Genomic DNA, 54,879 nt, shown 5'->3' with positions numbered 1-54,879 from the left:
TGTAACTGGTCGTGTTGAAGCCGGTATCATCAACGTGAACGACGAAGTTGAAATCGTAGGTATCAAAGAAACTACGAAGACAACTTGTACTGGTGTAGAAATGTTCCGTAAGCTTCTAGACGAAGGTCGTGCTGGTGAGAACATCGGTGCCCTTCTACGTGGTACTAAGCGTGATGAAGTTGAGCGTGGTCAAGTACTAGCTGCTCCTGGTTCAATCAACCCGCACACTAAGTTCGAAGCAGAAGTATACGTACTATCTAAAGACGAAGGTGGCCGTCACACGCCATTCTTCAAAGGCTACCGTCCACAGTTCTACTTCCGTACAACTGACGTAACTGGTGACATCCAACTACCAGACGGCGTAGAAATGGTAATGCCTGGTGACAACATCAAGATGACTGTTGAACTAATCTGCCCAATCGCGATGGACGAAGGTCTACGTTTCGCGATCCGTGAAGGTGGTCGTACAGTAGGTGCTGGTGTTGTAGCAACTATCGTAGAGTAATAGTTACTCTCAAGAAAAAAGGCCGCTTTTAGCGGCCTTTTTTGTGCCTGAAAGTTGAGAAGACCAGCTTCACGGCGTGAGGGGCGAGAGCCGCCCGGAAATAGCGAAAGCGTGGAGCTATTTCAGGCTCGAGCGCGAGGCAACGGATGCCGAGCCGGAATATCGCTTCATGGATGAATTACTTGCACGTCAGGTAATGAAGGCGAACTCGCGCCGCTTGAAGGCGACGAGCTCTGCGAGGAGCGGGAGGGCGTACAGTAGGCAAGGCGCAGCCTTGCTAGTGTTTGTACACTCCGTGCTTACCGTGGATACCAAAAGCCGCTTCAGCGGCCTTTATCACTTCTGTAATACCTTCTACAGCTTTGAAAGCACTTACTCACCTTTTCCGTTAAAACTCCCCACAGCTCTCTGTGGTGCGATCTTGTCGCGTTGGCGACCCAACCAGATCTCCAATCTCAGCCTTTTTGGGTTAGCCATGACGAGCATTACCACATTGATTTTAAAGTGCCTAGTATGTAAATGTCGTCAAAATAGAGCAAATTTGAATGTCTACTTAAAAATGATGCTGTCACCTAAAGTTAATGTTTTCTTTATTTTTACACGACAGCATTTTAATGGAGTGCATCGGCGATGCAGTTTGGAGCAAATTTGAATGTCTAAGTAGAATCGTGTATGTCGCCTAAATTTTAGGAATCTCCAATTTTGGCTGGACATTCAAATTTGCTCATCCGCTCTGTGTTTTTAATTAAGGAGCCGGTAAGAGCTTAATAAAATTGACTAAACAGCCACTTAGCGCCAATCTAACGAGATTGTCCGCGACGTTAAAATGCTTATGCCTGAGCTGAAGATCCCCACGAATATTCCCCGTACCCATAGTCGCTTTGGCCGTTGGCTGGGTACCAAGGTGCTGAACTGGTTTGGTTGGCAGGTGGTGGGGGAGTTTCCCGAGCATGGCAAGTTTGTCGCCGCGGTGGCGCCTCACACCTCAAACTGGGATTTTGTTATCGCCATCGCGGTGAAAATGCACTTGCAGGTGCGGATCCGCTTTTTAGGTAAGCACAGTATTTTTGTCTGGCCCTTGGCGCCCTTATTACGAAAATGGGGTGGTATTCCTGTCGACAGACGCTCTTCCCATGGCGTGGTGGCCCAGGTGAAGACTCTGTTTGATAACAGCGACGCGCTGATCCTCGGCTTGGCGCCTGAGGGCACCCGCAAATATACGCCGCAATGGAAAAGTGGTTTTCTGCATATCGCCAAGGCGGCAAAGGTTCCCGTGGTGCCCATGGCGCTGGATTACAGTAAAAAGCAGTTTGTGATCATGGCACCGTTAGAGGTTGGAGAAGATATAGATACAACCCTGGCTCAGGTAAAGGCCCTGTTTCCCGCCGAGATGGCGAAATATCCCCAGCAGGTATCGGGCATCAAGTAACACTAAAGTCAGTGGTGTTTTTACATACAGCAAGCGCTATGATGATGAGAAAATAATAATAAATTAGCCCGTTATGTTCTCGATTGGTGTGATAAGCCTGATTGCCCTGGCCTACCTTGGGGTCTTGTTCGCCGTGGCCTGGTATGCGGATAAATTCAAGCACCGCGCCAGTGCCTGGGTTTATGGTCTGTCGCTCGGGGTGTATTGTACCTCCTGGGCGTTTTACGGCACCACGGCGCAGGCCGCCAATAACGGTTGGTGGTTGGCTCCCACCTATACCGGCACCATCTTACTCTTTATATTTGGCTGGCAAATCTATACCCGCATCGCCACCATCTGTCGCCAGCAGCAACTGACCTCCATGGCCGACTTTATTGCCACCCGTTATGGTCAGTCATCCAGTTTGTCGGGCCTGGTGTCACTGATTTCGGTGATCGCCATAGTGCCCTATATCGCTCTGCAGCTAAATGCCACCAGTGCCAGTATCACTATGCTCACCGAGGTGGAGCGCGGGCAAAACGACTATTTCTATCAGGACAGTACCTTTTATATCACCCTGACCCTGGCGCTGTTTGCCATTTTATTCGGGGCACGAAGGGTGCGCCCCAGCGAGCACAATCCGGGCTTGATGGCCTCCATCGCCTTTGAGTCCGTGGTCAAGTTGCTGGCCTTCGTCGGTGTGGGTTTATTTATTTGCTTTGGTTTGTTCGACTCGCCTCAGGCCATTTTTGCGGCGGCGCAACAGCAAGAGATAGCGGCGCAGATGCAAACCACCGCCAGTCCGGGTTATGTGTATTGGGTGCATGTGTTGCTCGGCTTATTGGCAACCCTGTGTTTACCACGCCAGTTTCATACCGCTTTTATTGAGCATGATAATGAGCAGCAACTGGCTACCTCGCGCTGGCTGTTCCCCCTTTATCTGTTGCTGATTAACCTCTTTATTTTGCCCATCGCCTATGCGGGCCTGGTGTATTTTCAGGGTCAGGATGTGGGCTACGACACCTTTGTGCTGGCCCTGCCCATTGCCGCCGAGGCACCCTGGGTGTCGCTGTTGGCCTTCTTGGGGGGCTTTTCTGCGGCGACCAGCATGGTGATCGTCTCCACCATAGTCTTGTCTATCATGATCACCAACGACTTTATTAACCAGTTTTTGCTGCGCCGCTCACAGCTGAGTTCGTCCCACCGCGGCCTCTCCAAGTTTAAATTACTACAGGCGCGTCGGGTGGTGATCGTGGTGATCCTGCTACTCAGTTATGCCAGCCACCGGGTACTGGCCGAGGGTAATACCCTGGCCAATATGGGTCTGATGTCTTTTACCCTGGTGGCCCAATTTGCCCCGGCTATGATCATCGGCCTGTGGTGGTCTAAGGCCTCGTGTCGCGGCGCCCAGCTGGGTATTTTAAGCGGCTCGGCAATTTGGTTTTACACCCTGTTGCTACCGAGTGTGTATAGCGCCCTGTATGGCGAGGCCGTCTGGCTGAACGAGGGGCCTTGGCAGATTTCCTGGTTGGCGCCCAACGATCTGTTTTCCTTGGGTCTGGAGCCTTTAACCCAGGCCGTGCTGCTGTCTTTGGGTGTGAACACATTTGTGTATTTGCTGGTGCCCTTTATCAGCGCGGCGCAGCTGGCCGAGCGCCTGCAAAGCAATAAGTTTATTCTGCGTGGCGTTGAAGAGCGTGACGCCAATATCGCCCTTAGCTATCAAGAGCTGGCGCTGCTATTACAACGTTTTAGCGAGCCGGAACGGGCCGCCGAGCTGGTAGAAAAATACTTCCCCGCCGCCCGCAATCTTTGGAAGGAGCAGGCGCCCACCACGGTGGAAGAGCGGGTCGAGCGGGAAATGTCGGCCCTGGTCGGTGGTGCCTCGGCGCGGCTGATCCTCGATGTGGCTAAGGATGAAAAACGCCAGCCCTTTGAGCAGGTGGCGGAGTTTGTCGATGAGGCCTCCCAGGTACTGCGCTTTAACCGGGATCTATTGCAGGCCACCATAGAAAACATAGAGCAGGGCATTAGCGTGGTCGACAGCGACCTCAAACTTGTGGCCTGGAATCAGGGCTATCAGGAGATGTTTGCCTATCCAAAAGACATGCTGGCGGTAGGGCGACCCGTGGCCGAGCTGATCCGCTTTAATGCCGAGCGTGGCCTGTTTGAATGCCAGCAAATCGAGGCGGAGGTAAGCAAACGCATAGCCCACCTGCGCCGTGGCAGTGCCTATAAATATCGCCGTGAGCACAATGATGGCCGGGTCTTCGAGATGCAGGGTAACCCCTTGCCCGGCGGCGGTTTTGTTACTACTTACACAGATATCAGCGACTTTGTGCAACAGCAACGTGAGTTAGAGCTGGCCAACCTGAATCTGGAAGAGAAAATAGCCGCTCGTACCAGTGAGTTGGTGGCCACTAACTATGCCCTGGTAGCGGCCAAGCGTGAGGCGGAATCGGCTACCGAAAGTAAGACCCGATTTTTCGCCGCCGCCAGTCATGATCTGTTACAGCCCTTTAATGCCGCTAGTTTATTTTGCTCGCTGATGAGCGAAAAGGCGCAGGGCTCGGAATTGGCCGAGCTGGCGCAGAATATTCGCAACTCCCTGGCCAGTGCGGAGGACCTGCTGTCGAGCATCTTACAGCTCACCAAGCTGGAGTCCGGCTCCTTTAAAATCAATAACACAGACTTCTCCCTGACCAGCCTGTTACAACCCCTTGCCAATGAATACGGGGCCCTGGCCAAAGACAAGGGCCTGGCATTTCGCCTGCAGGGCGCCGAGGTAATGCTGAAAACGGACAAGGCGCTGCTCAAGCGGGTGTTGAGCAACCTGTTGAGTAACGCCATTCGCTATACCGAGCGGGGCGAAATCCGAGTGCTGTGCGAGTGTCATGGTCAGCAGTTATCCATTATGGTGGAGGACACCGGAGCCGGTATAGCCAAGCAAGATCAGGAACTGATTTTTGAGGAATTTAAACAGTTGCAGGGCAAGGAGCAGGCTCAGGGACTGGGTTTGGGACTGGCCATTAGCAAGCGTATTTGTGCCGCTTTGGATATCAATATGACGCTGGGTTCACAGCTCGGCAAGGGTACTCAGTTTACCCTGAACCTGCCATGCTCTAGCCAGGTGCAAAACATAGCGCCAGAGTTCAATGAGCTCAAAGGGCAGGATAATCAACTGGCGGGTCTGCGCATCTGGCTGCTCGACAATGATGATAACGTGTTACAGGCGTTGTCTCAGGTGCTCCAGAATTGGGGATGCAGCGTGGCGCTGGCCAATGATCAGGCGCAGTTGGCTGAGTTGGTCTATGGCGGTGACGCGGATATTCTGATTGCCGACTACCAGCTCGATGATGGCGTCACCGGCTTGCAGGTGATCCAGGCTTTAGGCTTGGAGGAGATGGCAATCGTGATCAACACCGCCAACCATGACGAGGCCATTCGTGAGCGCGTCAGTGATTGCGGTTATCCCTTGTTGTATAAGCCGCTAAAAACTCCAGCATTAAAGCGTACTTTAAAGCGCTTAAAGGCGAATCAGGAGCGGGTTAAATTGTAGGTCGGTGCTTTGCGCCGACAAAGCGAGATTCGCGCCCATTTGTCGGGCTGCTAGGTAACTGCTCCTGCGTTACCCTAATACCGCCATCTATGGCGGCAGAATCCCGACCTACAATTCAGGCTTCTTCGCTTTCGGCCACTGTGGCCATTTGCTTGAATAAAATGCCCGCCTGGGTGCGGTTGTAGACATTGAGCTTTTTCAAAATGGCCGAGACATGCTGTTTGATAGTGGTTTCCTGAATCGACATGGCATAGGCAATTTGCTTATTGAGCATGCCATCGGCGATCATGCTCAGTACCCGATACTGCTGTGGCGTCAGTTTTTCCAGGTTACGGGCAAACTGGGCCTGCTCACTGTTGTCGTCGGTGCAAATTTCCGTTTGTGGCGGTAACCAGTTTTCCCCTTCGATAACCTGGGCTATGGCTTCACTGATCACATCCAGGGATGAAGACTTGGGAATATAGGCACTGGCACCGAGCGCCATGGCTTGTTCAATTATGCTGGGATGTTCATTGGCGGAGACCATGATCACCAGAATATCCGGGTATTGATTGCGCAGTCGCGCTAAGCCTTCCAGGCCTTGAGCACCGGGAATGGTGAGATCTAAAAACACCAGTTCAATCTCCGGATGGACGACAAGGGCACTAAACAGCTCCGATAGATCGCTGGCTTCTAAAATTGGCTCATCGGCCATGGCCTGAGCGGCGGCTTGTTTGAGGGCGCTGCGAAATAACGGGTGATCATCGGCGATAATGGCTTGCACACTGGGCATCCTAAGTTGACTCCATCTTCCTCGTTATAGGGGATTTTATTAGTCGCGGCAAGGGCCTGCGTTAAGTTGCATATGGAAAGGCGGCCATTTGAAACCGGGGGAGGGCTGGCCGCCTTGATACGCAAGAAAGGTTAGAAGTTATAACCCACGGTGAGCGACACGGTGCGCGGGTCGCCAAAGTAGCCGATCAAGGTGTTATCGCCACCTAGTCCCGGGGTGTACTTGCTGACGTTCGTGGGGTCGGAGGCATCCGGGGTAACGAACTGATAGCCACCGATCATATATTCCTCATCGGTTAAGTTCTTACCGTGCAGGCCAACACGCCAGTGACCGTCGGTGCTGTACCAGTTAACACTGAGGTTGAGCAGACCATAGCTGTCCTGGGTGAGCAGGCTGGCTTCCTCGAATAATACATAGTCGTCACGGTAGTAGTAGTTGGTGTTAAACACCCAGTCGCCGTTGTCCGTATAGAGGCGATAGGTGGCGCCCAGGTTAAAGGTGACATCCGGGGTGTTGGAGATGCTAAAGCGCTCCGATTTATCGAAGGTTTCGCCGCTAACGGGGTCCGTATCCAACACCTCTTCGAAATCCGCGTCGATATAACCCAGTGAGGCATTGAAGGTGAGGGCGTCTGTGGCGACATAGTTGAGTTCCACTTCCACCCCGTCTGCCGAGGATTTACCTATATTGCCCAGGCGCTGATTAAGCACCGCGGAGTTCTCGCCGGGCAGCACCGAGATATACTGGCGGTCTTCATGATCTAAGGTAAACAAGGTGATATTGGCGCGCAGGTTATCGTTCCACTCGCTCTTCATTCCCAGCTCGTAAGAGTCCACTATTTCCGGGTTAGCCGCCGGCTCGGAGGTGCTGGCACGGGGGTTAAAGGTGCCCGATTTAAAGCCCTGAGCGTAGCTGGCGAAGAACATGATGTCGTTATTGTATTGGTACTCAACGCCGACGCGTGGGGTAAAGCGTGACCAGTCTTTTTCATCGTCTAGGACGCGATTTTCTTCAAAGTCCGGGCGTACATAACCGGGTACCCAACCTGACTCAGGGTAGAGGGTGGCGACCAGGGCGGTGTTATTGACGTAGGCCTCTTTTTTATCCTTGGTATAGCGAGCACCCAGGGTTAACGACCACTGGTCGGTTAAATCCACGCTACCCTGAATATAGGCGGCTTTACTGGTGGAGTCGTTACAGCCGCTGATTTCGCGGGTAAAGCTGGGCAGAGGTACACCAACGCCGAGTTTATCGAGCTGGGCACCCACTTCTAAAATGGCATCGAAGACGCCGCAGGATTCACCGTCGTAATAGTACAAGCCGGACACCAGCTTGTAATTGTCACCCTGATGATTCAGTTGCAGCTCGTGGGTGGTTTGCTCGTCGTCGTAGATGGCGGGTACATCGAAAATACGCAGAGCGGTATTATCAAAGTCGATGTTGGTCGGCGAATAACTGTCGCGCTTGGCACCGATATACTTAAGCGAGGTGTCGTCGCTCATATCCCAGCGTGCGGTCAGGCTAAACCCTTCCAGTTCCACCTTGTTCCAGGTGGGCATACTGGTGTAAGAGTCATAGATATCATCCGGTACCGGGGCATCGGTCAGCACGCTGGGTAATAAACGGTAGCCGCCCTTGGAATTTGAGTCATCGTCGGTTTTATCCCAGCCAAGCCGGAAAAACAGATCTTCGGTAGGGCGATATTCCAGGGTCAGGCGCGCCGCGGTAAGATCCTTGTTGTAGTTTTCTCTATCCTGACCATCCAGATCCGAAACCAGGAAGTCACCAAAGCCATCGCGATTTAAGGTGGCGAAGCCATAGCCAAGATAGAGCTGTTCATCGATCAGTGGCAATTGCCCGGTGATCTTCAAATCTCTTTGGTTGTAACTGCCCACCGTACCCTGGATATCAAAGGTCATATCGCCGGTCATTTCCTTGGTGACATATTTTATCGCGCCGCCAATGGTGTTCTTACCGTAAAGTGTCCCCTGCGGGCCACGCAACACTTCGATTTGTTGGACATCCAATAAATCCAGCACCGCCCCCTGAGGGCGGGCCACGTAGACATCATCTATGTAAATACCCACGCCCGGCTCATAACCCCACAGCGGATCCTCCTGACCCACGCCGCGGATAAAGGCGGTGATGGTGGAGTTGGTACCGCGGCTGGCCTGCAAGGTGGTGTTGGGTGAAAACTGCTGTACCTCGGTCATCACCGAAATACCGTTTTCCTGTAGTTGCGCGGCGCCGATTGAGGTCACGGCTACCGGAACCTCTTGCAGGTTCTCTACCGTTTTACGGGCGGTAACCTCGATGCGCTCCAGCTCGGCTTTTTTTACTTCTTCTTCTGCCAAGGCCGTTGGGCTTGCCAGTGCACTTGTGAGTGCCGCCCCAATCGCTAAGGCTAGACTAGAGCGGCGTAGACTGTATGTGTTCATCCTGTATCCCCTGTTATTGTCGTTGTCCGTGCGCCGATATTGTTATGGGTCGTCACGGTATGGGTTTGTTTTAAAAATATTAATTAACTGTGACTTTAGGGGAAAAATGCGACGAGGGGGTTAGTACCTTAGTACTATCGCCGCTACAGCCCTTTATTTACGGGGTGTGGCGCAATTCTATAACCTTAGTACTATGTATTTTAACGGATTGTGGGGCCACACTGATTGCCAGTGTTGTTAACAGAAACAGCTGCTATGCTAGCTCTGATAACTAAAACAATAATAATTCGAGGAGCACTTCTATGCTCAGTATGATTGGCCTTATCGGCGGTCTGGTACTACTTATCATTCTTACCCTGCGCGGCGTAAACCTGTTTATTGCCGCGCCCTTGTGTGCCCTGTTGGTGGCGCTGAGCGGCAATATGGCGCTCTTTCCTGGTGAGAATGTGCCTTTAGACTTTGTCAGCACCTATATGAACGGCTTTGCCGGTTTCCTCAGTGCCTGGTTCTTTATGTTCTTGCTCGGCTCCTTGTTCGGCAAGTTTATGGAAGACAGCGGCGCCGCGGACAGCGTTGCCCGTGCCATAGTCAACAAGCTGGGTATGAAACACGCGGTATTGGCCGTGGTGATCGCCTGTGCGGTGTTGACCTATGGTGGTGTCAGCGTCTTTATCGTGGCCTTTTCCGTGTACCCCATGGCCTTGAGCCTGTTTAAAGACGCCAACCTGCCACGACGCTTTATTCCCGCGACTTTGGCCTTTGGCTCGGTGACCTTTACCATGACCTCGGCGGGCTCGCCGGAGATTCAAAACTGGATCCCCATCAAGTATCTGGGTACTTCGCCCTATGCGGCCTGGGAAGTGAGCCTGGTGGTGGCTGTGTTTATGGCCATTGCCGGTTACTGGTGGCTGAAGAAGATGATCACCAAGGCGGTGGCCAATGGTGAGCGCTTCGAGGCCCGCGACGACGACCCGGAAATTCCCGAACGCGACTATCCCCATCCGATCACCGGGGTGATCCCGCTGCTGGTGGTGTTACTGCTGTCCTTTACCCTGCACGATGTATTGCACCAAAGCGCGCTGATTGTCGCCTTGCTCGGCGGTGTGTTGGCGATTTTGGTGATTAACTTCAAGCATTTCCACAACCTCAGCGGTGCCATTAACCTGGGTACCACGGGGGCGCTGGTGGCCATAGGCAATACCAGTGCGGTTGTCGGTTTTGGCGCGGTGGCTAAAAACACCGAGGCCTTTCAGGTGGCGGTGGAAGTCATGACCAATATGCCCGGCAACGAATTGCTTGGTGCGGCGGTGGCCGTCAGTGTTATTGCCGGTTTGACCGGCTCGGCATCCGGCGGTCAGGCCATAGCCCTGCCGTTAGTAGCGCCTCATTACCTGGATGCCGGCGTTAATCCGGAGCAATTACACCGGGTGGTGGCGATCAGTTCCGGAGCGTTGGATACCTTGCCGCACAACGGTTATGTGGTGACCACTATCCGTGCCATCTGTAAAGAGACGCACCAGCGTGCCTACTGGTCTATGGCCGCATTAACGGCCGTGGTGCCGCTGATTGGCGTTGCCCTTGCATTAGCCCTATTTATCTTATTTTAAGGAATGAACAAGATGTCTATGTTACGAGTTATTGGTGTTGTCTTAATTGTTGTAAGCCAGTGGGCCTGGGCCCAGGGTGAGCCCCTGCTGGTGGAAAAACAGCGTTTCGCCTTTGCAAATTACACCACGGAGTCGGGCGTCACCTTGCCCGAGGTGCAGGTGGGGTGGGAGAGCTACGGCACCCTAAATGAAGCCAAGGACAATGTGATTTTGATCACCCATTTCTTCTCTGGCACCTCCCATGCGGCGGGTAAATACAGCGCGGATGATGCTTTGCCCGGGTATTGGGATGCCATTATTGGTCCGGGTAAGGCCATAGACACCAACAAGTTTTTTGTGATCAGCTCGGACACCCTGGTTAACGCCAACTGGCACGATAAAAACGTGATCACCACGGGCCCGGCCTCCATCAATCCGAAAACCGGTAAGCCCTATGGCCTGGATTTCCCCGTGGTCACCATAGGCGACTTTGTCGAAGTGCAAAAACGTTTGCTCGACAGCCTGGGGATTGAAAAGCTCCACGCCGTTATTGGTGCATCCATGGGCTCTTTCCAGGCGCTGGAGTGGTCGGTGCGTTACCCAGACAAGGTTGAGCGACTGGTTCATGTGATTGGTGCGGCGAAAATGGATGCCTGGACGGTACCTGCGCTGGAGAAGTGGGCCTTGCCTATTCGCCTGGACGCAAACTGGAATAACGGCAATTACTATGAGGGTGAGCGCCCGCTGGCCGGTGTAACCGCCACCATGCTTAACATCACCCAGGACGCCATGCACCCGGAAAGTTATAAGGCCAGCTTCCCAAACTTTAAAGTGCAGGACGAGGGCGCGAAAAAAGACATACGCACCCTGCCAGCCATTAACCAGACCCTGCATGAGCGTGCCCTGGCTCGAGCGCAAACTCAGGATGCCAACCATATTCTCTATTTAGTGCGCGCCTCGCAACTATACAGCGCCGGCATGCAGGAAGACCTAAACGCAGCGGCACAAAAAATTAAGGCCAAGGTGCTGCTTATGCCCGCCAGTAACGACTTGTTGTTACGCCCAGGCCCGGTGCGCGCGTTTGCCAAGCTGCTTAAAGAGCAAGAGAAAGATGTAAAAATCGAGGAAATTGAGGGTATCTGGGGTCATCTTGACGGTATTTTTTCCATTCAAACCAAGGCCCAGGTGATCGCCGAATTCTTAGCGGAGTAATTATGAGCAAACGAATTTTAATTACCGGTGCCGCCAGTGGCATTGGCCGCTATGTGGCGGAACACCTGGGCAAACAAGGCCATGAGATCTTACTGACCGATCTCGATGGTGAGCGCGCCAAGGCCGAGGCCGAACTGCTCCAACAGCAGGGCATTCGTGCCCAGGGCCTGGCGCTGAATGTGGCGGATCTTGCCTCCCTCGGGGACTTTATTGCCAGGCAGCCGACCATAGATGTGCTGATCAATAACGCCGGTGTTCAATACGTTGAGCGTCTAGACGACTACCCCTTGGATAAATGGCAGCTGTTGCAGGATGTGCTGCTCAATGGCCCGGCCATGCTCACCAAGGCTGTGCTTCCAGCGATGCGAGAGCAAAACTTTGGCCGTATTATCAATATCGGCTCTATTCATGCCCAGGTGGCCTCCAAGTATAAGTCGGCCTATGTGTCGGCTAAGCATGGCCTTATTGGTTTGGGCAAGGTGCTGGCGCTGGAGACCGGGGATGTGGATATCACGGTCAATACCATTTGCCCGGCCTATGTAAAAACACCCTTGGTCGAGGCGCAAATAGCCAGCCAGGCCAAACAGCATGGCATCACGAAGCAGGAGGTGATCGACACCATAATGCTGGCCCCCATGCCTAAAAAGGCCTTTATCGGCCTGGATGAAATCGCCCACACCCTTGACTTTTTAATGGCGGATGCGGCGCGCAATATTACTGCCCAAGCCATCGCCCTTGATGGCGGCTGGACGGCGCAATAGGAGAGAAGATGGCAGGTTTTAATAAGGTAGTGAACAGCTACGGTGAAGCTATGGCGGGCCTCGAAGACAATATGACGGTGATCGCCGGCGGTTTTGGCCTTTGCGGTATTCCCGAGGGCTTGATTAAAGAAATCAAAAACAAGGGCACCACCGGTCTGACAGTGGTTTCCAATAACTGCGGCGTCGATGGTTTTGGTTTAGGCATATTGCTTGAAGATAAGCAGATCCACAAAATGGTGGCCTCTTATGTGGGTGAAAACTCCTTGTTCGAGCAGCAATTGCTGAGCGGTGAGCTGGAGGTGGAGTTAACCCCTCAGGGCACCCTGGCGGAGAAAATGCGTGCCGGTGGCGCCGGCATCCCCGCGTTTTACACCGCAACCGGAGTAGGCACAGTGGTGGCCGAAGGCAAGGACATCAAGCAGTTTGCTGGCCGCGACTATGTGCTTGAGCCAAGCATTGTCGGCGACTTTGCCATAGTGAAGGCGTGGAAGGCGGATCGCTACGGCAACTGCATCTATCGTCATACGGCGATGAATTTTAACCCCATGGCCGCCACCGCTGGCAAGATCACCGTGGTTGAGGCGGAAGAAATCGTCGAGCCCGGGGAGCTGGAGCCCAGTCAAATTCACACCCCGGGTATTTATGTACAACGCGTGATTCAAGGTCAGTTTGAAAAACGCATCGAAAAACGTACGGTGCGAGGAGCATAACCATGGCACTGACACGAGAGCAAATGGCGCAGCGCGTCGCCCAGGAATTACGCGACGGTTATTATGTGAACCTCGGCATAGGCATTCCTACCCTGGTTGCCAACTATGTGCCCAAAGGCATAGATGTGATGCTGCAATCGGAAAACGGCTTGCTGGGCATGGGCGAATATCCGCTTGAGGCACAAGTGGATGCGGACATGATCAACGCCGGTAAGGAAACCGTGACCGCCCGCACCGGTGCTGCGATTTTTAACTCAGCCGAAAGCTTTGCCATGATCCGCGGTGGTCATGTGGACTTAACCGTGTTGGGCGCCTTCGAAGTGGACCAAAACGGCAACATCGCCAGTTGGATGATCCCCGGCAAGCTGGTCAAAGGCATGGGCGGGGCCATGGATCTGGTGGCCGGCGCCAAAAATATTATCTGTACCATGACCCACGCGAGCAAGCATGGCGACTCAAAACTGCTGACCCAGTGTTCGCTGCCGCTGACGGGCGTGGCGTGTATCAATAAGGTGATCACCGACCTGGCGCTGCTGGAAATCAAGGACGGCGCCTTTCACCTGCTTGAACGCGCCCCGGGCGTGACTGTGGAAGAAATTAAAGCCAAAACACAGGGCAAGCTCATCTGCCCGGAACAGGTGCCTGAGATGCAGTTTTAGGTTTCTCCCGATTCTAAATTGCACGACCAAACACCCAGCTAGCCTGTTATGCTGGGTGTTTTTTATGAATTCATCACAAACCGATACAAACGCAAGCTGAGGGGTTTCAAGCAGGAGGTGTGCTAAGGTTTAAGGGCTATTAACCAAGATGCGACAGAGATCTAAATGAATAATGTCATTCTCGAGTCTGTTATCACTTGCCCAGCGTGCGGCGCAAAGAAGCAGGAAACCATGCCAACGGATGCGTGCCAGTATTATTATGAGTGTTCATCTTGCCACACCCTGCTAAAGCCTTTACCCGGTGACTGCTGCGTGTATTGCTCATATGGCTCGGTTAAATGCCCACCGATACAAAAAGATGGCAGGTGCTGCGGTTAATAACACTCAAATCAAATCGGGCAGCGATTGCCACGGCTACAGCCTAGATTCCCCCCTTGTAAAAGCTGCTTACATTTTATTCGATGCACTGAATGTGCATTTAGGTCATGCTAGGTCCATCAAGAAAAAGGAGAAAGCACAATGCGATGTCATGAAGTTGATTATGAAATTATCGGCCATTCGATGCAGATGGTGGAAGTGGAACTGGACCCAGGTGAGGCGGTGATCGCCGAAGCAGGGGCGATGAACTACCTTGAAGACGGCATTCAATATGAAGCCAAAATGGGTGATGGCTCACAGGTCAATCAAGGCTTTATGAGCAAGCTGTTTAGTGCCGGTAAGCGCATGATCACAGGTGAATCCCTGTTTATGACCCACTTTACCAATCAGGGCATGGGTAAAAAACGCGTTGCTTTTGCTGCTCCTTTCCCGGGCAGTATTGTGCCCTTAAATATGGCCGAGCTGGGCGAGCAGGTGTTCTTACAAAAAGACTCCTTCTTGTGTGCGGCTCTGGGCACCGAGGTCAACATCGCCTTTCAGCGTAAATTAGGTGCCGGTTTCTTTGGCGGCGAAGGTTTTATTTTGCAGCGCTTAGAAGGCGATGGGATGGCCTTCGCCCACGCCGGCGGCACTGTGGTTGAGAAACAGCTTAACGGTGAAACACTGCGTTTAGACACAGGCTGTGTGGTTGGCTTCACCGGTGGTATCGAATTTGATATCGAGCGGGTGAAGGGGTTACGCTCCATGTTCTTCGGCGGTGAAGGCTTGTTCCTCACCACGCTGCGCGGCCACGGTACGGTGTGGATCCAAAGCTTACCCTTCTCACGCCTGGCGGATCGCGTACTTGAACATGCCCCCCGAGCCGGTGGTGCACGCCAAGGCGAGGGCTCGGTCCTTGGCGGTATCGGCGATATGATAGGCGGCGATTAATTCACGCCGCCTCGTCTTACTTACTGGCAATGCCGCACAGGTATTGCCATTCTTCCTCGGTGACCGGCATCACGGACAAGCGCCCGGATTTTTTCAGCGCCAGCTCTTCGATGGCCGGGTCGGCCTTGATCGCCTGCAGGGTCACCGGCTTGTTAAAGGTTTCCCTGTACTGCACATCGACACTAAACCAGCGCGGTGCGTCGGCCGTGGCTTTAGGGTCATAGTAATCGCCACTGGCATCGAATTGTGATGGATCCGCATAGGGGCCGTTCACTATCTCGGCCACGCCAACTATGGCCGGTACCTTGCAGCTCGAATGATAGATAAACACCTTGTCGCCCACCTTCATGCCATCGCGAATAAAATTACGGGCCTGATAATTACGTACGCCATCCCACACCGTGGTGCCGTTCGGCGCCGCTTTTAAGTCTGCCAATGAAAACGCATCGGGCTCTGTTTTGAGTAGCCAATAAGCCATGTCGGGTCCTGTGCTGAGCTAGGTAATCGGGTTCATTGTATAGTATTATCATTGTATTAGCTGCAATGTGGAAATGAGGACACAATGAGCCAAGCATTAGATAATTTATTGTCGCTGTTAAAACTGGAAGAAATCGAGTTGGGCCTGTATCGCGGTGCCAGCCAGGACCTGGGTTTTAAGGCCGTTTTTGGCGGTCAGGTTATGGGTCAGGCACTCTCGGCGGCGAAGGAAACCCTGCCCGAAGGGCGCGTGGTGCATTCCCTGCATTCCTATTTTTTACGCCCAGGCGATGCCTCGCGCCCTATTGTTTATGACGTGGAAAACATCCGCGACGGTAAGAGCCTGAGCACCCGCCGTGTCAGTGCCATTCAGTACGGCAAGCCGATTTTCTATATGACCGCCTCTTTCTCCGGCGACGCCCAGGGCCTGGAACACCAAAGCACCATGCCGGATGTGCCGGCACCGGAAGGCTTACGTTCGGCACTGGAATTTTACCAAGAGCATGCGCACCAAATTCCCGAGCCTATTCGTAACAAGTTTATCAGCGAAAAGCCCATCGATATGCGCCCGGTGAATTTCCAAAACCCCTTTAAGCCGCAGGTGGCCGAGCCGATTAAGCATATCTGGTTTAAGACCAATGGCGAGATGCCGGACGACCAGCGTATTCACAACTATTTGCTGGCCTATGCGTCGGACTTCGAGTTTTTACCAACAGCACTTCAGCCGCACGGTAAGTCCTTTATGCACCCAAAAATGCAGGTAGCCACTATCGATCACTCCATGTGGTTCCACCGTCCATTCCGCATGGACGAATGGATGCTCTACAGCGTGGACAGCCCCAGCGCCAGCTGTGGCCGCGGCCTGGTACGCGGCCAGTTTTTTGACCGCAAGGGCAACTTGGTTGCTTCCACCATTCAAGAAGGTGTGATGCGCGAAAGGTAATGGCTCTAGTCGAGCCGCCGACTATGGCGGTTTTTGTAAGTCTGGCTTTAGCATGGCAACCCTTCATATTCTGATAAACCTTGTCGCGGTGGCGACGACACCCAAAGGGTGGTTTACGCCAACCACCCCTTGGAACCCCAAGGCGCCCGTGATTCGCCATTGCTTCCGAACTCAGGTTTTTGTTAAACGCTCCGTTTAGCTTTCAACACGGTTTAACTCGTCTTCCTGACTCGATAAACCTAACTCCGCATCCATGCTCCGTTGCTTCAAGCACACTCCACAACAAAAGCCGATTTCTCCAGCGCGAATCAAAACGGGAAGAGCGATACCTGCCAGTTAGGTGTAATTTGTTTTACTCGGTGCAGCTGTAATTGCCTGTAATTAGCTCACCTATTAAGCTATTGACTTTAAACGAGGAAACAAACTAATGATCAATGCAAAATCTGTCGTAGAATTTAGAGAGCAATTGACGGATCTATTCAAAAAAGATCAATTCTCTAAACTCAGTAGCATTGTTTATATCTGGAAGGTAGAACGCGCTATACCAAGACTGATTGGTGAAAGCGTTATTTTATACATTGGCAGGACAAAAAACTCATTTTCTTCTAGATACCGCCAAAAGAAAGCAATAGATATCGAGCTAGCATATTTTGAGTCCGTCTATCGTCATGCCATCTTAAAGTATTGAAAAATTACGATAGAAATTAAGGTGTGTTCAGACACAAAAGAGGAGGAAGCAGCTCAGCTTCATGCTTATTTTAAAAAGCATTCTGAACTTCCACCTATGAATAGGGCTATGCCAAAATTTTGCTTATAAAAAATAACTTTTCGCATAGAAGGAGTCAGGTCTTACTTTTGCTCTTTCTGCAACTCTAAATAATCAGTCGTTCACCACTCTATCAGCATAATCTCCCGTTATGATTCGCGCTGGAGAAATCGGCTTTTGTTGGGAGCGTGGGGTTGATAGCTCGACACGATGTCGAGCTAGATTTATCAGTACAAGGAGGTGCTGTTAAATCGCATCAACACCTAAGCGGAACGTTTTACAAAAACTCGATTTCGGAAGCATTAGCGAATCACGGGCGCCCTAGGAGTTGTCAGAGGAAATGGGCGCGCATTTCCTCTGACTTGAAGTCGCCAATGCGACAAGATCTTAATTTGAAGGCTGTAGTTGGGGGAGTGCTAGCAATTCGTCCATGAAGCTGCATTCCTGTTCGTGACGAAGTTACGGCATCCATGCCTCCACCGTCCGGCCCGCCGCTGGGCTTAAGGCGTTCGCTTACTAAAAAATAGTTCACTGGACTATTTTCCAAACGCGCTCACCCTCGCGCTGCGAAGCGGTGCTTCGGTCGCTCGTCGCCCAACGCGACAAGATCTAACAGAAGCCATTAGGTTGTCAGGCTGCTAGGTAACTGCTCCTGCGTTACCCTAGTACCGCCGTCCTTGGCGGCAAAACCTGACCTACAACAATCGTCACAGCGACAAGATCTATCACACTAACACCGCTGTCGGCGCAGAGCACCGACCTACAAAAACCGCCATAGTCGGCGGCCCGACGACCCAGAAAGGCCTAAGCCTGACCTGCATGCATCGCCGCTATGGCATCACTAATCGACTGCCACAACCTGGCCGGCAGCAACTGCTGCAGATCCTGATAGAGGGCAACCAGCTCGTCGGTATGGGCGAGGGCGTTGTCGCGCTGATGCACCAAGCCCTGCTCTTTGAGGCTGGTAATAAAGCCGGTCAGTACCTTCTTGTCGAAGAATTCCGGGCTCTTAATGCCATGCAAGGTGCCCAGGCGATTGGCGACTACGGCGCCTTCTTTTTCCAGCTCAGATGGGCTCATATCGCCGCTTTGGCTTAATAAGCCTATGACTATGGCGTAGCGCAGCAGGGTGTGGTGTACCACCTTGCCAAGCATTTCCAGGGTAGCTTGGTTGTCACCCGCTTTGATCACTTCTAGCTGCTCGCCATGCTGGCGAATAAGGCCCTGTTCGGCAAAGCTGGCGATAATCTTGTCGATGTAGTCGTCGTTCAGCTCGGGCAGGAACCATTCCTTGGCAAACAAGGGGTAGAGGCGTTGAACCTATGCCTTGCACTCGCTAACAGTAATGCCGTGGTGGTTAAACAGCTGCTGGGCGATAACGCTGGGCACGGCAAACAAATGCAGCACATTGTTGCGATAGTAGTTAAACAGGGTGCGCTCTTTTTCTTTAATGGCGATGATGTCGCCAAATGGGTCATTGACCACGTCAAACTTATTGAGCGTTAGCGCGTGCTCAAGTAGCTCGGCGCTGCTTTGCTCGGGCAGGGTTAGCTTGTCGCTGAGCGGCGCGTCGCGGTGCAGGCGCAGGTAGAAGTCCATCTGCTCCAACAGTTGCGACTTACTGAGCGCAAACTGATCATTGGTCAGCAAGATGGTGGCCAGCAGGTTTACCGAGTTCAATGCGGCGGCGCTGTTGATATTCATCATAATTTCGTCGGCCAGATTGCTGACCTGTTTACCCAGCCAGGCGGGTTTTTGCACATCCGTGGGATGAATCGCCTCGCGCCAGTCAGGCTGCTGTTCATTAAGGAACTGGTTGATATTGATGGGGGCGCCAAAGTTCACATTGCCGCGGCCATAGTTCTTAAGGTTTTTAATGGCCTTAAAAATACCCAGCACCGACTCGTTCTTTTTATTGTCACCGGCCAGTTCTTTTAAGTAGGTGTTGATCTCCATCACATGCTCATAGCCGATATACACGGGCACTATGCTGATGGGGCGGTCAATGCCGCGCAGCATGGCCTGCAGGGTCATGGCCAGCATGCCTGTTTTTGGTGGTAACAGGCGACCGGTGCGGCTACGCCCACCTTCGGTGTAGAACTTCACCGAGTAACCCTTAATAAAGAGCTGGCTCAGGTATTCCTTAAACACTGCCGAGTACAGCTTATTACCGCTGAAGGAGCGGCGAATAAAGAAGGCGCCGCTGCGGCGGAATATGGGCCCGGCGGGGAAGAAATTCAGGTTAATACCGGCGGCGATATGCGGCGGCACCAGGCCCTGGTGATAAATTACATAGGTCAGCAGCAGGTAATCCATATGGCTGCGGTGGCAGGGCACATAGATGATCTCATGACCCTTGTCGGTCAGCTCGCGCACTTGCTCGGCATAGTTCACATCGATGCCGTTATAAAGCTTGTTCCACAGCCAGGTAAGAATGCGGTCGCCAACACGCACCATGGCATCCGAGTAGTGGGCGGCGATCTCATCGAGCAGACGCAGGGCGTTTTGACGCGCTTCTTCATGGCTTAAGCCCTTCGCCTTGGCTTCATCGGCAATGGCTTTTTTAATGGCGGGTGAGGCCAGCAGAGAGTTAAACAGGGCTTCGCGCGACGGCAGTTTGGGGCCGGTGGCGGCGAGCTTTTGGCGACGGAAATGCACCCGGGCCACGCGCAGCAGTTTTTGCGGCAGCTCGTCCTTATCGCCCTTATCGTGCACCAACTGGGTTAAATCCAGGGGCTGACTAAAACGAATAAGGTTATCGCGACCGGAAAACAAGACCACAAAAAACTTGCGGAATCGGCTTGGCGTCAGGGAATGAGAGATCAGCGTGCCTAAGCCCGGCTTTTCTTTACCCGGGTTGCGGCCCCAAAGAATGGTGACCGGAATAATCTGGATTTTTTGCTCTGGCTGTTTGGCCAGGGCATCGAAAATCGCCTTGCCCTGCTGCAGGGCGCAACTGGGACGGCTTTTATTACCAAATAAAGGTGGCGGATTCTGAATACCGATAAAGCGCGGCAACTCGGTGTCGGCCAGATTCTGCTCCTGAGTTGGGTCGGGTAAACCCAGTTTGCGGCATACCTTAGCCAGGGCGGCGATATCAAGGCGCGAGTTTAAGCGGCCAATGTAGAAGGTCGGTACCGAGGTATCGAGCTCAAAGTCGGCGATCGGCTGCTGCGGCAGCACCTTGGATCGGACACAAATGGCATTTAAGCAGCGGGCCAGAAAGTCGACGCTGCGGTTTAAAATCTTCATTTATACTCACTCGCTTAACCACATTACCAGGGGCAATAACAGATCAGGTAATGTCGAATACCAATTAATTAATACCTTGCACCATCCAGCGCGTTAAACGACGTCTTGGCTTGGTTAAAAATTATTTATACAGAACAACTATATACCATAATTTTAGCCTTGCTATCCTGCGTCTCTATCCGACGCTATGGCCGCTTACTTTATTAATGCAATTGGTATCAGAAAACACAAAAAAGGGCGTAAATGATACCAAGTTATAACTGGACTGACCATTTCTGTAAGCCGACTTTGCGCCTGACCTGAGCTTGCGCCCTAAAGGTGTCGCCTAGCTTTATCGCTATGAGATATTGCGCGGTATACAAAATGTTCAGGCCTTAAGCTTGCTGTCAGTTAAAAATCTAGATAATTACGACTAATGGTTGCGATAAACGCACCAGGCTCGGTATTTAGTCGTATCCCTGAGGCTGAATTCTGTGTTACGGCAGGCAAGAAGGATGGATACGCGGCGCTTGTCGAGCATTTCGTCCTTCTTGTCCACTGTACCCATCCCCCGCTGAAAAAACTGTTGCATTTATCACCAATCTCTCTATAATACGCAGACTTTCTTTGCCTTAGGTGTCTCACCAAGGACTTGGAAAGCTAGATATAGCTTGGATTTCAAGCATAAACAGGAGCTCCGATTTGGAGCTCAATGGTAGAAAATAAAAGGACAACCGACTTCTTAGTAGTAAGTAAGTTTCGGGTGTTTTTTTATGCTCTTTTTAAATGCTCTTTTTATTGAGGTTTTAGAATGTCAAATCAACGCATTCGCATTCGCCTAAAAGCTTTTGACCACCGTTTGATTGACCAATCAACGGCGGAAATTGTGGAAACTGCGAAACGCACAGGTGCTCAGGTACGTGGTCCAATCCCACTTCCTACACGCAAAGAACGTTTCACTGTATTGATTTCTCCGCACGTTAACAAAGACGCGCGTGATCAGTACGAGATCCGCACCCACAAACGTCTGATCGACATCGTAGAACCAACAGACAAGACTGTAGACGCTCTAATGCGCCTAGACCTTGCTGCTGGTGTTGATGTTCAAATCAGCCTGGGTTAATCGGAAGATTAGAGAGGTTTTAGGAAAATGGCATTAGGTCTAGTCGGTCGTAAAGTGGGCATGACTCGTATCTTCACTGAAGATGGCGTATCTATCCCAGTAACCGTAATCGAAGCGACTCCTAACCGTGTTACGCAGATCAAATCTGACGCAACAGACGGTTATAACGCGCTTCAAGTAACCGCAGGCGAGAAAAAAGCTAGCCGTGTAAACAAACCAGCAGCGGGTCACTTCGCTAAAGCTGGCGTTGAAGCGGGTCGTGGTCTGTGGGAATTCCGTCTTAATGGCGGTGAAGGCGACTTCGAAGTTGGTAACGAAATCACTGTTGAAGTATTCAACGAAGTGACCAAAGTTGACGTTACCGGTACTTCTAAAGGTAAAGGTTTCCAAGGTGGTGTTAAGCGCTGGAACTTCAGCATGCAAGACGCTACACACGGTAACTCTTTGTCTCACCGTGCTCCTGGTTCAATCGGTCAAAACCAATCACCTGGTAAGGTGTTTAAAGGTAAGAAAATGGCCGGTCACATGGGTGCTGAGCGTGTAACTACTCAGAACCTTGAACTAGTACGTGTTGACGCTGAGCGTAATCTGCTTCTAGTTAAAGGTGCAGTACCTGGCGCTATCGGCGGTGACGTTATCGTTAAACCAGCTGTTAAAGCATCAGTCCTGGAGATTTAGTGATGGAATTAGCAATTAAAGACGCGTCAGGCGCTCTTGAAGTTTCCGAAGCTACTTTTGGACGTGAGTTTAACGAAGCATTAGTACACCAAGTAGTTGTTGCTTACGCAGCAGGTGCTCGTCAAGGTACTAAAGCTCAGAAGACACGTTCTGAAGTAAGCGGTGGCGGTAAGAAGCCATGGCGTCAAAAAGGTACTGGCCGTGCACGTGCTGGTACAATCCGTAGCCCAATCTGGCGCAGCGGTGGTGTGACTTTTGCAGCTAAGCCGCAAGATCACAGCCAAAAAGTAAACCGTAAGATGTATCGCGGTGCGATCAAGAGCATCTTATCTGAGCTTGTTCGTCAAGAGCGTTTAGTTGTAGTTGAGAACTTCGGTATCGAAGCTCCTAAGACTAAAGCCCTTGTAGCTAAGCTTAAAGAGCTTGAGCTTAAAGACGTACTAATCGTGACTGAAGAAGTAGAAGAGAATCTATTCCTTGCAGCACGTAACCTATACAAGGTTGACGTACGTGACGTAGCTGGCATCGACCCAGTAAGCCTAATCGCTTTCGATAAGGTTGTTATGACTAAGGGTGCTGTAAAGCAACTTGAGGAGGCGCTAGCATGATCCGTGAAGAACGTCTTTTAAAAGTAATCCTTGCTCCACATATCTCTGAGAAGAGCACTGTATCTGCTGAAGATAACAACACGATTGTTTTCAAAGTACTAAAAGATGCAACTAAAGCTGACGTTAAAGCAGCTGTAGAAAAGCTTTTCGAAGTAGAAGTAACTGGTGTTCGCACACTTAATGTTAAGGGTAAAACAAAGCGTACTGGTATGCGTTTCGGTCGTCGTAGCGACTGGAAGAAAGCCTACGTTACTCTTAAAGAAGGTAGCGAGCTAGACTTTGTCGGCGGCGCCGAGTAATAAGGGGAGTTAGAATTATGGCACTTCAAAAGTGTAAACCAACTTCTGCGGGTCGTCGTCACGTCGTTAAAGTGGTTAACCCTGATCTACACAAGGGTAAGCCATACGCTCCGCTTCTAGAGAAGAACTCTAAGACCGGTGGTCGTAACAACAAAGGTCGTATCACGGTTCGTCATATCGGTGGTGGTCACAAGCATCATTACCGTGTAATTGACTTTAAACGCACTAAAGATGGCATTCCAGCTAAAGTAGAGCGTCTAGAGTATGATCCAAACCGTAGCGCGAACATCGCCTTGGTTTGTTATGCCGACGGTGAGCGTCGTTACATCATCGCTCCTAAGGGTCTTAAAGCAGGTGATCAAATCCAGTCTGGTGTTGATGCACCAATCAAAGCTGGTAACACCTTACCTATGCGCAACATGCCTGTAGGTTCGACTGTACACAACGTAGAGCTTAAGCCTGGCAAAGGTGCACAGATTGCACGTTCTGCAGGCGCTTACGTACAAATCCTAGCACGTGAAGGTCAATACGTGACTCTACGTCTTCGTTCAGGCGAAGTTCGTAAAGTACTAGCTGACTGTCGCGCAACGCTAGGTGAAGTAGGTAATGCTGAGCACATGCTACGTTCACTTGGTAAAGCCGGTGCAAACCGCTGGCGTGGTATCCGTCCGACCGTTCGTGGTGTTGCCATGAACCCGGTAGATCACCCGCACGGTGGTGGTGAAGGTCGTACTTCTGGTGGTCGTCACCCTGTATCTCCATGGGGCGTACCTACCAAAGGTTACAAGACTCGTAAGAACAAGCGTACTGATAAGTTTATCGTACGTCGTCGTACTAAATAATAGTTGAGGAATAGCCATGCCACGTTCTCTCAAGAAAGGTCCATTTATTGACCTGCACTTGCTGAAGAAGGTAGAGAAAGCGTTGGAAAGCGGTGACAAGAAGCCAATTAAAACTTGGAGCCGTCGTTCAATGATCATACCTAACATGATCGGATTGACCATCGCTGTCCATAATGGTCGTCAGCACGTTCCTGTGTTTGTCACAGACGAAATGATCGGTCACAAACTGGGTGAATTCGCACCTACACGTACTTATCGCGGCCACGCTGCTGATAAGAAAGCTAAGAAACGTTAATCGGAGGTTATGATGGAAGCATTAGCTAAACACAAATTCGCCTCTGGTTCGGCGCAAAAAGCACGTCTAGTTGCAGACCAAATCCGTGGACTACCGGTAGATCGCGCCCTAGAAATCCTGGCGTACAGCCCTAAGAAAGCGGCTGCATTAGTTAAGAAAGTACTTGAGTCTGCTATCGCGAACGCGGAGCACAACGAAGGTGCTGACATTGATGAGCTTGTAGTAGCGAAAGTATTTGTAGACGAAGGTCCTACAATGAAACGCATCATGCCTCGTGCTAAAGGACGCGCTGACCGCATCCTTAAGCGTACAAGCCACATCACTGTTGTGGTTTCGGATAACTAGGAGATATAAGTAATGGGACAAAAAGTTCATCCTACTGGTATTCGCCTAGGTATCTCTAAACCATGGGTTTCTACCTGGTACGCGAATACAAAAGATTACTCTGAGCAGCTTTTTGGCGATCACAAAGTACGTTCTTACCTTACTAAGGAACTTAAGAACGCTTCTGTGGCTAAAATCGTTATCGAGCGCCCAGCTAAATCTATCCGTGTAACAATTCACACAGCTCGTCCTGGTGTTGTTATCGGTAAGAAAGGCGAAGACGTTGAAAAGCTACGTCAAGCTGTAACTAAAATCGCTGGTGTACCGGCTCAGATCAATATTTCTGAAGTTCGTAAGCCAGAGCTTGATGCACAACTAGTAGCTGACGGTATTGCGTCACAGCTAGAGCGTCGTGTTATGTTCCGTCGCGCTATGAAGCGTTCGGTACAAAACGCAATGCGCTTAGGTGCAAAGGGTATCAAAGTTGAAGTAAGCGGTCGTCTAGGCGGCGCAGAAATCGCACGTTCTGAGTGGTACCGTGAAGGTCGTGTACCTCTACACACTCTTCGTGCTGATATCGATTACGCAACTTCTGAAGCTGCAACCACTTACGGCATTATCGGTGTTAAAGTATGGATCTTCAAAGGCGAAGTTATTGGTGGTCTTCCACTAGTACAAGAGCAAGAGAAGCCTGCTAAACGTGGCCCGAAGAAAGCCAAGAAAAGTGCTAAGTAGGAGTAGCGAATAATGTTACAGCCAAAACGTACAAAATTCCGTAAGATGCACAAAGGCCGCAACCGTGGTCTTGCGCAAAACGGTAACAAAGTAAGCTTCGGTACTTTCGGTCTTAAGGCTACTGGTCGTGGCCGTATGACTGCTCGTCAAATCGAAGCAGCTCGTCGTGCTATGACACGTCACATCAAGCGTCAAGGTAAAATCTGGATCCGTGTATTCCCAGACAAGCCAATCACAAACAAACCGCTTGAAGTTCGTATGGGTAAAGGTAAAGGTTCTGTTGAATACTGGGTTGCTGAAATTCAGCCTGGTAAAGTACTTTACGAAATGGAAGGTGTTTCAGAAGAGCTTGCTCGTGAAGCATTCAACCTAGCGTCTCGTAAATTACCATTCAAAACCACTTTTGTAACTCGGACGGTGATGTAATGAAAGCTAGCGAACTTAAAGACAAAAGCGTAGAAGAGCTTAACGCTGAACTTATTGAACTTCTTCGTGAGCAGTTTAACCTGCGCATGCAAGCAAGCACTGGTCAGCTAGCTCAATCTCATTTGCTACGTAAAGTACGTCGCGATATCGCGCGTGTTAAAACGGTTATTAACCAGAAGGCAGGTGCATAATGAGCGATAAGATCCGTACTCTACAAGGCCGTGTAATCAGCGACAAGATGGACAAGTCTTTCACTGTTGCTGTAGCCCGTTACGTGAAGCACCCTATCTATGGGAAATTCATCAAACGTACTACTAAGTTGCACGTACATGATGAGAACAACACTGCCATGACTGGCGACACAGTTACTATCCGTGAGTGTGCGCCTATCTCTAAGACTAAGTCTTGGACTTTGGTAGATGTTATCGAGCGTCCGAAGAAAGCTTAATTTTTAATTAAGTTTATTTGGACCAAAAAAGCCCTGGCATCTGCCGGGGCTTTTTGTCATCTGCACTTCATAAACTTGCTCTAGGATGCGCCCTCTATGGATGCAATGCGAGTAAGTCATGCCTGAGAACAAAGAGCCGATTTTGATCATTGGCAATGCGCCTATCACCGCAGACATCCGTGCCGAGGTGGACTCTTATACCCGGGTAGTGCGTTTTAACTTTTGTGCCGGCATGCCTCAGCATCTTGGCCGCAAATGCACCGATCTCTGGCTCAGTGGCCGTGGTCGCCAAGCCCATAAACTAGCGCATTCACACTTGGATATAGATCCTCAGCAACTGCTTAGCCTAGTGATCACAGACCCACCCCCTAACCCAGTTACACAGACGTGCTTCCGTCTCCTTGGTCGCCAAGGCAGCTTGGATCATGGTGAAGCGCTGATGGCTAAGTTTGCCCCTGCGCACTCAAAAAAAAGAATAACGGCGGCGGTAAGGCAGCAGTTATTAGCCGAGTTGTTGCGTTTAGGGCAGCCCGAGTGCAAACCCAAATGGCCCAGCTCAGGCACTCAGGCCATAGCGCATTTTGTCGCAGCTGGAACGCCGGTGCATATTATCGGTTTTGGTTTCCAAGGCTGGAAACGCCACCCCTGGCGATTGGAACGGCGTTATGTGGCCAAGCTACAAGAGCAGGGTAAGCTGAGCTATTTGTGTTAATGGAATAAAAAAGCCGTGCTAGGCACGGCTTAATCTGACTTAGGAGCGCAGCATTTGCCTCAGCACATACTGCAAAATGCCGCCGTGCTTGTAATACTCCCATTCTTTCGGGGTATCGATACGCACATCGACCCTAAACTTGGTTTGCTGTCCGTCCTCGTTGGTAGCGACAATTTCCAGCTCCTTGGCTTTATCGCACAGGCCATTAATATCAAAGGTTTCCTTGCCGGTTAACCCGAGCTCTTCATGGCCTTCACCCGCTTTAAACTGCAGGGGCAGTACCCCCATGCCAATAAGGTTTGAGCGGTGGATACGCTCATAGCTTTTGGCGATCACCGCTTTGATACCAAGCAATAGCGAGCCCTTGGCCGCCCAGTCCCGCGAAGAGCCAGTGCCATATTCGGCCCCGGCCAACACCACCAAAGGCGTGTCCGTTTGCTGGTACTGCATGGCCGCATCATAAATGCTGGCAAGCTTATCTTCTGGCTGGGTTCTGGTTATGCCTCCTTCGGTGCCCGGTGCGAGTTGGTTACGCAGGCGCACATTGGCGAAGGTGCCGCGCATCATCACCTCATGGTTACCTCGGCGTGAGCCATAGGAGTTAAAGTCTCCTTGTGATACACCATGTTCAAGCAGATACTCTCCCGCAGGAGCATCGGCCTTAATCGCCCCGGCCGGGGAGATATGATCTGTGGTGACAGAGTCGCCCAGTTTCGCCAAACAACGGGCCCCGACTATGCTGGGTAGACCCGGTGGCTCCTTGCTCATGCCATCAAAGAAGGGCGCCTTGCGAATATAGGTGGATGCCTCATCCCATTGATAGCGCTTAGCCTCGGGCACAGCGATAGTGCGCCAGCGCTCATCGCCCTTGTAAACGTCGGCATAGCTTTTCGCAAACATCTCCTTGGTGACCGTGGACTTCACCAGCTCCGCCACCTCGCTCACCGAGGGCCAGAGATCTTTAAGGTAAACATCGCGGCCTTGCTCGTCTTGCGTCAGTGGCTCGTTATACACATCGATATCGGTGCGCCCGGCAATGGCATAGGCGACCACCAGAGGCGGCGAGGCGAGGAAGTTCATCTTCACATCCTGATGAATGCGCCCCTCAAAGTTGCGGTTGCCGGAGAGAATCGAGCTGACGATCAATTTATGATCAATGATGGCCTGGTGAATTTCATCGGCGAGTGGCCCGGAATTACCAATACAGGTGGTGCAGCCATAGCCGACCAGGTTAAAGCCCAATGCTTCTAAGTCATCCATAAGCCCGGCTTTTTTTAAGTAGTCGGTGACCACTTGTGAGCCCGGCGCCAGGGAGGTTTTTACCCAGGGCTTCACATTCAGTCCCAGCTCCTTGGCTTTTTTAGCAACCAGTCCAGCGGCGAGGATCACACTGGGGTTCGAGGTATTGGTGCAACTGGTGATGGCGGCGATGACACAGGCGCCGTCGCTAAGCTCAAACTCCTCACCGTTAAACTTAACCTTGGCAATGCCGCAGGTATTTGCTGCGGTTTTGGATTGTCTTGGCTGCCCACCCTCGGAAACAATGCGGGCTTCATCTTCCATTCCCAGGACATTTCTCTCGGCTCGCTCATCTTCAAAGTGACGTAAATGTGCGCTAATGATCTTGCCGGCTTCATCAAGCGGGATACGATCCTGCGGTCGTTTTGGTCCCGCCAGGCTCGGTACTACTGTACCTAAATCCAGTTCTACGGTGTCGCTGTAAAGGAATTCGTCGCCGGCCTCACGCCACATTCCCTGATGCTTGGCATATGCCTCAATTAGGGCTATTTGCTCGTCACTGCGATTGGTGAGTTTAAGATACTCAATAGTTTCCTGGTCGATGGGGAAGATGCCGCAGGTGGCACCGTATTCCGGGGCCATATTGGCTATGGTGGCTCTGTCAGCCAACGGCAAGTCGGCCAGGCCATCGCCATAGAATTCCACAAACTTGCCGACCACGCCTTTTTCGCGCAGCATTTGTGTCACGGTTAATACCAGATCCGTGGCCGTGGTGCCCTCTGGCAGTGCGCCCTTGAGTTTAAAGCCGACTACCTGGGGGATCAGTAAGCTGATGGGTTGGCCGAGCATGGCGGCCTCGGCCTCAATGCCGCCCACACCCCAGCCAAGAATGCCCAGGCCATTGATCATTGTGGTGTGCGAGTCGGTACCGACCAGGCTGTCCGGGTAGGCGAAGGTGTGTCCCTGCTCCTCATTTTCAAACACTACCCGGGCCAGGTACTCCAGGTTTACCTGATGCACTATGCCAGTGGCCGGAGGCACTACGGTGAGGTTATCAAAGGCCGTTTGCCCCCAGCGTAAAAATTCGTAGCGTTCCTTATTGCGCTGGTATTCCAGTTTGGCATTGATATCGAAGGCGCCGTTGTTGCCATAGCTGTCGACCTGCACCGAGTGATCGATCACCAGCTCCGCCGGTGACAGGGGATTGATCTTGCTGGGGTCGCCACCGAGTTGCTCCATGGCATCACGCATCGCGGCTAAATCTACAATAGCGGGCACCCCGGTGAAGTCCTGCATCACCACCCGTGCCGGCGTAAAGGCCACCTCTTTACTCGGCTCGGCTTGTGGTTGCCAATCAAGTAAGGCCTGAATATCGTCTTTGTGGATGTTCTCGCCATCTTCGTGGCGCAGCAGGTTTTCCAGTAAAATCTTTAACGAGAATGGCAGGCGCTTGGCTTTATCGCCTAAGCTTGCTAACGAGTGAATATGATATTGCTTGGCGTTGACGGTAAGCTGTGCAAGCGTGTTAAAGCTGTTCTTCATTCAATACCCCTTTTGCTCTTGGCGCATGACACAATCGCACAGTGCGATTATTTGATGCGTAAAGTTCCTTGCGGCTGAATTTTAGCCACATTTAAGAGCTTGGGGATATTTGCGTGTTTTTCAACCTGTCAGGGCAGGAAACTTTGTAACTCGCCCTGCGAACTTACCCGAATGAAATGGGCTTACGGCCGGTGTTTTCGTCGCGGTTAGAGGTTTTCTTCTTGGCTTTTTTGGCTGCAGCGGGTTTCGCTGCTTGCTTCGCAGCTGCCGCTTGCTTTGCCTTGGGAGCTTTTGGCGCAGGGGCTTTGTGTTGCTCGCGCTGCACCATATTTTCCGCAGCGCTCATTAAAAAGGTGTCGCCGTCGAAGTGCACCGTATCACCGGCATAGATTTTTTTTCGCTTTTGCGTGCAAAACTCGCCGTTAACGCCCACATAACCGTCGGCGATCAATAACTTGGCATGGCCACCGCCCTCTGCGAGGTCGAGCACCTTAAGTAGCTTACAAAGCTCTATGGGTTCTTCTTCAAGTTCAACTTCAATAATATCGTCGTGCATGCTGTTCGGGCGCTTGTTGCCTAGTTGGTGGCCATTATACCCCAAGCCTGGCGGCAAGCATCGCAAAAAGACAAAACTTTTGTCGCCGCCTGTAGTCCAATTCATAAATTTGTCATACAAAAGCCTACAATAGGGGCCTGGTCGTGATGAGCGGCCAGCCAAGATCTATAGGAGAATAAGATGGGTGCAAGACAAGCGGTTTTTGAGGAATTTTTAGGCCATAAATATGCACATCATTGCAGTGCCGAGCAGGTGCGTACGGCCATTACCGACGCTATTAAGCTCTCAGGTGCGCATGGCGAGCAATACTTTGCACTGCTATCGCGCTTTAACGATAACCATAACCGTATTCTCTATCAGGGTCGCAGCGCCGAGCCCTTCTTGGAGTTTTGCCAGCATAAGCTGTTTAAAGAAATCACCTATGACAAGACCAGCGTCCGAGCCTGGGCCCAAGGTCGTGGCCTTGAACTGAGCCTGTGAAGGTTATTCTGAAAAAAAAAGCAGCCTAGGCTGCTTTTTTTAACTTTCAATTCGACGTAGCGGGCTGCTTAGGATTGCAGGGCACTGACAATAAAGAAAGGATTGAGATAGCTTTCTTTTTGATTGTATTTAAGAGGCGCTCCGTCAACCGTAGTCACAGTGGCACCGGCGATGACGGCCACCGCATGTCCGGCACCTGTATCCCACTCTGACGTCGGTCCTAAACGCGGGTAAATATCGGCGGCGCCTTCGGCTACCAAGCACAGCTTCAGCGAGCTGCCTTTGGGTACCATATCCACTTCGTCAAACTGCTTTAGGAAGTTGGCCAGTTGCTCGGACGGGTGTGAGCGACTGCCGACCACGCGGATCACGCCCTTATTTTCCTTCTTAGTCACCTTCAGCTCGATGCGCGCTTCGCCAACCTGCTTAAAGGCACCTATATCCTGGGTGGCCAGATAGGTGACTCCGAGCGCCGGGGCATCGACCACGCCCAGTACTGGCTCGCCGTTTTCAATCAGGGCGATATTAATGGTGAATTCACCGTTTTTCTTAATAAATTCCTTGGTGCCGTCAATGGGGTCGACCAGCCAGTAACGTTGCCATTGCTGTCGCTCCTGCCAGCTAATGGCGGCGCTCTCTTCACTCAGCACTGGCAGCTTAGGCGTGATTTTCTCCAGCCCAGCAAGGATCACCTTGTGAGCGGCCAAGTCGGCATCGGTGACCGGGCTTTTATCGTCTTTATACTCGACGTTAAAGTCCTTGTTATAGATGCGCATGGCCGCTTGTCCGGCGTCTTGCGCCAGTTGCACAACTTGTTCTAGCAGTTCTGGAGAAGTCATTGGCTATCCTATTATGTTTTTGCCGCGCAAATAGGCGATAAGTTGCGCCACGCAGCCGTCTATATCCTGTGTTGAAGTATCCAGGGTGAGCTCTGGGTTACGCGGCACCTCATAGTCAGAGTCAATGCCGGTAAAATGAGCGATTTCACCTGCCCGCGCTTTCTTATACAAGCCCTTCGGGTCGCGCTGTTCGCAGGTGGCCAAAGGTGTATCTAAATACACTTCGATAAACTCGGCTTCACCCACCAGATTACGTACCATATCTCTTTCTTCCTGAAATGGGGAAATAAACGCGGTGAGTACAATTAATCCGGCATCGACCATAAGCTTAGCGGTTTCACCGACGCGGCGAATATTTTCTTTACGATCGGCGTCGCTAAAGCCGAGATCGCCACAGAGGCCGTGGCGGACATTATCGCCATCAAGCAAATAGGTGTGCTGGCCCAACTCATGCAGCTTGGCTTCCAGGGCGCCGGCTATGGTGCTTTTGCCCGAGCCGGAAAAGCCGGTAAACCACAGAATGCAGCTTTTATGGCCATTTTGTTCTTGTCTTTTTTGCTTATCGACACCGTGTTGGTGCCACACTATGTTTTCATCCATTCTCAGGTCTCGATCTTAAAACTCAAATACATAACCAATCAGTGACAGTACCACGGCGGCATAGGCCAAAGACATTATCACACCTAGGCGGGCAAAGTCGGCAAAGCGATACTGGCCGGCGTTCATCACTATCATATTGGTTTGGTAGCTATATGGGCTGATAAAGGCGGCGCTGGCGCCATAGGCCACCGTCATGGCGAAAGGCATCAGGCTTACCTCTAAGGAGCTGGCCAGGCCATAGGCGAGCGGGAACATCAGCGCGGCGGCGGCATTATTGGTGATCAACTCGGTCAGTAGCACGGTCAGCACATACACCAGTACCAGGGCCATAAAGGGGGTGAGCCCCTGATGCTCTCCCAGCCAGTGTTGCAAAGCCAGTTCGGCGCCGGAGCCGCTAAAGGCATTGGCCAGGCCCAGGGCCGAGGCGATAATGATCACCAGCTCAAAGGGAAAACGACGTTTTAATTCCTGGCCGTCGAGCACCTTGGTGGCCAACAGCAGGGCGACAAACACCAATAAGCCCTGTACCAGGGGCACTAAGGCGGTGGCGGCCAGGGCAATGACAGCGGCAAAGCCACCGAGCAGGGCGAATTCGCTAACGCGATTATAGGCCTTGGCGACACTGTGCTCGCTGACAAAGTAAAAGTTCTTATCCAGGTTGTTGCGGTTTTGAAAGTCGCGGCCCACCGCCAGCATCAGCCGGTCGCCGGGACGTATGGCAACCTCGCCCAGCTTGCCAGAGAGGCGTCCACGGTTGCGGTGGATCGCTACCACGGCGGCATCGAATTTGGCGCGAAAACCCACGTCCTTTAAGGTCTGGCCCACCAGGGTCGAGGTATGGGTGACTATGACTTCTTGCAGGTTTGAGCTCAGTAAACCATTGCTGTCGGCGAACAGGGTGATCCCGGGAATGCGCTGCAGGGCGGTCACGCTCTGCACATTGCCGGTAAAAATCAGTTTGTCGCCGGCGCGTACCTTGTTTTGTGGGCGAACCGGGCTGATCAAACGCTTTTCTCGGACTATTTCCACTAAGAAGAGGTCGTCCAAATCGCGCAGACCATTTTTTTCTATGCTTTTGCCAATCAGGGGGGAGTCCGTATTGACCTTGGCTTCAAGCAGGTACTCCTTGTGTTCGCCTTCAACCCTGGGGTAGTCGGGCAGCAGCTTATGGCAAAAGATCAGCAAGAGGACGCCCACCAGAGTGACGGCCAGGCCTATGGGCAAAAAGCTAAACATGGCCAGGCTCAGGTCATCGTATTGCTGGGTAAAGCTGTTAACTATCAGGTTAGTCGAGGTACCGACCAAGGTGGTGGTGCCCCCTAAAATGGCCGCATACGACAGTGGGATCAACAACTTAGAAGGTGCATGATGCTTATTGCGGGTCAGTGGCCCAACTAAAGAGGCGACCACGGCGGTATTATTTAAAAACGCCGATGCCGCTGCCGTCAGCGTACTTACCTTGATAATGCTTAATTTCAAGGAAGGGTCGACGATGCGCTTGGCCAAAATCTGCAACAAGGAGGTACGCTCCAGGGCGATGGAGACCAGCATCAACAACACCAGGCTCACCAGCCCGGTGTTGGTAAAGTTGCCCAGCAGGGTTGGGGTATCCACATACCCTAGGGTATAGCAGCCGAGTAATGCGCTGAAAAACAGGGTCGCCGGGCGCACATGGGTCAAAACCAAGGCGGCAAATAAGGCGGCTATTATCAGCACATAAAAAACGGCATCCATGGCTTAACGCAACTTACTGATGTCTAGTGCTTGCCAATGCGGGAAGTGCTTACGCACCAGGGCATTTAGCTCAACTTCAAAGTCGCTGAACTGACTTGCTTGTTGCTCCTGCGTAGCTGCTAATACCTGCTCAACCATACCCGCACCCACGGTCAGGTTAGACAGGCGGTCGATCAGGATAAAGGCACCTGTTTCGCGGTTATTGCGATACACATCCGCTAGCAAGGGTTCGGTCAAATCCACAGTCACTATGGCAATCTCGTTAAGCTGCAGCTTGTCCGCCTCGCCATGGGCCAAGGTATTTACGTCTATGGTGTGATCTATGCGTGAGATCACCGCCGCCGTTTTCTTGGCACCTAGCTTAAGGTTATAGGTTTTGCCGACAACCAAAGGCTCTTCGTGCATCCATACCAGTTTGGCTTGCAACTGGTTGGTCGCCACCGAAGTGGAAGCGCTCGGTACGATCACATCGCCGCGACTGATATCTATCTCGTCGTTCAAGGTCATGGTGATGGCCTGACCGGCTTCGGCGGTATCTAGATTACCATCGAAGGTGACCAGCTCTTTGATGCTTGAGGTTTTACCCGAAGGCAATACCTTGACCGCATCGCCCACCTTAAATTCGCCCGAGGTAATGGTGCCCTGGAAACCACGGAAATCTAAGTTAGGACGCACCACATACTGCACCGGCAGGCGGGCTTCAAAGCCATTGTTGGTGGCCGCCGCCGGAGAATCTTCCAGCAGCTCGAGTAAGGGTTTGTCGGTGTAGTAGGGGGTATGCTCTGAGCGAGTCACCACGTTGTCGCCTTTAAGCGCCGACATGGGCACAAACTTGATGTCGCTGACATTCAGCTGCTCGGCAAACTTAAGGTAATCGGCCTTGATCTTCTCATACACAGTTTCATCAAAACCGACGATATCCATCTTGTTGATGGCCACCACAAACTGCTCGATACCGAGTGAGTCACAGATAAAGCTGTGGCGCTTGGTTTGCTCCTGAACTCCGTAGCGGGCATCCACCAGGATAATCGCTAAGTCACTGGTCGACGCACCGGTCACCATGTTGCGGGTGTACTGCTCGTGTCCCGGGGTGTCGGCAATAATGAACTTACGCTTGGCGGTGGAGAAATAGCGATAGGCCACGTCTATGGTGATGCCTTGCTCGCGCTCCGCCTGCAGGCCATCGACCAGCAGGGCTAAATCCAGCTCTTCGCCGGCGTTACCGACCTTTTCATTGTCTTTATGCAGTGCCGCCAGTTGATCTTCATAGATCTGGTGGCTATCGTGCAACAAACGGCCGATCAGCGTCGATTTACCGTCGTCAACGCTGCCACAGGTCAACAGGCGCAACAGGCTTTTGTCTTGTTGGCGCGTTAAATAGGCCTCTATGCCTAATTCTTTTACTTCATTGGCAGTTGCTGACATTAGAAATAGCCCTCACGTTTTTTCTTCTCCATGGAACCGGCGGAATCGTGATCGATTACGCGGCCCTCACGCTCCGATGATGTCGACAGCAGCATCTCTTCGATAATGCCGGTCAGGGTATTGGCTTCGGATTCCACCGCGCCGGTAAGCGGGTAGCAACCCAGGGTGCGAAAACGTACCGACTTCAGCTGCGGCTGCTCGCCTTCGTTCAGTGGCATACGCTCATCGTCGACCATGATCAGGGTGCCGTTACGCTCAACCACAGGGCGTGGCTGAGCCAGGTAAAGTGGCACGATTTCGATATTTTCCTGGTAGATGTACTGCCAGATATCCAGCTCGGTCCAGTTCGACAACGGGAACACACGGATGCTTTCGCCCTGGTTCACTTCGCCGTTATAGGTATTCCACAGCTCCGGACGCTGGTTTTTCGGATCCCATCTATGGTGCTTATCGCGGAACGAATAGACGCGCTCCTTGGCGCGGGATTTCTCCTCGTCACGGCGCGCGCCACCGAAGGCTGCATCAAAACCATACTGATTAAGCGCCTGCTTCAGACCCTGGGTCTTCATGATGTCGGTGTGCTTGCTGGAGCCGTGTACGAAGGGGCTGATATTGATTGCCAAACCTTCGGGGTTTTTATGTACCAGCAGGTCAAAGCCGTATTCTTTGGCCATGCGATCACGAAACTCAATCATCTCGCGAAATTTCCAGTCGGTATCTACATGCAACAAGGGGAAGGGGATCTTCGCCGGAAAGAAAGCCTTACGGGCCAAGTGTAATAGCACCGAGGAGTCTTTACCTATGGAGTAAAGCATTACCGGGTTTTCAAATTCAGCCGCGACTTCGCGGATAATTTTGATGCTTTCAGCTTCAAGCTGCTGAAGATGTGTTAAAGCCATAGCTTTGTTCCTGCCTAAACTCTTAATAAATTTGCCATAGGGTGTTATGCCACATCGGTCAGGGGCTGCGCCAGGCTGCTGGTTTGCGCGGTATTGCCAAACCAGGCCAACTGCCGATGTAATGAGGCTACTTCACCTACTATGAGTAAGGCCGGTGACTGAATATTATGTTGAGTCACCAACTCGTCTAACTGTGCCAGGGTGCCCGTAACCACGCGCTGTTCTTTGCGCGTGCCGTTTTCTACTATGGCCACCGGTGTTGCCGGGCTGCGGCCATGGTCAATAAGTTGTGCCTTGATATCCGGAGATTTCATCACCCCCATGTAAATCGCCAGGGTTTGATTAGGCTTAGCAAGGGACTGCCAATCCAGCTCCTGACCCTCTTTTTTACAGTGGCCGGTTACAAACTGAATGCTCTGCGCGTGATCCCTGTGGGTCAGCGGAATACCGGCGTAAGCGCTACAGCCCGCTGCGGCGGTAATGCCTGGGACGATTTGATAGCTGACGCCATGCTCGGCCAGTACCTGCACTTCTTCGCCACCGCGACCATAAATAAAGGGGTCGCCACCCTTAATACGGCAGACTTTTTTGCCTTGCTGCGCCAGCTCTACCAGGATTTCATTGGTGCGCTCTTGCGGCACGCTGTGGTCACCGGCGCGCTTGCCCACACAAATAAGGTCGGCATCGCGGCGTACCAGCTCCATAATTTCGTCGGACACCAGGTAGTCGTAAACCACCACATCGGCCTGCTGCATTAGCTGTAAGGCTTTGAGCGTCAATAATTCCGGGTCGCCAGGGCCGGCGCCAATCACATACACCTCGCCGTTGGGCGCCGGGGTGTCATTCAGCATTTGCTGCAGTTGCGTATAAGCCTGTTCTTCATTGCCTTTTTGCACTTCACTCACCACATTGGAGTCAAACACCTGCTCCCAAAACTGACGGCGGTCGGCAAAGTGGGTAAAGCGCTGCTTGACCTGCGAACGAAAACGACCGACCAGATTGGCCAATGGGCCAATGTGCTGTGGGATCAAGGTCTCAAGTTTTTCCCGCAGACGTCTTGCCAGTACAGGCGCAGTGCCGGCACTTGAAATCGCGATAGTCACCGGGCTGCGGTCAACGATCGATGGGAAAATAAAGCTGCACTTGGGCTGATCATCGACCACATTAACGAAAATGTTCTGTTCATCGGCGGCCGTTTGTACCTGGGCATTGACCGTTTCACTGTCGGTAGCGGCGATCACCAGCATAAAGCCTTTCAGCTGCTCGGCGTTAAATTCGGCGCGAATTAGGGTGATTTTTTGTGCTTGTGCCAAGTTCTCTAGTTGCGTGCAAAATTCAGGCGCGATCAGCGTCAGTTTGGCACCCGCCTTGAGCATGGCCGTTGCCTTACGCAGGGCCACTTCGCCGCCGCCTACGACCAGCACCGGCTTATTATCTAATTTTGTGAATATGGGAAAATATTGCACGCGTTACCACCTGTTCCAAGCAACTAAAAAATAGCGAACCCTAAGATTCGTTAGAGCTGCAAAGCATAATGCCAGCCCCAATGGTTAAAAAATAATTTGTTCCAAGCTTATATAACCAAAAGTTATATGCTGACTTTCGAAATGGCTTAAGCCAATAAAAATAAAGCGTTAACGGAGTTTTATAAAACAGCCGGGAAGGGGATTTAAGAATTCCGTTTGAATGTTAGTATAGGTGTAGCGGAAAAAGGAGGGTGTGGAAATGAGTGCAGCAGATGACGCCTTGCGGGCATTGGCCTGTTTGGATTTTACGCGTTTGGATGAGCGGGATGAGGAGCAAGATATCAAAGCGTTTTTGCAGCAATTGTCGGCGGATAAGCCCTTACCTGCGGCGATTTGCATCTATCCGCAGTGGTTAACCTATGTGCGCGCCTATATGCAGATGCACTTTTCTCAGCCCCCCGCCTTGGCGACCGTGACCAATTTTCCACATGGCGATCAGCCTTTAGATGTGGTGTTACGTGAAACCGAGTTGGCACTGGCCCTGGGCGCCGATGAAATCGATTTGGTCCTGCCCTATAAGCGTTTGCAGGCGGGGGATGAGCAAACGCCCTTGGATTATGTGCGCCGTTCAAAAGAGCTGTGTGCTGGTCGAGCGCGACTTAAGGTGATCATCGAAAGTGGCGAGCTCAGTTTGCCTCAGGTAGCGCAGGCGACCCGCATTGCCATCGCCGGTGGCGCCGATTTTGTCAAAACCAGCACAGGCAAGGTGGTGGTCAATGCCACTTATGAAGCCGTGGCCGTGATGCTGACGGAAATAAAGCAAAGCGGCCAGGATGTAGGGCTTAAGGTTTCCGGCGGTGTCAGAACCCTGGCACAGGCGCAGCAGTATATGGCTTTGGCCGATAAAGTAATGGGCGAGTCCTGGCTGACTCCCGCTCATTTTCGTTTTGGCGCTTCGGCGCTTTTAGAAGACTTGTATCGCGCCTTATGACAGACAGCGAAACAGAAAAATTACAATTAGAGCATGAAGCGGCGCGGCTTTTTTTGCGTGCTTATGAGCGCACCTATCATACGCCGATGCGCCATATCTGGCATAATGAGCCGGCCAAGCCCGACGTCAGCTGTTATATGGACGAAGAGCGTCTGGACATAGAGATCGCCCACCTGTATGCCAATGAACACGAGGCCATGGCGGTGTTGGGGCGGGTGTTGGGTCTGGATATCCAACGCCAACTGGCACAACTGGCTTTGAATCCGAGCTCGGAGCAACTGTCCTTTGCCCTGGGCCGATTGTTAAGTGCCAAAGCCAGCAAAAAATACGACAGTAAGCGAGTATGGCTGCTGATCCGCAATGCCAGCACACTATGGCAAAGAGAGGACTTTATTGCCGTTTTGCGTACTTTACCGGTGCCAAAGACGCATCAGTTTGAGCAAATCTGGTTGTTAAGCGATTGGCGTGGCGAAGAGCAACCTCTGCTGCTATACAAAGATTGAACGGACTAAAAGCGCGCAATTAATTTTATATGTGGCTGGCTTTTACTCTTGTGTTAGCGCGGTTGGTCAGTATAATGGGCATCCACTTTGCAGGGGCGTAGTTCCAATTGGTAGAACAGCGGTCTCCAAAACCGACGGTTGGGAGTTCGAATCTCTCCGCCCCTGCCACTTTTCAGCTAGTAAGTCTAAGTTTAAAAATCTGTTTTAAAAGCAATTTTTTAAGGTTAGATTTGGATAGATTTACCCTGTCAAGTGACGGGGTTGTTGTGTCTGTATTTAAGGTATCAGGAATTATGAGTGCAAATGTAGAAAACCCGTCAAGCTCGATGGACTGGGTAAAGTGGCTATTCGCCATTGCGTTACTGGTAGCAGCGGTAGTAGGTAACACCGTATATGGTGAAGAGTCTGCACTACTTAGAGCTATCGGTGTTGTTGCGGCAGTGGCTATCTCCTTAGCGGTAGCAGCGACCACAGAAAAGGGTCGTAACTTTATCAATTTCGCGAAAGAAGCACGCATCGAAGTACGTAAAGTGGTTTGGCCTACGCGTCAGGAAACCATACACACTACCTTCATCGTAATGATTGCAACAGTTATCATGGCACTAATCCTTTGGGGATTGGACGGAATTTTATTCCGAGTAGTAGGCTTTTTAACTGGGTTGGAGATCTAGTCCCATGACGGAAGAGAACAAAGAAAAGAAATTACGCTGGTATGTGATTCAGGCTTTCTCAGGTTTTGAGAAGCGTGTAGCACAAACCATCAAAGAGCACATTCAAATCCAGGGTCTGGAAGACAGCTTTGGTGAAGTGCTAGTGCCTACTGAAGAAGTAGTGGAAATGCGCGCCGGTCAAAAGCGCAAATCAGAGCGTAAGTTCTTCCCAGGCTATGTTCTGGTTGAAATGGACATGAACGATGCCAGCTGGCACTTAGTGAACAGCACGCCTCGCGTGATGGGCTTTATCGGCGGTACTTCTGACCGTCCAGCGCCAATCAGCAAAAAAGAAGCGGATCGTATTCTTAACCGTCTACAAGAAAATGCCGAAGCGCCTAAGCCTGCGACTCTGTTCGAGCCGGGTGAAGTGGTACGTGTTGTTGATGGTCCTTTCGCCGACTTCAACGGTGTTGTTGAAGAAGTGGATTACGAGAAAAGCCGCGTAAAAGTATCTGTACTTATCTTTGGTCGTTCGACGCCGGTTGAGCTGGAGTTCAGCCAGGTAGAGCAAGACAAATAATTTGTCTACTTAAACGACAAAATCGTATTGAAAAAGGCCGCTGATTAACTTATAATCAGCGGCCTTTTTGTATTCGTGCTCGGTGTTCTGCACTTTAGTATGAGCAAAAAGCGCACTAAATTTTTAAATTGGGAAGCCGCTTGAGTACGCGTCCTCGCGCGCACGAGGCTAAGACCCACCTAACGAGGTATAATCATGGCTAAAAAAGTTGAAGCTTTAATCAAGCTACAAGTTGCTGCTGGTATGGCTAACCCTAGTCCACCAGTAGGTCCTGCTCTAGGTCAACACGGTGTTAACATCATGGAATTCTGTAAAGCGTTCAACGCCCGTACAGAATCACTAGAGAAAGGCGCTCCGGTTCCTGTAATCATCTCAGTTTACGGCGACCGTTCATTCACGTTTGAAATGAAGACACCACCTGCTGCTTACCTTCTTAAGAAAGCTGCTGGTATCAAGTCTGGTTCAGGCCGTCCTAATACTGAAAAAGTAGGTACTGTTACTCGTGCTCAACTAGAAGAAATCGTTGAGATGAAGAAACCTGACCTTACAGCGGCCGACATGGACGCTGCGGTACGCACTATCGCAGGTTCTGCGCGTGCAATGGGCTTGAACGTAGAGGACTAAGATAATGGCAAAACTAACTAAACGTATGCGTACTATCCGCGAGAAAGTGGAAGTAACTAAAGATTACGAAATCAACGAAGCTGTAGCGCTTCTTAAAGAGCTAGCGACTGCTAAGTTCGTTGAAAGTGTTGACGTTGCTGTTAACCTTGGTATCGATGCACGTAAATCTGACCAGAACGTACGTGGCGCAACTGTTCTTCCTCACGGTACTGGCCGTGACGTTCGCGTAGCTGTATTCACCGCTGGTGCAAATGCAGAAGCAGCGAAAGAAGCAGGTGCTGACATCGTAGGTATGGAAGATCTTGCTGAACTAGTTAAGAAAGGCGAGATGAACTTCGACGTAGTTGTTGCTTCTCCAGATGCAATGCGCGTTGTTGGTCAACTAGGTCAAATCCTAGGTCCACGTGGTCTTATGCCTAACCCTAAAACTGGTACTGTAACTCCTAACGTTGCAGAAGCAGTTAAAAATGCTAAAGCTGGTCAGGTTCGTTACCGTAACGACAAGAACGGCATCATCCACACTACTATCGGTAAAGTGGATTTCACAGCTGAGCAACTACAAGAAAACCTTGAGTCTCTAATCGTAGCGCTTAAGAAAGCTAAGCCTTCTCAAGCGAAAGGTACTTTCATCAAGAAAGTAAGCATCTCTACGACTATGGGCGCAGGTGTTTCTGTTGACCAAAACTCTCTAAGCACGCAAGTATCGTAATTAAAGAGTTTACGTGGCGCGATTTTTATACTATAATTTCGCGCCATTTTGTTGAGAAAACGTCTCAACAAAACAACAAATTCGGGTTGAAGCCAAGTTAAATTGGCTTCCGTCCAAGACCGTAGGTGCAGTGTTTCATTGCTTAATCTCCTACGTAGACGGTGTGAATCCCAGCTAGATTTTTCCTAATCTTCTGGCTCTCGCCGTAACAAGCAACTCCGCTAATTGATTGGTGGAGTAGAGTAAAACTGAGGGATGTAAGTTCCTCACAACCAGGAGTAACACCCATGGCTTTAAACCTTCAAGACAAAAAAGCAATTGTTGCTGAAGTCAACGAAGCTGCCAAAGGTGCTCTATCTGCAGTTGTTGCAGATTCTCGTGGTGTAACAGTAGACGCTATCACAGGCCTTCGTAAAGAAGCTCGTGCAGCTGGTGTATGGATGAAAGTTGTTCGTAACACCCTAGCTCGCCGTGCTGTTGAAGGTACTGAATACGAGTGTCTAACCGAATCACTAGTAGGCCCAAGCCTAATCGCTTTCTCTTCAGAGCACCCAGGTGCTGCTGCGCGTATCTTCAAAGATTTCGCCAAGAAGCACGAAGCGTTTGAGCTTAAAACGGCCGCTTTTGACGGTTCACTAGTTGATGTAGATATGCTTGCTAAGCTACCTACATACGACGAAGCTGTTGCACGTCTAATGAGCGCTATGAAAGAAGCTTCTGCGGGCAAGCTGGCAAAAACTCTTGCTGCAGTTCGCGACCAGAAACAAGAACAAGCTGCTTAATTTTTATTTATAAGCTATTGTTCTTTATCGGTGTATTGAATTTAATGAACCGCAAGGTTCGAGAATATTAGGAAATTTACAATGTCTGTAACTAAAGACCAAATCCTTGACGCTATTGCTGAAATGTCAGTAATGGAAGTTGTTGAACTAGTTGAAGCAATGGAAGAAAAGTTCGGCGTAACTGCAGCTGCTGCTGTTGTTGCTGCTGGTCCTGCTGAAGCTGCTGAAGAGAAGACTGAGTTCGACGTAATCCTAGCTGGCGCTGGCGCTAACAAAGTTGCTGCTATCAAAGCAGTACGTGGCGCTACAGGTCTTGGCCTTAAAGAAGCGAAAGCTCTTGTTGAATCAGCTCCTGCACCTATCAAAGAAGGTGTATCTAAGGAAGAAGCTGAAGCACTTAAGAAAGATCTTGAAGAAGCTGGTGCTGAAGTTGAGATCAAGTAATCTAGCATACGCTAGGTTCGCTGCCTGAGAAATCAGGCAAGGGCTGGTGATTATTTAATCACCGGCCCTTTTGCGCTATAGAGAGAAAATCCACTGTTGCGCTCTCTATAATCAAATTTCACTATTATTATCAATTAGTTACACCAATTATTGGCAATAGCAGTGACATTTGGACGCAACTCTAAATGTTGTAGAAATTGGCATATCGTCAATGAAGTCCTGTTCTTACAAGAACAGGTAGGGTCAAAGATCAGCAAGCTGAGGAACCCCATGGCTTACTCTTATTCTGAAAAGAAACGTATCCGTAAGGATTTTGGTAAACGTCCACAGGTGTTGGATGTGCCTTTCTTACTGCAGATGCAGCTAGAATCGTTTAAAAAATTCTTAACGCCGGACGCTGACGGTGATTTCGGTTTGGAAGCAGCTTTCCGTTCCGTTTTCCCGATTAAAAGCTACTCGGGCAATTCTGAGCTTCAATACGTAAGTTATCGTATTGGTGAGCCAGTATTCGACGTTAAAGAATGTCAAATTCGCGGCGTGACATATTCTGCTCCACTTCGCGTGAAACTTCGTCTAGTGCTTATGGACAAAGAAGCACCTGGCACTGTTAAAGACATCAAAGAGCAAGAAGTTTACATGGGCGAGATTCCGCTCATGACCGACACAGGTACCTTTGTTATCAATGGTACTGAGCGTGTTATTGTTTCTCAGCTACACCGTTCACCTGGTGTATTCTTTGATAACGACCGTGGTAAAACCCACTCGTCGGGCAAGGTTCTTTATAACGCCCGCGTTATCCCTTACCGTGGTTCTTGGCTCGACTTCGAATTCGATGCTAAAGATAACCTGTATGTACGTATTGACCGTCGTCGTAAACTTCCTGCGTCGATCATTCTGCGTGCCCTTGATTTCTCAACTGAAGAAATCCTAAACATCTTCTTTGAAACCACGACCTTTGAAGTGACTGACGGTAAAGTTCTTATGGAACTTGTGCCTTCGCGTCTGCGTGGTGAAACCGCTGCTTTTGAAATCAAGAGCGAAGACGGTGAAGTATTGGTTGAGCAAGGCCGCCGTGTAACTGCGCGTCATATCAAAACCATCGAGAAAAAAGGCATCGACCAGTTAGAAGTACCACACGAGTACATCATTGGCCGCGTACTAGCTAAAAACTACTTCGATGAGTCTACTGGTGAAGTAATCGCCAACGCTAACGACGAGCTATCGCTAGAGCTGATGGCTGAGCTTGTTAAAGCAGGTCACACTAAGATCGCAACTCTTTACATCAATGATGTAGACAGCGGTGCTTACATGTCAGATACGGTACGTATCGACTCAACGAACAACCGCCTAGAAGCACTTGTGGAAATTTACCGCATGATGCGCCCCGGTGAGCCACCAACAAAAGAAGCGGCCGAAGCTCTATTCGACAACCTATTCTTCTCTGATGAGCGCTATGATCTATCAACCGTAGGTCGTATGAAGTTCAACAGCCGTGTTGGTTACGACTCAGACGAAGGTCCAGGTACGCTTTCTAAAGAAGATATCGTTTCGGTAATGAAGGTACTTATCGACATCCGTAACGGTAAAGGCGATGTGGATGATATCGACCACCTAGGTAACCGTCGTATTCGTTCTGTGGGCGAAATGGCTGAGAACCAATTCCGTGTTGGTCTAGTACGTGTTGAGCGTGCGGTACGTGAGCGCCTAAGCCTTGGCGATCTTGATGCCATCATGCCACAAGACCTGATCAACGCTAAGCCTATCTCGGCTGCGGTTAAAGAATTCTTTGGTTCATCACAGCTTTCACAGTTTATGGACCAGAACAACCCGCTTTCAGAAGTAACGCACAAGCGTCGTATTTCTGCATTAGGTCCGGGCGGTCTAACGCGTGAGCGTGCAGGCTTCGAAGTACGTGACGTACACGTAACGCACTACGGTCGCGTATGTCCAATCGAAACGCCTGAAGGTCCAAACATCGGTCTAATCAACTCATTGTCTACGTACGCACGTACCAATGACTTCGGTTTCCTAGAAACACCTTACCGTAAAGTGGTAGATGGCTCTGTAACTGATGATGTTGATTACCTATCTGCTATCGAAGAAGGTCAATTCGTAATCGCTCAGGCAAACGTTGACTTGAATGATAACAACGAATTCATTGAAGAACTGGTTACTTGTCGTCACAAAGGTGAATCAACCTTGATGCCGCGCGAAGACATCCAATATATGGACGTATCGCCACAACAGGTTATCTCAGTAGCTGCTGCCCTTATCCCATTCCTAGAGCACGATGATGCGAACCGTGCATTGATGGGATCGAACATGCAACGTCAGGCTGTTCCTACACTACGCGCCGATAAGCCGCTAGTAGGTACAGGTATCGAGCTTACACTTGCCAAAGACTCAGGTGTAACTATCGTTGCTAAGCGTGGTGGTGTGGTTGATTACGCTGATGCGAGCCGTATCGTTATCAACGTAAACGAAGATGAGCGTGTACCTGGTGAAGCCGGTATCGACATCTACAACCTGACTAAGTACACCCGTTCTAACCAGAACACCTGTATTAACCAAAAGCCAACTTGTATGGTTGGTGAGCCAATCGTACGTGGTGACGTACTAGCCGACGGTCCTTCAACAGACCTAGGTGACCTGGCACTTGGTCAAAACTTACGCGTGGCATTCATGCCTTGGAATGGTTACAACTTCGAGGATTCAATCCTACTTTCAGAGAACGTTGTAAAAGAAGATCGTCTAACGACTATCCACATCCAAGAGCTTCAGTGTATTGCTCGTGATACTAAGCTTGGGCCGGAAGAAATCACAGCCGATATCCCGAACGTGGGTGAATCTGCACTAGGCAAGCTGGATGAGTCTGGCGTTGTTTACATCGGTGCAGAAGTGAAAGGCGGTGACATCCTAGTAGGTAAAGTAACTCCGAAAGGCGAAACCCAGCTTACTCCAGAAGAGAAGCTACTGCGCGCCATTTTTGGTGAGAAAGCGTCTGACGTTAAAGACAGCTCGCTACGCGTACCTAACTCTGTATCTGGTACTGTTATCGACGTACAGGTCTTCACCCGTGACGGTGTAGAAAAAGACAAGCGTGCGCTTGAAATCGAAGAAATGCAGCTACGTGAAGCCAAGAAAGACTTCAACGAAGAGTTCAAGATCCTTGAAGAAGGTGTTTTGAGCCGTGCTCGCAAGCTTCTTACCGATTCAGGTGTAGACGCCGCCAAGCTAGCCGGTCTTGCTGCTGACAAGATCCTAACGCAAAGCCTGGCCGAAGAAGACAAGCAAGCTGAACTAGAGCAGCTTGCTGCTCAGTACGAAGAGCTTAAGGCCGAGTACGACAAGAAATTTGAAACCAAGCGTCGCAAGATCACTCAAGGTGATGACTTAGCGCCGGGCGTATTGAAGATTGTGAAGGTTTACCTAGCGGTTAAACGTCGCATCCAGCCAGGTGATAAGATGGCGGGTCGTCACGGTAACAAGGGTGTTATCTCGACTATCGTACCTGTAGAAGACATGCCTTACGATGACAAGGGCCGTACCGTAGATATCGTGTTGAACCCACTGGGTGTACCATCACGTATGAACATCGGTCAGATCCTTGAAACCCACATGGGCCTAGCGGCACGTGGTATCGGTGAGCGTATCGAAGAAATGATGAAAGAGCAGCGTGAACTTCACGAGCTGCGCGAATTCATCAAGAAAGCGTACGAGCTAGGTGAATGTCGTCAGAAAGTAGACATCGACACCTTCTCAGATGACGAAGTTCGTCGTCTAGCCGAGCACCTTAAAGGCGGTCTACCAATCGCAACTCCGGCCTTCGATGGCGCTAAAGAAAGCGAAATCAAAGAGCTATTGGAGCTAGGTGGCTACCCATCAAGCGGTCAGGTAACCCTGTATGATGGTCGTACCGGTGACCAGTTTGAGCGTCAAGTAACCGTAGGTTACATGTACATGCTGAAACTGAACCACCTTGTTGATGACAAGATGCACGCCCGTTCAACTGGTTCTTACAGCCTAGTAACGCAGCAGCCTCTGGGTGGTAAAGCTCAGTTCGGTGGTCAGCGCTTCGGTGAGATGGAAGTATGGGCACTTGAAGCGTACGGCGCAGCCTACACGCTACAAGAGATGTTGACGGTGAAGTCGGATGACGTGAACGGTCGTACCAAGATGTATAAGAACATCGTTGATGGCAACCACAAGATGGAGCCAGGTATGCCGGAATCATTCAACGTATTGTTGAAAGAAATCCGTTCACTCGGTATCAACATCGAGCTTGAAGAAGAATAAGCCGGTTGGGCGCATAGTGCGCCCACTACCTGCAAAAAGAATGAATGGGCGGATTTCTGCCCTCGAGATTAACCTCCGACAGGAGAGCTAAGGTGAAAGACTTACTTAAGTTTCTGAAGCAACAAAATAAGACCGAAGAATTCGACGCAATTCGCATTGGTCTTGCTTCGCCAGACATGGTGCGTTCATGGTCATTCGGTGAAGTAAAGAAACCTGAGACCATTAACTACCGTACTTTCAAGCCTGAGCGTGACGGCTTATTCTGTGCCCGTATCTTCGGCCCAGTGAAAGACTATGAGTGTTTGTGTGGTAAATACAAGCGCTTAAAACACCGTGGTGTTATCTGTGAAAAATGTGGCGTTGAAGTAACGCTGACTAAAGTACGTCGTGACCGTATGGGTCACATCGAGCTTGCAAGCCCAGTAGCCCACATCTGGTTCTTGAAATCACTACCGTCTCGTATCGGCTTAATGCTTGATATGACGCTACGTGACATCGAGCGCGTACTGTACTTCGAATCATTCGTTGTGACCGAGCCTGGCATGACTACGCTTGAGCGTGGCCAGCTACTAGGCGAAGAAGAGTACCTGGATGCTCTTGAAGAGCACGGCGACGAGTTCGAAGCTAAGATGGGTGCAGAAGCTGTACTTGATCTGCTTCGTGAACTGGACCTAGGTCAGCTGATCGCAGAAATGCGTGAAGAGCTACCTACTATCAACTCAGAAACTAAGCGTAAGAAAATCACTAAGCGCTTGAAGTTGATGGAATCATTCCACCAGTCTGGTAACAACCCAGAGTGGATGATCATGACTGTTCTTCCGGTTCTACCACCAGATCTACGTCCTCTAGTACCACTAGACGGCGGTCGTTTTGCGACCTCTGATCTGAACGACCTATACCGTCGTGTTATCAACCGTAACAACCGTTTGAAGCGTCTTCTTGACCTAGCGGCACCAGACATCATCGTACGCAACGAAAAGCGTATGCTTCAAGAAGCGGTAGATGCGCTACTTGATAATGGTCGTCGTGGCCGTGCGATCACAGGTTCTAACAAGCGTCCTCTTAAGTCGCTTGCAGACATGATCAAAGGTAAGCAAGGTCGTTTCCGTCAAAACCTTCTAGGTAAGCGTGTTGACTACTCAGGCCGTTCTGTAATCACCGTAGGTCCTACACTGAAACTACACCAGTGTGGTCTTCCTAAGAAAATGGCACTTGAGCTATTCAAGCCATTCATCTACGGCAAACTAGAGCGCCGCGGTATGGCGACAACCATCAAAGCTGCGAAGAAGATGGTTGAGCGTGAAGTACCAGAGGTTTGGGACGTACTAGACGAAGTAATTCGTGAACACCCAGTGCTACTTAACCGTGCACCGACACTTCACCGTTTGGGTATCCAGGCGTTTGAGCCGGTACTAATCGAAGGTAAAGCGATTCACCTGCACCCACTAGTGTGTGCGGCGTATAACGCTGACTTCGACGGTGACCAAATGGCGGTTCACGTACCATTGACGCTAGAAGCGCAGCTAGAAGCGCGTGCGTTGATGATGTCAACCAACAACATTCTTTCGCCTGCGAACGGTGAGCCAATCATCGTACCTTCACAGGACGTTGTATTGGGTCTGTACTACATGACCCGTGATCGCATCAATGCCAAAGGTGAAGGCCTGGTATTTAAAGACGCGAAAGAAGCTGAAAAAGCATATCGTACCGGCGTTGCGCAACTACACGCACGCGTAAAAGTACGTATGACGCAAACAGTGATTGCCGAAGACGGTACTTCAAGTGAAGTAACTGGCATCGTTGACACCACTGTAGGTCGTGCAATCTTCTCATTGATCATGCCACAAGGCTTACCGTTCGAGTTGGTTAACCGCCCACTTGGTAAGAAGCAAATCTCGGGCATGTTGAACGAGTGTTACCGTCTACTAGGTCTAAAAGATACCGTTATCTTTGCCGACCAAGTAATGTACACCGGTTTCCACTACGCGATGAAGTCGGGTGTGTCTATCGGTATCAATGACATGGAAATTCCACCGGTTAAAGCTGAGATCATCGAAGCGGCCGAGGAAGAAGTTGCTGAAATCAACCAGCAGTTCCAGTCAGGTCTTGTAACCGCCGGTGAAAAGTACAACAAGGTTATCGATATCTGGTCACGTGTGAACGAAAACCTTTCACGCGAAATGATGGCTAACCTGTCAAAAGACACTGTAATCAACGCTGACGGCGTTGAAGAAGAGCAAGACTCATTCAACTCAGTGTTTATGATGGCCGACTCGGGCGCTCGTGGTAGTGCTGCTCAGATCCGTCAGTTGGCGGGTATGCGTGGTCTAATGGCACGTCCGGATGGTTCAATCATCGAAACACCAATCACGGCTAACTTCCGTGAAGGTCTGAACGTACTTCAGTACTTCATCTCGACCCACGGTGCGCGTAAAGGTCTTGCCGATACCGCATTGAAGACAGCGAACTCGGGTTACCTAACGCGTCGTCTAGTAGACGTAGCGCAAGACTTGGTAATCAACGAAGTAGACTGTGGTACCGAAGATGGTCTAACCATGAAGCCGCTAATCGAAGGTGGTGACGTAGTTGAGCCGCTACGCGAGCGTGTACTAGGTCGTGTGGTTGCTGAAGACGTGGTTATCCCAGGTACTGATACTGTACTAGTTGAGCGTAACATCATGCTTGACGAGAAACTGTGTGACCTTCTAGAAGAGCACTCAGTGGACGAAGTACGCGTACGTTCTGTTATCACCTGTGACAACGACTTCGGCGTATGTTCGAACTGTTACGGTCGTGACCTTGCCCGTGGCCACCGCATCAATGCGGGTGAAGCGGTCGGTGTTATCGCGGCACAGTCAATCGGTGAGCCGGGTACACAGCTTACGATGCGTACCTTCCACATCGGTGGTGCGGCATCTCGAGCGTCAGCAGAGAACAGCGTACAAGTTAAGAACAACGGTCGCCTTAAGCTGCACAATGCGAAATTCGTATTAAACACTGAAGGCAAGATTGTAATCACTTCACGTTCAACTGAAATCACCATCATCGATGAGCATGGTCGTGAGAAAGAGCGTTATAAAGTACCTTACGGTGCAGTACTAACTGTACAAGACGGTGCGGAAGTGAAGGGTAACGACATAGTTGCTATGTGGGACCCGCACAGTCACCCAATTATTATCGAACACGAGTCAAAAGTGTCGTTCAGCGACATCGACGATTCGAACACAGAAACGCAGACAGATGATCTGACTGGCCTAACACGTGTGGTTATTAAAGACCTTGCGAAAGTTAACGCCAAAGAGCCTAAGCTAATCATTGAAAATGAAGAGCGTGGCCTGCAGGAAATCCGCCTACCGTCATTCACCACAATCGAGGTGAGCGATGGTGCGACATCTAAACCAGGTGACGTATTAGCGCGTATTCCACAAGAAGGTTCGAAGACTCGAGACATCACCGGTGGTCTACCGCGCGTAGCGGACCTATTCGAAGCTCGTAAGCCGAAAGATCCAGCAATCCTTGCTGAAATCTCAGGTATGGTTAGCTTTGGTAAAGAGACCAAGGGTAAGAAACGTCTTGTGATCACACCGGAAGAGGGTGATGCATACGAAGAGATGATTCCTAAGTGGCGTCAGCTTAACGTGTTCGAAGGTGAAATCGTATCTAAAGGTGAAGTTATCGCCGATGGTCCGGAGTCTCCGCATGACATCCTTCGTCTACGTGGTGTAACTGATGTTGCTAACTATATCGTTAACGAAGTGCAAGACGTTTACCGTCTGCAAGGTGTAAAGATTAACGATAAGCACATTGAAACCGTGATCCGTCAGATGCTACGTAAGTGTCTGATCACTGACGGTGGTGACTCTGAATTCCTAGCCGGTGAGCAGGTTGAGGTAGCACGTGTAAACATTGCGAACCGTGACCTAGAAGAGCAAGGTAAGATCCCAGCTAAGTTTGAAATTCAGCTGATGGGTATTACCAAAGCGTCACTTGCTACAGAATCATTCATTTCTGCAGCCTCGTTCCAGGAGACCACGCGTGTCCTAACCGAAGCCGCTGTAAATGGTAAGAGCGATGAGCTACGTGGTCTGAAAGAGAACGTAATCGTGGGTCGTTTGATCCCAGCCGGTACCGGCTTTGCGTATCACCAGGATCGCGCTAATCGTCGCAAGCAAAATGCAGAGGACCTGCTAGAGCCAACAGTAAGTGCTGAAGAGGCAACTCAAGCGCTAACTGACGCCCTAAACGCAGATCTGTCTGGCGACCAAGAATAAACTTAATTTCATAATTAAGTCATGCCTGGAGTGGTAGAATGCTGCTCTGGGCATTGTTTTGGTTGACAGGCTAAACTTTGCTCATTAAAATTCCGCCACCCTTTTACTCGCTACAGTGACTGTTGCGGATAAATTGGGCGGAATTTTTAATTTCAGTAGTAATTTTAATTTTTCAGGAGCTATTTAATGGCAACTATTAACCAGCTAGTGCGCAAGCCACGTCGCAGCAAGGTTACCAAAAGTAACTCAGCCGCGCTAAAGGCATGTCCACAAAAGCGTGGTGTATGTACTCGTGTATATACTACTACTCCTAAGAAACCTAACTCGGCTCTACGTAAAGTAGCCCGTGTTCGTCTAACGAACGGTTTCGAAGTAACATCATACATCGGTGGTGAAGGTCACAACCTTCAAGAGCACAGTGTAATCCTAATCCGTGGTGGTCGTGTTAAAGACTTACCAGGTGTACGTTTCCACACTGTTCGCGGTGCACTTGACTGTGCAGGCGTAAATGACCGTAAACAAGGTCGTTCTAAGTACGGTGCAAAACGCCCTAAGGGCTAATGGTTCTCCGTTAGTAAGGCCAAGCACTTAAATTTTTAATAAATATTGTTTTGGGAATCTGTTCAAAAGACAGACCTGAAGATACCGGAGATTCAAAATGCCAAGAAGACGCGTTATAGGTCAACGTAAAATTCTTCCAGATCCTAAGTTCGGATCAGAATTACTTGCAAAGTTCGTCAACGTAGTAATGCTTGACGGCAAAAAATCTACTGCTGAAAAAATCGTATATGGTGCGCTAGACGTGGCTGCTGAGAAATCAGGCAAGTCGCACCTAGAAATCTTTGAAGCTGCACTTGAAAACGTTCGCCCACAGGTTGAGGTTAAATCTCGCCGTGTTGGTGGTTCAACGTACCAAGTACCAGTTGAAGTACGTCCAGTTCGTCGCAACGCATTAGGTATGCGTTGGTTAGTTGACGCTGCACGTAAGCGTGGCGAAAAATCTATGGGCCTTCGTTTGGCTCAAGAGATCGTTGACGCTGCTGAAAACAAAGGCACTGCGGTTAAGAAACGTGAAGACGTTCACCGTATGGCTGAAGCGAACAAAGCATTCGCTCATTACCGTTGGTAATCTGTCCTTAACCTTTAAGAGGATAATATGGCACGTACAACTCCAATTGAGCGCTACCGCAATATCGGTATTTGTGCTCACGTAGATGCGGGGAAAACCACCACTACGGAACGTGTACTTTTCTACACGGGCCTATCTCACAAAATCGGTGAGGTACATGATGGTGCCGCAACTATGGACTGGATGGAGCAAGAGCAGGAGCGTGGTATCACTATCACGTCTGCTGCGACTACTTGTTTCTGGAAGGGGATGGACGCGCAATTTGACGATCACCGCATCAACATCATAGACACTCCTGGACACGTAGACTTCACCATTGAAGTTGAGCGTTCACTGCGTGTATTAGATGGTGCCGTGGTCGTGCTTTGTGCCTCATCAGGTGTACAGCCACAGACAGAAACAGTTTGGCGCCAGGCCAACAAATACGAAGTTCCTCGTTTGATCTTCGTAAACAAGATGGACCGCATTGGCGCCGACTTTTTGTCGGTTGTAGACCAGGTGAAAACCCGCCTGGGTGCTACTCCTGTTCCCATTCAGCTGCCTATCGGTGCTGAAGAAGAATTTAAAGGTGTTATCGATCTTATCAAGATGAAAGTCATCAACTGGAACGACGAAGACCAGGGCATGACCTTCAGCTATGAAGAGATCCCGGCAGAACTTCAAGACCAAGCCGAAGAATACCGCTCTGAGCTAATCGAAGCGGCTGCGGAAGCGTCTGAAGAACTAATGGACAAATATTTAGAGGAAGGCGAGCTCAGCGAAGCTGAGATCAAAGAAGGCCTGCGCGCCCGCACCTTAGCGAACGACATCGTGCTAATGGCCTGCGGTAGTGCATTTAAAAACAAGGGTGTTCAAGCCGTGCTTGATGCCGTGGTTGAATACATGCCTTCACCAACCGAAGTCAAAGCAATCCAGGGTGTGTTAGAAGACGGTGTAACCGAAGACACGCGCCCAGCAGACGACAAAGCGCCATTCTCGGCCTTGGCGTTTAAGATTGCCACCGACCCCTTTGTTGGTACGCTAACCTTTTTCCGTGTTTACTCGGGCACAGTGGGCCAGGGTGATACGGTTTATAACCCAGTTAAATCAAAGCGTGAGCGCTTCGGTCGTATCGTTCAGATGCACGCAAACTCACGCGAAGAGATCAAAGAAGTTCGTGCCGGCGATATCGCCGCTGCGATTGGTCTCAAAGACGTTACAACAGGTGATACCCTGTGCGATGGTAATGCTCCTATTACGCTTGAGCGTATGGAATTCCCAGAGCCGGTAATCTCTGTTGCGGTAGAGCCAAAAACCAAGGCAGACCAGGACCGCATGGGCGTGGCGCTAGGTAAACTAGCGGCAGAAGACCCATCGTTCCGTGTACAGACCGACGAAGAATCTGGCCAGACTATTATCTCTGGCATGGGTGAACTTCACCTGGATATCATCGTCGATCGTATGAAACGTGAATTCAATGTTGAATGTAACGTTGGTAAGCCCCAGGTTGCCTATCGTGAAGCGATTCGTTCAACCGTTGAGGTTGAGGGTAAGTTTGTACGTCAATCGGGTGGTCGTGGTCAGTATGGTCACGTTTGGGTCAAACTTGAACCACTTGATATCAGTGATGATGACGCACCAACCTTCGAATTCGTTAACGAAATCGTCGGTGGTACGGTACCGAAGGAATACATTCCTGCGGTAGAAAAAGGTCTCCACGAGCAGATGGAGCAAGGTGTTCTTGCTGGTTATCCGCTACTGGGCGTAAAAGCGACACTTTTCGATGGTTCATTCCACGATGTCGACTCGAACGAAATGGCCTTTAAGATCGCTGGTGCACTGGCAATGCGTAAGGGTGCGCTTGAAGCAAGCCCGGTATTGTTAGAGCCTATCATGAAGGTTGAAGTGATCACTCCAGAAGCAAACATGGGTGATGTTGTAGGCGACCTTAACCGTCGCCGCGGTATGATCGATGGCATGGATGAGGCACCTGGCGGTTTGAAACAAATCAACGCCGAGGTTCCGCTTTCAGAAATGTTCGGTTATGCAACTGACTTACGTTCTGCCACGCAAGGTCGTGCCTCGTACTCGATGGAATTCCTCAAGTACGCAGAAGCGGCTAAAAACGTAGCAGAATCTATTATTGCAGCTCGCGCTGTTAAGTAATTTTAGTTCGGTCCGATCTTCGGGTCGGACTTTAATTTCTTTATAGGAATTTTTAAAATGGCAAAAGAAAAGTTTGAACGCGTAAAACCGCACGTAAACGTTGGTACAATCGGCCACGTTGACCACGGTAAAACAACTCTAACTGCA

At 50.6% G+C, this 54,879-nt stretch carries 50 protein-coding genes, 1 tRNA gene and 1 pseudogene; 40 read left to right on the top strand and 12 right to left on the bottom strand.

Features of this window, described 5'->3' with window-relative positions; translation table 11 throughout:
- From C2M17_RS06055 to C2M17_RS06045, 3 genes are all read left to right on the top strand, one after another.
- On the top strand, window positions 1–505 hold a 505-nt coding region (locus C2M17_RS06055), incomplete at its 5' end, for an EF-Tu/IF-2/RF-3 family GTPase (RefSeq protein ID WP_267894407.1).
- 826 nt (window positions 506–1,331) lie between these two features.
- Window positions 1,332–1,934, top strand: a complete 603-nt coding sequence (locus C2M17_RS06050; protein WP_325050662.1) for a 1-acyl-sn-glycerol-3-phosphate acyltransferase — start codon at window positions 1,332–1,334, stop codon at window positions 1,932–1,934.
- 73 nt (window positions 1,935–2,007) lie between these two features.
- Window positions 2,008–5,472 (top strand): PAS domain-containing hybrid sensor histidine kinase/response regulator, encoded by a 3,465-nt coding sequence (locus C2M17_RS06045; protein ID WP_105199963.1) that lies wholly within the window; start codon window positions 2,008–2,010, stop codon window positions 5,470–5,472.
- A 115-nt stretch (window positions 5,473–5,587) separates the two neighbouring features.
- Here the strand turns inward: C2M17_RS06045 and C2M17_RS06040 are convergent, their stop codons facing one another.
- Entirely contained in the window at window positions 5,588–6,244 is a 657-nt protein-coding gene (locus C2M17_RS06040) for a response regulator (RefSeq protein ID WP_105199962.1), read from the bottom strand.
- 131 nt (window positions 6,245–6,375) lie between these two features.
- On the bottom strand, window positions 6,376–8,682 hold the full coding sequence (locus C2M17_RS06035; RefSeq protein ID WP_105199961.1) for a TonB-dependent receptor: 2,307 nt from the start codon (window positions 8,680–8,682) through the stop codon (window positions 6,376–6,378).
- A gap of 302 nt (window positions 8,683–8,984) precedes the next feature.
- On the opposite strand from C2M17_RS06035, the gene C2M17_RS06030 reads away from it, so the two are divergent.
- The 7 genes from C2M17_RS06030 (at window position 8,985) to C2M17_RS06000 (ending at window position 14,918) form a co-directional block, all read left to right on the top strand.
- A complete protein-coding gene (locus tag C2M17_RS06030) occupies window positions 8,985–10,289 on the top strand; it encodes a GntP family permease (RefSeq protein ID WP_105199960.1) in 1,305 nt (434 codons plus the stop codon).
- A 12-nt stretch (window positions 10,290–10,301) separates the two neighbouring features.
- The gene (locus tag C2M17_RS06025; RefSeq protein ID WP_199775997.1) at window positions 10,302–11,480 is read left to right on the top strand and encodes an E22 family MetX-like putative esterase; all 1,179 of its coding nucleotides are present in this window, start codon (window positions 10,302–10,304) and stop codon (window positions 11,478–11,480) included.
- Between the two features lie 2 nt (window positions 11,481–11,482).
- Window positions 11,483–12,241 carry a 3-hydroxybutyrate dehydrogenase gene (locus tag C2M17_RS06020; protein WP_105199959.1) on the top strand — a complete coding sequence of 253 codons (759 nt, stop codon included), beginning with the start codon at window positions 11,483–11,485 and terminating at the stop codon, window positions 12,239–12,241.
- 8 nt (window positions 12,242–12,249) lie between these two features.
- Window positions 12,250–12,951, top strand: coding sequence for a CoA transferase subunit A (locus tag C2M17_RS06015; RefSeq protein WP_105199958.1), 702 nt, complete (start codon window positions 12,250–12,252; stop codon window positions 12,949–12,951).
- Between the two features lie 2 nt (window positions 12,952–12,953).
- A complete protein-coding gene (locus C2M17_RS06010; RefSeq protein ID WP_105199957.1) occupies window positions 12,954–13,610 on the top strand; it encodes a CoA transferase subunit B in 657 nt (218 codons plus the stop codon).
- Between the two features lie 165 nt (window positions 13,611–13,775).
- A complete protein-coding gene (locus tag C2M17_RS16025; RefSeq protein WP_105199956.1) occupies window positions 13,776–13,988 on the top strand; it encodes a GDCCVxC domain-containing (seleno)protein in 213 nt (70 codons plus the stop codon).
- A 141-nt stretch (window positions 13,989–14,129) separates the two neighbouring features.
- Window positions 14,130–14,918, top strand: coding sequence for a TIGR00266 family protein (locus tag C2M17_RS06000; protein WP_105189387.1), 789 nt, complete (start codon window positions 14,130–14,132; stop codon window positions 14,916–14,918).
- A 16-nt stretch (window positions 14,919–14,934) separates the two neighbouring features.
- Here C2M17_RS06000 and C2M17_RS05995 read toward each other — a convergent pair whose 3' ends face one another.
- The gene (locus C2M17_RS05995; protein WP_105199955.1) at window positions 14,935–15,396 is read right to left on the bottom strand and encodes an EVE domain-containing protein; all 462 of its coding nucleotides are present in this window, start codon (window positions 15,394–15,396) and stop codon (window positions 14,935–14,937) included.
- An 84-nt stretch (window positions 15,397–15,480) separates the two neighbouring features.
- On the opposite strand from C2M17_RS05995, the gene tesB reads away from it, so the two are divergent.
- On the top strand, window positions 15,481–16,338 hold the full coding sequence (gene tesB / locus C2M17_RS05990; protein WP_105199954.1) for an acyl-CoA thioesterase II: 858 nt from the start codon (window positions 15,481–15,483) through the stop codon (window positions 16,336–16,338).
- A gap of 427 nt (window positions 16,339–16,765) precedes the next feature.
- Complete coding sequence (locus tag C2M17_RS16020; protein ID WP_105199953.1) at window positions 16,766–17,026, top strand: hypothetical protein; 261 nt, start codon at window positions 16,766–16,768, stop codon at window positions 17,024–17,026.
- 882 nt (window positions 17,027–17,908) lie between these two features.
- Here the strand turns inward: C2M17_RS16020 and plsB are convergent.
- Window positions 17,909–20,356, bottom strand: a pseudogene (plsB, locus tag C2M17_RS05980) (glycerol-3-phosphate 1-O-acyltransferase PlsB).
- A 790-nt stretch (window positions 20,357–21,146) separates the two neighbouring features.
- On the opposite strand from plsB, the gene rpsJ reads away from it, so the two are divergent.
- From rpsJ to C2M17_RS05920, 12 genes are all read left to right on the top strand, one after another.
- Entirely contained in the window at window positions 21,147–21,458 is a 312-nt protein-coding gene (rpsJ, locus tag C2M17_RS05975) for a 30S ribosomal protein S10 (protein WP_010376390.1), read from the top strand.
- A 27-nt stretch (window positions 21,459–21,485) separates the two neighbouring features.
- Window positions 21,486–22,136: a 50S ribosomal protein L3 gene (gene rplC, locus C2M17_RS05970; protein ID WP_105199952.1), complete on the top strand. Its 651-nt coding sequence runs from the start codon at window positions 21,486–21,488 to the stop codon at window positions 22,134–22,136.
- Window positions 22,137–22,138: 2 nt separating this feature from the next.
- Window positions 22,139–22,744: a 50S ribosomal protein L4 gene (gene rplD, locus C2M17_RS05965; RefSeq protein WP_105189381.1), complete on the top strand. Its 606-nt coding sequence runs from the start codon at window positions 22,139–22,141 to the stop codon at window positions 22,742–22,744.
- Entirely contained in the window at window positions 22,741–23,043 is a 303-nt protein-coding gene (gene rplW, locus C2M17_RS05960; RefSeq protein ID WP_105199951.1) for a 50S ribosomal protein L23, read from the top strand. The genes rplD and rplW overlap by 4 nt, the downstream gene beginning before the upstream one ends.
- 17 nt (window positions 23,044–23,060) lie before the next feature.
- On the top strand, window positions 23,061–23,885 hold the full coding sequence (gene rplB / locus C2M17_RS05955) for a 50S ribosomal protein L2 (RefSeq protein WP_105189379.1): 825 nt from the start codon (window positions 23,061–23,063) through the stop codon (window positions 23,883–23,885).
- A gap of 16 nt (window positions 23,886–23,901) precedes the next feature.
- Window positions 23,902–24,180 (top strand): 30S ribosomal protein S19, encoded by a 279-nt coding sequence (rpsS, locus tag C2M17_RS05950; protein WP_010367084.1) that lies wholly within the window; start codon window positions 23,902–23,904, stop codon window positions 24,178–24,180.
- A 12-nt stretch (window positions 24,181–24,192) separates the two neighbouring features.
- Window positions 24,193–24,525, top strand: a complete 333-nt coding sequence (gene rplV / locus C2M17_RS05945) for a 50S ribosomal protein L22 (RefSeq protein WP_105189398.1) — start codon at window positions 24,193–24,195, stop codon at window positions 24,523–24,525.
- A 12-nt stretch (window positions 24,526–24,537) separates the two neighbouring features.
- A complete protein-coding gene (gene rpsC, locus C2M17_RS05940; RefSeq protein WP_105199950.1) occupies window positions 24,538–25,239 on the top strand; it encodes a 30S ribosomal protein S3 in 702 nt (233 codons plus the stop codon).
- Between the two features lie 12 nt (window positions 25,240–25,251).
- Window positions 25,252–25,665 (top strand): 50S ribosomal protein L16, encoded by a 414-nt coding sequence (gene rplP, locus C2M17_RS05935; protein ID WP_105199949.1) that lies wholly within the window; start codon window positions 25,252–25,254, stop codon window positions 25,663–25,665.
- The gene (gene rpmC, locus C2M17_RS05930) at window positions 25,665–25,856 is read left to right on the top strand and encodes a 50S ribosomal protein L29 (protein WP_105189377.1); all 192 of its coding nucleotides are present in this window, start codon (window positions 25,665–25,667) and stop codon (window positions 25,854–25,856) included. Before rplP ends, rpmC begins: the two co-directional genes overlap by 1 nt.
- A complete protein-coding gene (rpsQ, locus tag C2M17_RS05925) occupies window positions 25,856–26,113 on the top strand; it encodes a 30S ribosomal protein S17 (RefSeq protein WP_105199948.1) in 258 nt (85 codons plus the stop codon). The genes rpmC and rpsQ overlap by 1 nt, the downstream gene beginning before the upstream one ends.
- Window positions 26,114–26,231: 118 nt before the next feature.
- Complete coding sequence (locus C2M17_RS05920; RefSeq protein WP_105199947.1) at window positions 26,232–26,825, top strand: hypothetical protein; 594 nt, start codon at window positions 26,232–26,234, stop codon at window positions 26,823–26,825.
- Between the two features lie 39 nt (window positions 26,826–26,864).
- Here the strand turns inward: C2M17_RS05920 and acnA are convergent, their stop codons facing one another.
- Together acnA and C2M17_RS05910 are read right to left on the bottom strand one after the other, a co-directional pair.
- A complete protein-coding gene (gene acnA, locus C2M17_RS05915; RefSeq protein ID WP_105199946.1) occupies window positions 26,865–29,606 on the bottom strand; it encodes an aconitate hydratase AcnA in 2,742 nt (913 codons plus the stop codon).
- A 163-nt stretch (window positions 29,607–29,769) separates the two neighbouring features.
- A complete protein-coding gene (locus tag C2M17_RS05910) occupies window positions 29,770–30,162 on the bottom strand; it encodes an RNA-binding S4 domain-containing protein (RefSeq protein WP_105199964.1) in 393 nt (130 codons plus the stop codon).
- Between the two features lie 180 nt (window positions 30,163–30,342).
- Between C2M17_RS05910 and C2M17_RS05905 the strand changes: the two genes are divergently transcribed.
- On the top strand, window positions 30,343–30,642 hold the full coding sequence (locus tag C2M17_RS05905) for a hypothetical protein (RefSeq protein WP_105199945.1): 300 nt from the start codon (window positions 30,343–30,345) through the stop codon (window positions 30,640–30,642).
- A gap of 68 nt (window positions 30,643–30,710) precedes the next feature.
- Here the strand turns inward: C2M17_RS05905 and cysQ are convergent, their stop codons facing one another.
- Genes cysQ through cysG form a run of 6 tightly spaced genes read right to left on the bottom strand, consistent with a single transcriptional unit; the run spans window position 30,711 to window position 37,605 of the window.
- Window positions 30,711–31,481, bottom strand: coding sequence for a 3'(2'),5'-bisphosphate nucleotidase CysQ (gene cysQ, locus C2M17_RS05900; RefSeq protein WP_105199944.1), 771 nt, complete (start codon window positions 31,479–31,481; stop codon window positions 30,711–30,713).
- Window positions 31,482–31,484: 3 nt separating this feature from the next.
- A complete protein-coding gene (gene cysC / locus C2M17_RS05895; protein ID WP_105199943.1) occupies window positions 31,485–32,081 on the bottom strand; it encodes an adenylyl-sulfate kinase in 597 nt (198 codons plus the stop codon).
- A 15-nt stretch (window positions 32,082–32,096) separates the two neighbouring features.
- Window positions 32,097–33,815, bottom strand: a complete 1,719-nt coding sequence (locus C2M17_RS05890; protein ID WP_105199942.1) for an SLC13 family permease — start codon at window positions 33,813–33,815, stop codon at window positions 32,097–32,099.
- Between the two features lie 3 nt (window positions 33,816–33,818).
- The gene (gene cysN / locus C2M17_RS05885) at window positions 33,819–35,240 is read right to left on the bottom strand and encodes a sulfate adenylyltransferase subunit CysN (protein WP_105199941.1); all 1,422 of its coding nucleotides are present in this window, start codon (window positions 35,238–35,240) and stop codon (window positions 33,819–33,821) included.
- Window positions 35,240–36,139 carry a sulfate adenylyltransferase subunit CysD gene (gene cysD / locus C2M17_RS05880; RefSeq protein WP_105199940.1) on the bottom strand — a complete coding sequence of 300 codons (900 nt, stop codon included), beginning with the start codon at window positions 36,137–36,139 and terminating at the stop codon, window positions 35,240–35,242. The genes cysN and cysD overlap by 1 nt, the downstream gene beginning before the upstream one ends.
- Before the next feature lie 44 nt (window positions 36,140–36,183).
- A complete protein-coding gene (gene cysG / locus C2M17_RS05875; protein WP_105199939.1) occupies window positions 36,184–37,605 on the bottom strand; it encodes a siroheme synthase CysG in 1,422 nt (473 codons plus the stop codon).
- Between the two features lie 259 nt (window positions 37,606–37,864).
- Here cysG and deoC point away from each other — a divergent pair, with 259 nt between their 5' ends.
- From deoC to C2M17_RS05800, 15 genes are all read left to right on the top strand, one after another.
- Window positions 37,865–38,596, top strand: coding sequence for a deoxyribose-phosphate aldolase (deoC, locus tag C2M17_RS05870; RefSeq protein WP_105199938.1), 732 nt, complete (start codon window positions 37,865–37,867; stop codon window positions 38,594–38,596).
- The gene (locus C2M17_RS05865; RefSeq protein WP_105199937.1) at window positions 38,593–39,099 is read left to right on the top strand and encodes a hypothetical protein; all 507 of its coding nucleotides are present in this window, start codon (window positions 38,593–38,595) and stop codon (window positions 39,097–39,099) included. The genes deoC and C2M17_RS05865 overlap by 4 nt, the downstream gene beginning before the upstream one ends.
- Before the next feature lie 91 nt (window positions 39,100–39,190).
- Window positions 39,191–39,267 (top strand) — tRNA-Trp (locus C2M17_RS05860).
- 125 nt (window positions 39,268–39,392) lie between these two features.
- Window positions 39,393–39,770 (top strand): preprotein translocase subunit SecE, encoded by a 378-nt coding sequence (secE, locus tag C2M17_RS05855; RefSeq protein ID WP_105199936.1) that lies wholly within the window; start codon window positions 39,393–39,395, stop codon window positions 39,768–39,770.
- Between the two features lie 4 nt (window positions 39,771–39,774).
- Window positions 39,775–40,332 (top strand): transcription termination/antitermination protein NusG, encoded by a 558-nt coding sequence (gene nusG, locus C2M17_RS05850; RefSeq protein WP_105199935.1) that lies wholly within the window; start codon window positions 39,775–39,777, stop codon window positions 40,330–40,332.
- Between the two features lie 195 nt (window positions 40,333–40,527).
- The gene (gene rplK, locus C2M17_RS05845; protein ID WP_105199934.1) at window positions 40,528–40,956 is read left to right on the top strand and encodes a 50S ribosomal protein L11; all 429 of its coding nucleotides are present in this window, start codon (window positions 40,528–40,530) and stop codon (window positions 40,954–40,956) included.
- A gap of 4 nt (window positions 40,957–40,960) precedes the next feature.
- Window positions 40,961–41,665, top strand: coding sequence for a 50S ribosomal protein L1 (rplA, locus tag C2M17_RS05840; protein WP_105199933.1), 705 nt, complete (start codon window positions 40,961–40,963; stop codon window positions 41,663–41,665).
- A gap of 287 nt (window positions 41,666–41,952) precedes the next feature.
- Entirely contained in the window at window positions 41,953–42,447 is a 495-nt protein-coding gene (rplJ, locus tag C2M17_RS05835) for a 50S ribosomal protein L10 (RefSeq protein WP_105199932.1), read from the top strand.
- Between the two features lie 81 nt (window positions 42,448–42,528).
- Window positions 42,529–42,891: a 50S ribosomal protein L7/L12 gene (gene rplL, locus C2M17_RS05830; protein ID WP_105189354.1), complete on the top strand. Its 363-nt coding sequence runs from the start codon at window positions 42,529–42,531 to the stop codon at window positions 42,889–42,891.
- A 270-nt stretch (window positions 42,892–43,161) separates the two neighbouring features.
- A complete protein-coding gene (gene rpoB / locus C2M17_RS05825) occupies window positions 43,162–47,187 on the top strand; it encodes a DNA-directed RNA polymerase subunit beta (RefSeq protein WP_105199931.1) in 4,026 nt (1,341 codons plus the stop codon).
- A gap of 92 nt (window positions 47,188–47,279) precedes the next feature.
- Window positions 47,280–51,458 (top strand): DNA-directed RNA polymerase subunit beta', encoded by a 4,179-nt coding sequence (gene rpoC, locus C2M17_RS05820; RefSeq protein ID WP_105199930.1) that lies wholly within the window; start codon window positions 47,280–47,282, stop codon window positions 51,456–51,458.
- 186 nt (window positions 51,459–51,644) lie between these two features.
- Window positions 51,645–52,019, top strand: coding sequence for a 30S ribosomal protein S12 (gene rpsL, locus C2M17_RS05815; RefSeq protein ID WP_010387308.1), 375 nt, complete (start codon window positions 51,645–51,647; stop codon window positions 52,017–52,019).
- 97 nt (window positions 52,020–52,116) lie between these two features.
- Entirely contained in the window at window positions 52,117–52,587 is a 471-nt protein-coding gene (rpsG, locus tag C2M17_RS05810) for a 30S ribosomal protein S7 (RefSeq protein ID WP_105199929.1), read from the top strand.
- Window positions 52,588–52,614: 27 nt separating this feature from the next.
- A complete protein-coding gene (fusA, locus tag C2M17_RS05805) occupies window positions 52,615–54,732 on the top strand; it encodes an elongation factor G (RefSeq protein WP_105199928.1) in 2,118 nt (705 codons plus the stop codon).
- A 57-nt stretch (window positions 54,733–54,789) separates the two neighbouring features.
- A partial coding sequence (locus C2M17_RS05800; protein WP_233997923.1) for a GTP-binding protein occupies window positions 54,790–54,879 on the top strand: 90 nt, incomplete at its 3' end.

Origin of the sequence: Pseudoalteromonas sp. T1lg10 (assembly GCF_002964545.1) — a bacterium.
Taxonomy (GTDB): domain Bacteria; phylum Pseudomonadota; class Gammaproteobacteria; order Enterobacterales; family Alteromonadaceae; genus Pseudoalteromonas.
The sequence above is the reverse complement of the archived record's forward strand: the minus strand, read 5'-3'. Positions and strand labels throughout refer to the sequence as shown.

Coding starts and splice junctions, on each gene's coding strand:
- C2M17_RS06050 (WP_325050662.1), top strand. CDS start 1,332: ATGCTTATGCCTGAGCTGAAGATCCCCACGAATATTCCCCGTACCCAT.
- C2M17_RS06045 (WP_105199963.1), top strand. CDS start 2,008: ATGTTCTCGATTGGTGTGATAAGCCTGATTGCCCTGGCCTACCTTGGG.
- C2M17_RS06040 (WP_105199962.1), bottom strand. CDS start 6,244: ATGCCCAGTGTGCAAGCCATTATCGCCGATGATCACCCGTTATTTCGC.
- C2M17_RS06035 (WP_105199961.1), bottom strand. CDS start 8,682: ATGAACACATACAGTCTACGCCGCTCTAGTCTAGCCTTAGCGATTGGG.
- C2M17_RS06030 (WP_105199960.1), top strand. CDS start 8,985: ATGCTCAGTATGATTGGCCTTATCGGCGGTCTGGTACTACTTATCATT.
- C2M17_RS06025 (WP_199775997.1), top strand. CDS start 10,302: ATGTCTATGTTACGAGTTATTGGTGTTGTCTTAATTGTTGTAAGCCAG.
- C2M17_RS06020 (WP_105199959.1), top strand. CDS start 11,483: ATGAGCAAACGAATTTTAATTACCGGTGCCGCCAGTGGCATTGGCCGC.
- C2M17_RS06015 (WP_105199958.1), top strand. CDS start 12,250: ATGGCAGGTTTTAATAAGGTAGTGAACAGCTACGGTGAAGCTATGGCG.
- C2M17_RS06010 (WP_105199957.1), top strand. CDS start 12,954: ATGGCACTGACACGAGAGCAAATGGCGCAGCGCGTCGCCCAGGAATTA.
- C2M17_RS16025 (WP_105199956.1), top strand. CDS start 13,776: ATGAATAATGTCATTCTCGAGTCTGTTATCACTTGCCCAGCGTGCGGC.
- C2M17_RS06000 (WP_105189387.1), top strand. CDS start 14,130: ATGCGATGTCATGAAGTTGATTATGAAATTATCGGCCATTCGATGCAG.
- C2M17_RS05995 (WP_105199955.1), bottom strand. CDS start 15,396: ATGGCTTATTGGCTACTCAAAACAGAGCCCGATGCGTTTTCATTGGCA.
- tesB (WP_105199954.1), top strand. CDS start 15,481: ATGAGCCAAGCATTAGATAATTTATTGTCGCTGTTAAAACTGGAAGAA.
- C2M17_RS16020 (WP_105199953.1), top strand. CDS start 16,766: ATGATCAATGCAAAATCTGTCGTAGAATTTAGAGAGCAATTGACGGAT.
- rpsJ (WP_010376390.1), top strand. CDS start 21,147: ATGTCAAATCAACGCATTCGCATTCGCCTAAAAGCTTTTGACCACCGT.
- rplC (WP_105199952.1), top strand. CDS start 21,486: ATGGCATTAGGTCTAGTCGGTCGTAAAGTGGGCATGACTCGTATCTTC.
- rplD (WP_105189381.1), top strand. CDS start 22,139: ATGGAATTAGCAATTAAAGACGCGTCAGGCGCTCTTGAAGTTTCCGAA.
- rplW (WP_105199951.1), top strand. CDS start 22,741: ATGATCCGTGAAGAACGTCTTTTAAAAGTAATCCTTGCTCCACATATC.
- rplB (WP_105189379.1), top strand. CDS start 23,061: ATGGCACTTCAAAAGTGTAAACCAACTTCTGCGGGTCGTCGTCACGTC.
- rpsS (WP_010367084.1), top strand. CDS start 23,902: ATGCCACGTTCTCTCAAGAAAGGTCCATTTATTGACCTGCACTTGCTG.
- rplV (WP_105189398.1), top strand. CDS start 24,193: ATGGAAGCATTAGCTAAACACAAATTCGCCTCTGGTTCGGCGCAAAAA.
- rpsC (WP_105199950.1), top strand. CDS start 24,538: ATGGGACAAAAAGTTCATCCTACTGGTATTCGCCTAGGTATCTCTAAA.
- rplP (WP_105199949.1), top strand. CDS start 25,252: ATGTTACAGCCAAAACGTACAAAATTCCGTAAGATGCACAAAGGCCGC.
- rpmC (WP_105189377.1), top strand. CDS start 25,665: ATGAAAGCTAGCGAACTTAAAGACAAAAGCGTAGAAGAGCTTAACGCT.
- rpsQ (WP_105199948.1), top strand. CDS start 25,856: ATGAGCGATAAGATCCGTACTCTACAAGGCCGTGTAATCAGCGACAAG.
- C2M17_RS05920 (WP_105199947.1), top strand. CDS start 26,232: ATGCCTGAGAACAAAGAGCCGATTTTGATCATTGGCAATGCGCCTATC.
- acnA (WP_105199946.1), bottom strand. CDS start 29,606: ATGAAGAACAGCTTTAACACGCTTGCACAGCTTACCGTCAACGCCAAG.
- C2M17_RS05910 (WP_105199964.1), bottom strand. CDS start 30,162: ATGCACGACGATATTATTGAAGTTGAACTTGAAGAAGAACCCATAGAG.
- C2M17_RS05905 (WP_105199945.1), top strand. CDS start 30,343: ATGGGTGCAAGACAAGCGGTTTTTGAGGAATTTTTAGGCCATAAATAT.
- cysQ (WP_105199944.1), bottom strand. CDS start 31,481: ATGACTTCTCCAGAACTGCTAGAACAAGTTGTGCAACTGGCGCAAGAC.
- cysC (WP_105199943.1), bottom strand. CDS start 32,081: ATGGATGAAAACATAGTGTGGCACCAACACGGTGTCGATAAGCAAAAA.
- C2M17_RS05890 (WP_105199942.1), bottom strand. CDS start 33,815: ATGGATGCCGTTTTTTATGTGCTGATAATAGCCGCCTTATTTGCCGCC.
- cysN (WP_105199941.1), bottom strand. CDS start 35,240: ATGTCAGCAACTGCCAATGAAGTAAAAGAATTAGGCATAGAGGCCTAT.
- cysD (WP_105199940.1), bottom strand. CDS start 36,139: ATGGCTTTAACACATCTTCAGCAGCTTGAAGCTGAAAGCATCAAAATT.
- deoC (WP_105199938.1), top strand. CDS start 37,865: ATGAGTGCAGCAGATGACGCCTTGCGGGCATTGGCCTGTTTGGATTTT.
- C2M17_RS05865 (WP_105199937.1), top strand. CDS start 38,593: ATGACAGACAGCGAAACAGAAAAATTACAATTAGAGCATGAAGCGGCG.
- secE (WP_105199936.1), top strand. CDS start 39,393: ATGAGTGCAAATGTAGAAAACCCGTCAAGCTCGATGGACTGGGTAAAG.
- nusG (WP_105199935.1), top strand. CDS start 39,775: ATGACGGAAGAGAACAAAGAAAAGAAATTACGCTGGTATGTGATTCAG.
- rplK (WP_105199934.1), top strand. CDS start 40,528: ATGGCTAAAAAAGTTGAAGCTTTAATCAAGCTACAAGTTGCTGCTGGT.
- rplA (WP_105199933.1), top strand. CDS start 40,961: ATGGCAAAACTAACTAAACGTATGCGTACTATCCGCGAGAAAGTGGAA.
- rplJ (WP_105199932.1), top strand. CDS start 41,953: ATGGCTTTAAACCTTCAAGACAAAAAAGCAATTGTTGCTGAAGTCAAC.
- rplL (WP_105189354.1), top strand. CDS start 42,529: ATGTCTGTAACTAAAGACCAAATCCTTGACGCTATTGCTGAAATGTCA.
- rpoB (WP_105199931.1), top strand. CDS start 43,162: ATGGCTTACTCTTATTCTGAAAAGAAACGTATCCGTAAGGATTTTGGT.
- rpsL (WP_010387308.1), top strand. CDS start 51,645: ATGGCAACTATTAACCAGCTAGTGCGCAAGCCACGTCGCAGCAAGGTT.
- rpsG (WP_105199929.1), top strand. CDS start 52,117: ATGCCAAGAAGACGCGTTATAGGTCAACGTAAAATTCTTCCAGATCCT.
- fusA (WP_105199928.1), top strand. CDS start 52,615: ATGGCACGTACAACTCCAATTGAGCGCTACCGCAATATCGGTATTTGT.